The sequence below is a fragment of the Aggregatibacter actinomycetemcomitans DSM 8324 genome (assembly GCF_000372365.1).
GTDB classification, from domain to species: Bacteria; Pseudomonadota; Gammaproteobacteria; order Enterobacterales; family Pasteurellaceae; genus Aggregatibacter; species Aggregatibacter actinomycetemcomitans.
In genome coordinates this window covers 1-56,804 of sequence record NZ_AQUU01000006.1, presented here as the reverse complement: position 1 = coordinate 56,804, position 56,804 = coordinate 1, and the positions used below count along the sequence as shown (strand labels likewise).

At 45.7% G+C, this 56,804-nt stretch carries 59 protein-coding genes, 8 pseudogenes and 1 riboswitch (1 of these 68 running past the window's edge); of the genes and pseudogenes, 26 read left to right on the top strand and 41 right to left on the bottom strand.

Features of this window, described 5'->3' with window-relative positions:
• Both A3CS_RS0104570 and A3CS_RS0104565 read right to left on the bottom strand, forming a co-directional pair.
• On the bottom strand, positions 1–704 hold the 5' end (the start) of the coding sequence (locus A3CS_RS0104570) for a heavy metal translocating P-type ATPase (protein ID WP_019518277.1). Its footprint begins 1,456 nt before the window's first position; the window shows 704 of its 2,160 coding nt (coding positions 1–704); its start codon is at positions 702–704; its stop codon lies off the left edge, out of view.
• Between the two features lie 86 nt (positions 705–790).
• Positions 791–1,003 (bottom strand): heavy-metal-associated domain-containing protein, encoded by a 213-nt coding sequence (locus A3CS_RS0104565; RefSeq protein WP_005547502.1) that lies wholly within the window; start codon positions 1,001–1,003, stop codon positions 791–793.
• Positions 1,004–1,097: 94 nt separating this feature from the next.
• Between A3CS_RS0104565 and cueR the strand changes: the two genes are divergently transcribed.
• From cueR to A3CS_RS0104550, 3 genes and pseudogenes are all read left to right on the top strand, one after another.
• Positions 1,098–1,484, top strand: a complete 387-nt coding sequence (gene cueR / locus A3CS_RS0104560) for a Cu(I)-responsive transcriptional regulator (protein WP_005547504.1) — start codon at positions 1,098–1,100, stop codon at positions 1,482–1,484.
• Between the two features lie 157 nt (positions 1,485–1,641).
• Positions 1,642–2,768, top strand: a pseudogene (locus A3CS_RS0104555) (N-6 DNA methylase); the annotation flags it as partial.
• Between the two features lie 43 nt (positions 2,769–2,811).
• Positions 2,812–3,072: pseudogene (locus A3CS_RS0104550) on the top strand (type I restriction enzyme endonuclease domain-containing protein); the annotation flags it as partial.
• Positions 3,073–3,399: 327 nt separating this feature from the next.
• On the opposite strand, the gene tsaA reads toward A3CS_RS0104550, so the two are convergent.
• Complete coding sequence (tsaA, locus tag A3CS_RS0104540) at positions 3,400–4,236, bottom strand: tRNA (N6-threonylcarbamoyladenosine(37)-N6)-methyltransferase TrmO (protein ID WP_005572332.1); 837 nt, start codon at positions 4,234–4,236, stop codon at positions 3,400–3,402.
• A 127-nt stretch (positions 4,237–4,363) separates the two neighbouring features.
• Here tsaA and A3CS_RS0104535 point away from each other — a divergent pair, with 127 nt between their 5' ends.
• The 3 genes and pseudogenes from A3CS_RS0104535 to A3CS_RS01000000110880 all read left to right on the top strand — a co-directional run.
• Complete coding sequence (locus A3CS_RS0104535; protein WP_005592516.1) at positions 4,364–5,269, top strand: 1,4-dihydroxy-2-naphthoate polyprenyltransferase; 906 nt, start codon at positions 4,364–4,366, stop codon at positions 5,267–5,269.
• A gap of 50 nt (positions 5,270–5,319) precedes the next feature.
• A complete protein-coding gene (rraA, locus tag A3CS_RS0104530; RefSeq protein ID WP_005540485.1) occupies positions 5,320–5,820 on the top strand; it encodes a ribonuclease E activity regulator RraA in 501 nt (166 codons plus the stop codon).
• A gap of 189 nt (positions 5,821–6,009) precedes the next feature.
• Positions 6,010–6,942 (top strand): annotated as a pseudogene (locus tag A3CS_RS01000000110880) (DASS family sodium-coupled anion symporter); the annotation flags it as partial.
• Between the two features lie 6 nt (positions 6,943–6,948).
• Here the strand turns inward: A3CS_RS01000000110880 and yjgA are convergent.
• Complete coding sequence (yjgA, locus tag A3CS_RS0104520) at positions 6,949–7,482, bottom strand: ribosome biogenesis factor YjgA (RefSeq protein WP_019518276.1); 534 nt, start codon at positions 7,480–7,482, stop codon at positions 6,949–6,951.
• 120 nt (positions 7,483–7,602) lie between these two features.
• On the opposite strand from yjgA, the gene pmbA reads away from it, so the two are divergent.
• Both pmbA and hpt read left to right on the top strand, forming a co-directional pair.
• Positions 7,603–8,964, top strand: a complete 1,362-nt coding sequence (pmbA, locus tag A3CS_RS0104515) for a metalloprotease PmbA (RefSeq protein WP_005547518.1) — start codon at positions 7,603–7,605, stop codon at positions 8,962–8,964.
• 238 nt (positions 8,965–9,202) lie between these two features.
• Complete coding sequence (gene hpt / locus A3CS_RS0104510) at positions 9,203–9,742, top strand: hypoxanthine phosphoribosyltransferase (protein WP_005547520.1); 540 nt, start codon at positions 9,203–9,205, stop codon at positions 9,740–9,742.
• Positions 9,743–9,811: 69 nt separating this feature from the next.
• Here the strand turns inward: hpt and A3CS_RS0104505 are convergent, their stop codons facing one another.
• The 4 genes and pseudogenes from A3CS_RS0104505 to A3CS_RS1000000111445 all read right to left on the bottom strand — a co-directional run.
• Positions 9,812–10,951, bottom strand: a complete 1,140-nt coding sequence (locus tag A3CS_RS0104505; protein WP_005547522.1) for a glycerate kinase — start codon at positions 10,949–10,951, stop codon at positions 9,812–9,814.
• Positions 10,948–12,222 (bottom strand): GntP family permease, encoded by a 1,275-nt coding sequence (locus A3CS_RS0104500; protein ID WP_005547524.1) that lies wholly within the window; start codon positions 12,220–12,222, stop codon positions 10,948–10,950. The genes A3CS_RS0104505 and A3CS_RS0104500 overlap by 4 nt, the downstream gene beginning before the upstream one ends.
• Positions 12,223–12,353: 131 nt before the next feature.
• Positions 12,354–13,457 (bottom strand): sugar diacid recognition domain-containing protein, encoded by a 1,104-nt coding sequence (locus tag A3CS_RS0104495; RefSeq protein WP_005547526.1) that lies wholly within the window; start codon positions 13,455–13,457, stop codon positions 12,354–12,356.
• 91 nt (positions 13,458–13,548) lie between these two features.
• Positions 13,549–13,758 (bottom strand): annotated as a pseudogene (locus A3CS_RS1000000111445) (IS3 family transposase); the annotation flags it as partial.
• Between A3CS_RS1000000111445 and A3CS_RS01000000110875 the strand changes: the two are divergent.
• Positions 13,678–14,373: a UDP binding domain-containing protein gene (locus tag A3CS_RS01000000110875; protein ID WP_005588406.1), complete on the top strand. Its 696-nt coding sequence runs from the start codon at positions 13,678–13,680 to the stop codon at positions 14,371–14,373. The pseudogene A3CS_RS1000000111445 and the gene A3CS_RS01000000110875 overlap by 81 nt on opposite strands.
• Before the next feature lie 83 nt (positions 14,374–14,456).
• Here A3CS_RS01000000110875 and A3CS_RS0104485 read toward each other — a convergent pair whose 3' ends face one another.
• The 3 genes from A3CS_RS0104485 to pnp form a co-directional block, all read right to left on the bottom strand.
• On the bottom strand, positions 14,457–16,259 hold the full coding sequence (locus tag A3CS_RS0104485) for a DEAD/DEAH box helicase (RefSeq protein WP_026161177.1): 1,803 nt from the start codon (positions 16,257–16,259) through the stop codon (positions 14,457–14,459).
• A gap of 111 nt (positions 16,260–16,370) precedes the next feature.
• Entirely contained in the window at positions 16,371–17,273 is a 903-nt protein-coding gene (nlpI, locus tag A3CS_RS0104480) for a lipoprotein NlpI (protein WP_019518275.1), read from the bottom strand.
• Positions 17,274–17,357: 84 nt separating this feature from the next.
• A complete protein-coding gene (gene pnp / locus A3CS_RS0104475; RefSeq protein WP_026161176.1) occupies positions 17,358–19,487 on the bottom strand; it encodes a polyribonucleotide nucleotidyltransferase in 2,130 nt (709 codons plus the stop codon).
• A gap of 293 nt (positions 19,488–19,780) precedes the next feature.
• On the opposite strand from pnp, the gene nanQ reads away from it, so the two are divergent.
• Entirely contained in the window at positions 19,781–20,251 is a 471-nt protein-coding gene (gene nanQ / locus A3CS_RS0104470; protein WP_005547536.1) for an N-acetylneuraminate anomerase, read from the top strand.
• 473 nt (positions 20,252–20,724) lie between these two features.
• Here the strand turns inward: nanQ and ampD are convergent, their stop codons facing one another.
• Entirely contained in the window at positions 20,725–21,279 is a 555-nt protein-coding gene (gene ampD / locus A3CS_RS0104460; RefSeq protein ID WP_005567973.1) for a 1,6-anhydro-N-acetylmuramyl-L-alanine amidase AmpD, read from the bottom strand.
• A 121-nt stretch (positions 21,280–21,400) separates the two neighbouring features.
• Between ampD and A3CS_RS0104455 the strand changes: the two genes are divergently transcribed.
• The 10 genes and pseudogenes from A3CS_RS0104455 (at position 21,401) to A3CS_RS0104410 (ending at position 29,368) form a co-directional block, all read left to right on the top strand.
• Positions 21,401–21,853, top strand: coding sequence for a pilin (locus A3CS_RS0104455; RefSeq protein ID WP_005586498.1), 453 nt, complete (start codon positions 21,401–21,403; stop codon positions 21,851–21,853).
• A gap of 26 nt (positions 21,854–21,879) precedes the next feature.
• Complete coding sequence (locus A3CS_RS0104450) at positions 21,880–23,289, top strand: GspE/PulE family protein (RefSeq protein ID WP_019518272.1); 1,410 nt, start codon at positions 21,880–21,882, stop codon at positions 23,287–23,289.
• Positions 23,282–24,505 carry a type II secretion system F family protein gene (locus A3CS_RS0104445; RefSeq protein ID WP_005567968.1) on the top strand — a complete coding sequence of 408 codons (1,224 nt, stop codon included), beginning with the start codon at positions 23,282–23,284 and terminating at the stop codon, positions 24,503–24,505. The genes A3CS_RS0104450 and A3CS_RS0104445 overlap by 8 nt, the downstream gene beginning before the upstream one ends.
• Positions 24,502–25,191 carry a prepilin peptidase gene (locus A3CS_RS0104440; RefSeq protein ID WP_005547547.1) on the top strand — a complete coding sequence of 230 codons (690 nt, stop codon included), beginning with the start codon at positions 24,502–24,504 and terminating at the stop codon, positions 25,189–25,191. The genes A3CS_RS0104445 and A3CS_RS0104440 overlap by 4 nt, the downstream gene beginning before the upstream one ends.
• A 49-nt stretch (positions 25,192–25,240) precedes the next feature.
• Positions 25,241–25,864 carry a dephospho-CoA kinase gene (gene coaE / locus A3CS_RS0104435; RefSeq protein ID WP_005547548.1) on the top strand — a complete coding sequence of 208 codons (624 nt, stop codon included), beginning with the start codon at positions 25,241–25,243 and terminating at the stop codon, positions 25,862–25,864.
• Positions 25,854–26,071, top strand: a pseudogene (gene yacG / locus A3CS_RS0104430) (DNA gyrase inhibitor YacG). Before coaE ends, yacG begins: the two are co-directional and overlap by 11 nt.
• The gene (locus A3CS_RS0104425) at positions 26,071–26,343 is read left to right on the top strand and encodes a GNAT family N-acetyltransferase (RefSeq protein WP_005547552.1); all 273 of its coding nucleotides are present in this window, start codon (positions 26,071–26,073) and stop codon (positions 26,341–26,343) included. Before yacG ends, A3CS_RS0104425 begins: the two are co-directional and overlap by 1 nt.
• A 141-nt stretch (positions 26,344–26,484) precedes the next feature.
• Positions 26,485–26,633, top strand: a riboswitch (glycine riboswitch).
• A gap of 106 nt (positions 26,634–26,739) precedes the next feature.
• Positions 26,740–28,113 carry an alanine/glycine:cation symporter family protein gene (locus tag A3CS_RS0104420; RefSeq protein ID WP_005547554.1) on the top strand — a complete coding sequence of 458 codons (1,374 nt, stop codon included), beginning with the start codon at positions 26,740–26,742 and terminating at the stop codon, positions 28,111–28,113.
• Positions 28,114–28,341: 228 nt separating this feature from the next.
• Positions 28,342–28,665 carry a ribosome-associated translation inhibitor RaiA gene (raiA, locus tag A3CS_RS0104415; protein WP_005540708.1) on the top strand — a complete coding sequence of 108 codons (324 nt, stop codon included), beginning with the start codon at positions 28,342–28,344 and terminating at the stop codon, positions 28,663–28,665.
• Between the two features lie 148 nt (positions 28,666–28,813).
• Positions 28,814–29,368: a DUF5358 domain-containing protein gene (locus A3CS_RS0104410; protein ID WP_019518271.1), complete on the top strand. Its 555-nt coding sequence runs from the start codon at positions 28,814–28,816 to the stop codon at positions 29,366–29,368.
• Between the two features lie 277 nt (positions 29,369–29,645).
• Here the strand turns inward: A3CS_RS0104410 and A3CS_RS1000000112525 are convergent.
• From A3CS_RS1000000112525 to tpiA, 18 genes and pseudogenes are all read right to left on the bottom strand, one after another.
• Positions 29,646–29,808: pseudogene (locus tag A3CS_RS1000000112525) on the bottom strand (phosphoribosylformylglycinamidine synthase subunit PurQ); the annotation flags it as partial.
• Between the two features lie 175 nt (positions 29,809–29,983).
• Positions 29,984–30,283 (bottom strand): DNA-binding transcriptional regulator Fis, encoded by a 300-nt coding sequence (gene fis, locus A3CS_RS0104405; RefSeq protein ID WP_005540710.1) that lies wholly within the window; start codon positions 30,281–30,283, stop codon positions 29,984–29,986.
• Positions 30,277–31,260 carry a tRNA dihydrouridine synthase DusB gene (gene dusB / locus A3CS_RS0104400; protein ID WP_202903454.1) on the bottom strand — a complete coding sequence of 328 codons (984 nt, stop codon included), beginning with the start codon at positions 31,258–31,260 and terminating at the stop codon, positions 30,277–30,279. The genes fis and dusB overlap by 7 nt, the downstream gene beginning before the upstream one ends.
• Before the next feature lie 310 nt (positions 31,261–31,570).
• Positions 31,571–32,455: a 50S ribosomal protein L11 methyltransferase gene (gene prmA, locus A3CS_RS0104395; RefSeq protein WP_005547565.1), complete on the bottom strand. Its 885-nt coding sequence runs from the start codon at positions 32,453–32,455 to the stop codon at positions 31,571–31,573.
• A 12-nt stretch (positions 32,456–32,467) separates the two neighbouring features.
• Positions 32,468–32,993 (bottom strand): annotated as a pseudogene (fic, locus tag A3CS_RS01000000110870) (protein adenylyltransferase Fic).
• Between the two features lie 18 nt (positions 32,994–33,011).
• Positions 33,012–34,448, bottom strand: coding sequence for a sodium/pantothenate symporter (panF, locus tag A3CS_RS0104385; protein ID WP_005547568.1), 1,437 nt, complete (start codon positions 34,446–34,448; stop codon positions 33,012–33,014).
• Positions 34,445–34,717, bottom strand: a complete 273-nt coding sequence (locus tag A3CS_RS0104380) for a YhdT family protein (RefSeq protein WP_005547570.1) — start codon at positions 34,715–34,717, stop codon at positions 34,445–34,447. The genes panF and A3CS_RS0104380 overlap by 4 nt, the downstream gene beginning before the upstream one ends.
• A gap of 23 nt (positions 34,718–34,740) precedes the next feature.
• Positions 34,741–36,183, bottom strand: coding sequence for a surface lipoprotein assembly modifier (locus tag A3CS_RS0104375; protein ID WP_005588498.1), 1,443 nt, complete (start codon positions 36,181–36,183; stop codon positions 34,741–34,743).
• Positions 36,184–36,247: 64 nt separating this feature from the next.
• Complete coding sequence (locus A3CS_RS1000000112230) at positions 36,248–36,670, bottom strand: transferrin-binding protein-like solute binding protein (RefSeq protein ID WP_284692485.1); 423 nt, start codon at positions 36,668–36,670, stop codon at positions 36,248–36,250.
• A 127-nt stretch (positions 36,671–36,797) separates the two neighbouring features.
• On the bottom strand, positions 36,798–37,013 hold the full coding sequence (locus A3CS_RS1000000112225) for a hypothetical protein (RefSeq protein WP_233143747.1): 216 nt from the start codon (positions 37,011–37,013) through the stop codon (positions 36,798–36,800).
• 297 nt (positions 37,014–37,310) lie between these two features.
• Positions 37,311–38,657 (bottom strand): acetyl-CoA carboxylase biotin carboxylase subunit, encoded by a 1,347-nt coding sequence (gene accC, locus A3CS_RS0104360; protein ID WP_005547575.1) that lies wholly within the window; start codon positions 38,655–38,657, stop codon positions 37,311–37,313.
• A gap of 42 nt (positions 38,658–38,699) precedes the next feature.
• Positions 38,700–39,167: an acetyl-CoA carboxylase biotin carboxyl carrier protein gene (gene accB, locus A3CS_RS0104355; RefSeq protein ID WP_005547578.1), complete on the bottom strand. Its 468-nt coding sequence runs from the start codon at positions 39,165–39,167 to the stop codon at positions 38,700–38,702.
• A 123-nt stretch (positions 39,168–39,290) separates the two neighbouring features.
• The gene (aroQ, locus tag A3CS_RS0104350) at positions 39,291–39,767 is read right to left on the bottom strand and encodes a type II 3-dehydroquinate dehydratase (protein ID WP_005547582.1); all 477 of its coding nucleotides are present in this window, start codon (positions 39,765–39,767) and stop codon (positions 39,291–39,293) included.
• 98 nt (positions 39,768–39,865) lie between these two features.
• The gene (gene menC / locus A3CS_RS0104345; RefSeq protein WP_005547584.1) at positions 39,866–40,867 is read right to left on the bottom strand and encodes an o-succinylbenzoate synthase; all 1,002 of its coding nucleotides are present in this window, start codon (positions 40,865–40,867) and stop codon (positions 39,866–39,868) included.
• Complete coding sequence (locus A3CS_RS0104340; protein ID WP_005574816.1) at positions 40,848–41,177, bottom strand: nucleotidyltransferase domain-containing protein; 330 nt, start codon at positions 41,175–41,177, stop codon at positions 40,848–40,850. Before A3CS_RS0104340 ends, menC begins: the two co-directional genes overlap by 20 nt.
• Positions 41,159–41,578 (bottom strand): nucleotidyltransferase substrate binding protein, encoded by a 420-nt coding sequence (locus A3CS_RS0104335; protein ID WP_005547589.1) that lies wholly within the window; start codon positions 41,576–41,578, stop codon positions 41,159–41,161. Before A3CS_RS0104335 ends, A3CS_RS0104340 begins: the two co-directional genes overlap by 19 nt.
• Positions 41,579–41,617: 39 nt before the next feature.
• Entirely contained in the window at positions 41,618–42,475 is an 858-nt protein-coding gene (menB, locus tag A3CS_RS0104330) for a 1,4-dihydroxy-2-naphthoyl-CoA synthase (protein WP_005547592.1), read from the bottom strand.
• A 111-nt stretch (positions 42,476–42,586) separates the two neighbouring features.
• Entirely contained in the window at positions 42,587–43,354 is a 768-nt protein-coding gene (gene tpiA / locus A3CS_RS0104325; RefSeq protein WP_005574817.1) for a triose-phosphate isomerase, read from the bottom strand.
• Between the two features lie 172 nt (positions 43,355–43,526).
• On the opposite strand from tpiA, the gene A3CS_RS0104320 reads away from it, so the two are divergent.
• Entirely contained in the window at positions 43,527–43,970 is a 444-nt protein-coding gene (locus tag A3CS_RS0104320; protein WP_005547595.1) for a hypothetical protein, read from the top strand.
• 73 nt (positions 43,971–44,043) lie between these two features.
• On the opposite strand, the gene hemN is transcribed toward A3CS_RS0104320, so the two are convergent.
• The 8 genes from hemN to rppH all read right to left on the bottom strand — a co-directional run bounded on the left by hemN (position 44,044) and on the right by rppH (position 50,444).
• Complete coding sequence (gene hemN / locus A3CS_RS0104315) at positions 44,044–45,411, bottom strand: oxygen-independent coproporphyrinogen III oxidase (protein WP_005547597.1); 1,368 nt, start codon at positions 45,409–45,411, stop codon at positions 44,044–44,046.
• An 18-nt stretch (positions 45,412–45,429) separates the two neighbouring features.
• Positions 45,430–45,864 carry a DUF2489 domain-containing protein gene (locus tag A3CS_RS0104310; RefSeq protein ID WP_005540740.1) on the bottom strand — a complete coding sequence of 145 codons (435 nt, stop codon included), beginning with the start codon at positions 45,862–45,864 and terminating at the stop codon, positions 45,430–45,432.
• Between the two features lie 12 nt (positions 45,865–45,876).
• The gene (gene yihI / locus A3CS_RS0104305) at positions 45,877–46,437 is read right to left on the bottom strand and encodes a Der GTPase-activating protein YihI (protein ID WP_005547599.1); all 561 of its coding nucleotides are present in this window, start codon (positions 46,435–46,437) and stop codon (positions 45,877–45,879) included.
• Between the two features lie 100 nt (positions 46,438–46,537).
• Positions 46,538–47,065: a tRNA adenosine(34) deaminase TadA gene (gene tadA / locus A3CS_RS0104300; protein ID WP_005547601.1), complete on the bottom strand. Its 528-nt coding sequence runs from the start codon at positions 47,063–47,065 to the stop codon at positions 46,538–46,540.
• 325 nt (positions 47,066–47,390) lie between these two features.
• On the bottom strand, positions 47,391–48,242 hold the full coding sequence (locus A3CS_RS0104290; protein ID WP_019518268.1) for a thymidylate synthase: 852 nt from the start codon (positions 48,240–48,242) through the stop codon (positions 47,391–47,393).
• A complete protein-coding gene (gene lgt / locus A3CS_RS0104285) occupies positions 48,239–49,036 on the bottom strand; it encodes a prolipoprotein diacylglyceryl transferase (protein ID WP_005547605.1) in 798 nt (265 codons plus the stop codon). Before lgt ends, A3CS_RS0104290 begins: the two co-directional genes overlap by 4 nt.
• Before the next feature lie 8 nt (positions 49,037–49,044).
• Positions 49,045–49,842, bottom strand: a complete 798-nt coding sequence (locus tag A3CS_RS0104280; protein WP_005547607.1) for a sulfite exporter TauE/SafE family protein — start codon at positions 49,840–49,842, stop codon at positions 49,045–49,047.
• A 2-nt stretch (positions 49,843–49,844) separates the two neighbouring features.
• Complete coding sequence (gene rppH, locus A3CS_RS0104275; protein ID WP_005547610.1) at positions 49,845–50,444, bottom strand: RNA pyrophosphohydrolase; 600 nt, start codon at positions 50,442–50,444, stop codon at positions 49,845–49,847.
• A 219-nt stretch (positions 50,445–50,663) separates the two neighbouring features.
• Between rppH and rbsD the strand changes: the two genes are divergently transcribed.
• The 5 genes and pseudogenes from rbsD (at position 50,664) to rbsK (ending at position 55,460) form a co-directional block, all read left to right on the top strand.
• A complete protein-coding gene (gene rbsD, locus A3CS_RS0104270) occupies positions 50,664–51,083 on the top strand; it encodes a D-ribose pyranase (RefSeq protein WP_005547612.1) in 420 nt (139 codons plus the stop codon).
• Positions 51,084–51,093: 10 nt separating this feature from the next.
• On the top strand, positions 51,094–52,602 hold the full coding sequence (rbsA, locus tag A3CS_RS0104265; RefSeq protein WP_005547614.1) for a ribose ABC transporter ATP-binding protein RbsA: 1,509 nt from the start codon (positions 51,094–51,096) through the stop codon (positions 52,600–52,602).
• Positions 52,599–53,563, top strand: a pseudogene (rbsC, locus tag A3CS_RS0104260) (ribose ABC transporter permease). Before rbsA ends, rbsC begins: the two are co-directional and overlap by 4 nt.
• A gap of 21 nt (positions 53,564–53,584) precedes the next feature.
• Positions 53,585–54,466: a ribose ABC transporter substrate-binding protein RbsB gene (gene rbsB / locus A3CS_RS0104255; RefSeq protein WP_005547618.1), complete on the top strand. Its 882-nt coding sequence runs from the start codon at positions 53,585–53,587 to the stop codon at positions 54,464–54,466.
• Between the two features lie 82 nt (positions 54,467–54,548).
• Positions 54,549–55,460, top strand: coding sequence for a ribokinase (rbsK, locus tag A3CS_RS0104250; protein ID WP_026161174.1), 912 nt, complete (start codon positions 54,549–54,551; stop codon positions 55,458–55,460).
• 110 nt (positions 55,461–55,570) lie between these two features.
• Here rbsK and cspE read toward each other — a convergent pair whose 3' ends face one another.
• From cspE to A3CS_RS0104235, 3 genes are all read right to left on the bottom strand, one after another.
• Positions 55,571–55,780: a transcription antiterminator/RNA stability regulator CspE gene (gene cspE / locus A3CS_RS0104245; protein ID WP_005547622.1), complete on the bottom strand. Its 210-nt coding sequence runs from the start codon at positions 55,778–55,780 to the stop codon at positions 55,571–55,573.
• A 537-nt stretch (positions 55,781–56,317) separates the two neighbouring features.
• Entirely contained in the window at positions 56,318–56,578 is a 261-nt protein-coding gene (locus A3CS_RS0104240) for a hypothetical protein (RefSeq protein ID WP_015971265.1), read from the bottom strand.
• Positions 56,559–56,804: DUF4376 domain-containing protein (locus A3CS_RS0104235; protein ID WP_019518267.1), on the bottom strand; the 246-nt coding region annotated here is incomplete at its 5' end. The genes A3CS_RS0104240 and A3CS_RS0104235, both read right to left, overlap by 20 nt.

Sequence of the window (56,804 nt, the reverse complement as noted above, 5' to 3'; positions counted from 1 at the left end):
AACGGCACGGTTTGCCATTGCCCGTTACGTTGCACGCTTACTTGTTTCGGTGTCAGTTGCAACAACAAACCGAGGCTATTCAAGCTGTGCTTTTTAGTACGGTCTTCCAGGAATTTTCCTAAACTCACAAAGCCCAACACCATCACGGCAGCTTCAAAATAAATATTTGCCGAGCCGTGTTCATGCCCTATATGCGGCGCATAAAACAGCATAAATACCGAATAAAAATAGATGGTGAGCGTGCCGAGGCTGACCAACACGTCCATATTCGCCAAACCGCCTTTAATACTGCCCCAAGCACTGCGATAAAAAGGGATTGCCAAGCCAAATTGCACAATCGTGGCGAGCACCATTTGCCATAGAGGCGGCGACATCCAATCATGGCGCCCGATCATCATGCCCAGCATACCGATTAAAAACGGCACATTAATCAGCCATAATAAAATCAAACGCCAAGAGATTTTATGCTCTTGCGGCAAATCCGCCTGCGCCGGTTTTAACTGCGCGCTGAAACCGGTTTTTTGAACAATTTGGATAAGTTGCTCAACGGAAGTTTGCTTTTCATCGAAAGTCACCTGCGCCTCTTCGCTGGCAAAATTCACGCCTGCCTGCTGCACAAAATCCTTTTTATTCAATACTTTTTCAATACGGCTGGCGCAAGACTGACACGTCATTCCGCCAATTTGAAGAGATACTTTTTGCATAACATCCTCTTTTCTCGCAAAGTGCGGTCGTTTTTAAACATGTTTTTACAACGTATTGATGGCGTGCCTCGCACCCTCAATCAAACTTACGCCACCTGCGCATCGAATCCCGCGTCTTCCACCGCTTCAACCAATGCCGCAGGCTGCACTTTACTTTCATCAAAACTGATCACCGCCTGTGCTTTTTCCAAACTCACCTCCGCTTGTACCACGCCGTCCAGCTCGGTCAACACGCGGGTCACGCTTTTCACACAGCCGCCACAAGTCATTCCGTCGATTTTTAATGTTACGTTTTGCATAATTTGCTCCTTCAAGAATAAGTTAAACCTTGCCGATCTTTGTCGGTAGGAATACTATAAACCTTAACGTCAGGTTAAGGTCAAACAATTTTTTATGAATATCAGTCAAGCAGCCAAACTCACCGGTTTATCCGCCAAACAAATCCGCGATTACGAAAAACTCGGTTTATTAAACCCCGGCGCAAGAACTCTCGCCGGTTATCGGCATTATGAAGAAAGCGATTTAAAACGCCTGCATTTTATCCGCCACTCGCGAGACGTGGGCTTTTCCCTGCAACAAATCGCCCAACTGTTGCAATTACAAGACAACCCGCAACGCAACAGCCGCGAAGTGAAAAAACTCACCGCGCAACACATTGAAACCTTAAACGACCAAATACAGGCGTTACAAAAAATGGTCACCGAACTGCAACGTTGGCACGACAACTGCCAAGGTAACGACTGCCCGGAATGCTCGATTTTGGAGGGCTTGAGTGAGTGAAAAGTGCGGTGATTTTTCATTGCAATTTTAAGTAGAAATATAATTAAAAAATCTCTCACGCTTATCTTTTAAACATGCACAATTCCTATAAAATAGGTATATTTTTTTATTTACTCACTTTACAAAGGACAAATTTTATGCAGAAGCCACCAAGATTATGTTGAAAATTCAGCCACACAACAAGCCTTCCTAAACGACCTCGACGAAAAACTTTGGTCTTCCGCCGACCGTCTCCGCCAGCAACTCGACGCCGCCAACTACAAACACATTGTGCTTGGCTTAATCTTCTTAAAATACATCTCCGACAGCTTCACCGCACAGCAAGACAAAATCCGTGTCGAGCTTTCTAATCCTGAAAATCCCCTTTATCTTGACCGCACTTTTTACAACTCCGATGAAGAATATCAAGAAGCCTTAGATTTTGAACTGGAAAACCGCGACTACTACACCGCCGACAACGTGTTTTGGGTTCCCGCCTCCGCCCGTTGGCAAGCCTTGCAGGAAGTCTCTATCTTAAACACAGGGGCGGAATTGCCTTGGGGTGGAAAGTTTGTAGGCGTCGCGCGTTTGATTGATGATGCTTTTGACGCCATCGAAAAAGACAACGAGAAACTCAAAGGCGTATTACAACGCATTAGCGGCTATGCGGTGAATGAAGACACCCTACGCGGGCTGATTATGCTGTTCTCCGACACCAACTTCACCGCCCCAAGCTACAACGGCGAACCTGTGCATTTAGGGGCAAAAGACATTCTCGGACACGTTTACGAATACTTCCTGGGCAGATTCGCCCAAGCCGAGGGCAAACGCAGCGGGCAATATTTCACGCCAAAATCCATCGTTTCCCTGATTGTAGAAATGCTCGAACCCTACAAAGGGCGCGTGTATGACCCCGCAATAGGCAGTGGCGGCTTTTTCGTGCAAACGGAACGTTTTATCACTGCTCACCAAGGCAATATCAACCAAGCCTCCATTTACGGGCAGGAATTTAACCCCACAACGTGGAAACTCGCTGCGATGAATATGGCAATCCGCGGCATTGATTACGACTTTGGCAAACACAACGCCGACAGCTTCGCCCAGCCGCAACATCTGGATAAAAAGATGGATTTCATTATGGCGAACCCACCGTTTAACATCAGCGACTGGTGGAGCGAAAGCCTTGCCGACGACCCACGCTGGGCATACGGCACACCGCCCAAAGGCAACGCCAACTTCGCGTGGTTGCAACATATGATTTTACGCCAAAACTGCACAAGGGCAAATTCCAAGCAGGCTATGCTCGCCATTTGCGCGATGCATTGCCGAATGCGTCTTTTATTGGCTTTACGATGCCCTCGCCCAAAACGATAGCGCAAGAGAATTGATGGCAGACGAAACCCTTTCTGCACTCGCCAAAGAAATTACCGATATTCTGCGAAAATCGGTGAGCATTGATTGGCAACATAAAGAAGCCGTGCGGGCAAGAATTCGCTTGCTTGTGCGCCGTGCGCTGCAAAAATACAAATACCCGCCCGATAAAGCGGAGGAAGCGGTGGAATTTGTGTTGAAGCAGGCGGAGGAAATTGCTGAGGAACTGAGTAATTAATCCATTATAGATATAATGTAATAAAAGGGAGAGTCTTCTCCCTTTTATGCAAAGTCTTTCGTTAAATTCTTTCTTTCATTTAGCATTCCTCCCGTTCCCGCTCGCCTATAGAAATAACAAAAACAACTATTCGCTGATGTTGAACTTGATAAATCAAGTGATACCCTAGTTTTTGCAATTTAATCTTGTAACAATTTGGAAACTCACTTAAACGATTTCCAGGACTTTCAGGTGAATAAGAATTTCTGCCAGTTTTTTCTTAAATTGATGACGAACTTTTCATCTAATTTATACCACGCTTTCAAAGCTCTAAGATCAAACTCTAATTCATAGTTCATCTAAGCGCACCTTAATTCCTTTCTGTGGATTAGCTAAGCGATAACGTACCATGTCTAACAATTCCTGTTCTTTGTCCGTAATAACAGCAGATTTCATCGGCAAGCTCAATAAAACAGACAAACTCATCACCTCCGCCACATCCACACACCCCGCCTTGATCCGCCAACGCACATTAAATTCATACAATGAAACGCCGTAAATGCGCTCAGTGGTTTTGCCTTGTTGGTAGGCTGGGCGGGGGTCTTGTTGGATGACTTCGGTGATGAAGCGTTGTAAGTGCGGTCGATTTTTACTGTGTTTTTTGACCGCACTTTCCGCTTCTGGTGTGAATTCCACTTTTAGCGGCGGGGTCGGTTGGCTTTGGGCGAAGCCGGAAATGGCATCAGGTTCGCTGTCGGCGTAAGCCAGATAAGGTTTGATGTCGAGAATCGGCGTGCCGTCCACCAAATCTACGGAACCAAGATGTAATAAGACTTTGCCGTTTTTGCATTCAATTTGTCGCAATGCCACTTTAGATAAACCGATGGGGTTCGGGCGGTGAGTGGCGCGGGAGGCGAATACGCCGACACGTTGGTTGCCGCCTAAACGTGGCGGGCGCACGGTGGGATGCCATTTGCCCTGCGGGATTTGATCGAACTGAAAAATCAGCCAGAGATGGCTGAATTGTTCCAAACCGCGCACAGATTCCGCCTGATTGAAAGGCGGCAATAACTCAATGATCCCCGTGCCGTCCTGCACCAAATTCGGTTGGCGCGGCACGGAAAATTTTCCTTTGTAAGGCGTGTGAATGATAGCAACGGGCTGCAATGTAAGAGAATCGGACATATTTTCCTTAAAACAGTTAAAATCTGCAAAATAACCTTGTAGAATAGCGCACTATTTTAGCGAAAAGTGCGGTGAAAAAAAGTAACGTTTTTTAACATTGCGATGTCCTGTTGTGAATGTGGAAATTATGACAAAAAATACAATAAAAATGTGGATTGAAACGGCACGTCCGAAAACCTTGCCATTAGCCTTAGCAACCATTTTAACGGGTTCGGCGCTGGCTTATTGGGCGGGCAGTTTTCATTGGGGCGTGACCGTTTTATGTTTGCTAACCACTTTATTTCTGCAAATTCTCTCCAACTTCGCTAATGATTACGGCGATCACCAAAAAGGTTCCGACACCGCCGAGCGTATCGGTCCGTTGCGCGGCATTCAGCAGGGCGCAATTTCCGCCGCTCAGTTGAAAAACGGGCTATATTTAATGATTGCCTTGAGTTTTGTTTGCGGCGCCATATTAATCGGCACGGCATATCAAAATCTGAGCGACTTAATCGCCTTTTCCGTTCTCGGCGTGCTCGCCATTATTGCCGCCATCACTTACACCGTAGGCAGTAAACCTTACGGCTATTTGGGCTTAGGCGATATTTCCGTGCTGATTTTCTTCGGTTTATTGGGCGTGGGTGGCACTTATTATTTACAGGTTCATACGTTTTCTGCGGAAATTCTGTTGCCTGCCGTCGCCAGTGGTTTATTAGCGACCGCTGTATTAAACATCAACAACTTACGTGACATTGAACAGGATCGCAAAGCAGGCAAGAATACCCTGGTGGTACGCTTGGGCGCACACAACGGGCGCATTTATCATTGCATTCTGCTTGCTGTCGCCGCACTGTTTTACTTCTTATTCACCGCTATGAATTTACGCCATCCGTTGAGTTTTGTGTTTTTGCTGACTTACCCGTTATTATTGAAACACGCCTTCTTCGTTCTCTCTCACAAAGAACCGACGGCGCTGCGTCCGATGTTGGAGCAAATGTCGTTATTGGCGTTGCTAATTAACGGGCTATTTAGTTTTGGCTTGCTTCCGGGCTGATAATCGGACTATACTAGCCCGCAGTATTCATCTTAAAAATAGGATCTTTTATGTACATTGATACTTCTGAACTTTGCGATATTTATCTTGACCAGGTCGATGTTGTCGAGCCCATTTTCTCCAGTTTTGGCGGACTCAGTTCCTTCCACGGTAAAGTCACCACTGTGAAATGTTTTGAAAATAACGGACTGATTGCTGAAATTTTAGAAGAAAACGGCGAAGGTCGGGTGTTATTGGTGGATGGCGGCGGTGCGGTGCGCCGTGCGTTAATTGATGCGGAACTCGCCCAATTAGCGGCAGACAACCAGTGGGAAGGCATTATCGTTTACGGTGCGGTACGTCAAATTCAACAGTTGGAAAATATCGACATCGGTATTCATGCGTTGGCTCCGATTCCGGTTGGCGCGGACAATTCTAGTCATGGCGAAACCGACATTCCGGTGAATTTCGGCGGCGTCACCTTCTTCCCGGAAGATTTCGTTTATGCTGATTTAACCGGCATTATCCTGTCGCAGGAAGCCTTGGATTTGGAAGATTTCGAGCAGGATTAAATATAAAATTTAGCTTTCCATTGAAAAGTGCGGTGAAAATTTTTGGTATTTTCACCGCACTTTTTTTTGCGCAAGGTCACAATTCTATAAAAAATGCGTTGCTTTTTATTAACAAAGTGCTAACTTTCCGCCATATTATTTGTTGCGAGCAATATGTTGATCTTCGATTCTCTTTACAGGATTAAAATTATGAGCGAAACAACTCAAAATCAAAGTAAGATCAATAGGAGTGTAATTATCTTTATCCTTGCCGTTATTCTATTTTTTATCTTACTCAACACACTGCCATTCGACAGAAACGCCAATAGTGGGTTGGCATTATTGGCTTTAGTTGCCATTTTGTGGTTAACGGAAGCCCTACACGTTACTATCACGGCGTTGATTGTTCCTTTGATGGCGATTTTTTTGGGGCTCGTAAAAACAAGTACCGCCCTTGCCACCTTCGCCGATCCGAATATTTTCTTATTTTTCGGCGGATTTGCCTTAGCCACTGCATTACATATTCAGCAATTGGATAAAATGATTGCAAATAAAATCATGACATTGGCAAAAGGAAATTTATTTGTTGCCGTCATCTATTTGTTCTCCGTGACCGCATTTTTATCCATGTGGGTAAGTAACACCGCCACCGCCGCCATGATGTTGCCGCTGGCGATGGGCGTATTAAGTCGTCTTGATCGCAAAGAGCAACATAATACTTATCTGTTCGTGTTGTTAGGAATCGCCTATAGCGCCAGTGTCGGCGGTATGGGAACCTTAGTAGGCAGCCCACCGAATAACATCGTGGCAACCCAATTGCACCTCACCTTCGCCGATTGGTTATGGTATGGCTTGCCGATTATGACTATCTTAATGCCAATTATGATCGGGACGCTTTATATTGTGTTCAAACCGAAACTTCACGTTCACTTTGAACAACAATTTGAAAAAGTAGAAATGACCAAACAACGCTGGATTACCCTCGGCATTTTTGTGTTTATTGCCTTAAGCTGGGTTTTCAGTAGTCAAATCAACCCGATTCTTTCTGCAACATTAGGTTTAGAAGGTAAAATTACCAGCTTCGATAGTGTCATCGCCTTATCGGCGGTAGTGATTATCTGCGTTAAGGGGCTTTTCATTTGGATGACATTAATCTTCCAACACAATCTCTTTTAAATACTGAAAAATTTCACGATAGGCTTTTGCCGGTTTATTTTGTTCGTTTTCCCTATTAGCGGCGCGAATCAAAGTGCGTAAATGTTGCCGATCGGCATGGGGATAATCCGCTAAAAAATCCGTTAATGCGCTATCGCCTTTTGCCACAAGCTCGTCACGCAGCAATTCCAGTTTGTGTAACATGGCTTGTTGTTGCAAATGTTTGTTTTCCAGTTTGGCCAAGGCGCCCTGAATCGGTTCCACGTCCATACTACGCAATAATTTACCGATATATTGTAACTGGCGGCGACGCGCTTCTTTTTGCAGGCGCTGCGCCAAATTTACTGCTTCCAGCAAGGATTCTTCCAATGGAATTTTATCTAATTTGACTTTGGTCAGTTCAACCAATTTTTCACCCAATTTTTTTAATGCTTCCGCGTCCCGTTTGATTTCGCTCTTGCTGACCCAAATGATTTCTTCCTGTTCTTCATTCTGCCGGTCAAAATCTTCTTTTTTATGCTTTGCCATGTTTTTTCCGATCATTCTACTTACTTAAAAGTGCGGAGCATTTTAGCACAGAATCTGTGGTTCGCCTTAAAAAGAAAAATAAGCTAAAATTATCGAAATTTCACAATCGGGAAAACCACAATGCAACAAAAAACACTTGAAAAATCCACCGCACTTTTACGCCAACAGGAACAACAATTACGCGACGCCGTAAGCCTTGCCATTGAAATCGCGCAAAAAGCAGGCGCCACCGCCGAAGTGGGCGTCACCAAATCCGGCGGGCTGTCTGTCTCTACCCGCCTCCGGGAAATTGAAAATGTTGAATTTAACAATGACGGCGCGTTAGGCATTTCCGTTTATCTGGGACAACAAAAAGGCAATGCCTCCACCTCCGATTTAACGCCGGATGCTATCAAAAGCACCGTCGAAGCCGCCCTAGCCATCGCCAAATATACTTCACCGGACGATTGTGCCGGCTTGGCAGATAAAGATCTGATGGCATTTGATGCGCCGGATTTAGCGTTGTATCACGCCGCTGAAATAGAGGTGGATCACGCCATGCAACTCGCGCTGGAAACGGAAAGAGCCGCATTGGAACATGACGCGCGTATCGTCAACAGCGAAGGTGCTTCTTTCAACGCCCATACCGGCGTACGGGTTTATGGCAACAGTTACGGCATGTTGCAAAGCTATTTATCCAGTCGCTATTCCCTTTCCTGCTCGGTGATTGCCGAACATCAGACGCAGTTGGAACGGGATTATGAATACACAGTAGCGCGAGATATGACACAGTTAGCGCAACCGAAATGGGTCGGTGAACATGCCGCGCAAAAAGCCATTGCCCGTTTGCAACCGCAAAAACTCGCGACCCAACAAGCACCGGTCATATTCTTAAATGATGTGGCGACAGGCTTAATTAGCCATTTGACGGCGGCAATCAGTGGCGGCAGTTTATATCGCAAAGCCAGTTTTTTATTGGATCATTTAGACAAACAGGTGTTACCGGATTGGTTTGAGATTGTGGAAAGACCGCACCTGATGGGGCAACTTGCTTCAACACCTTTCGATAGCGAAGGTGTGAAAACGCAGGATATGGACATTATCCGCAACGGCATTTTACAGACTTATTTGCTCACCAGTTACAGCGGTCGCAAACTCGGCATGCAAAGCAACGGGCACGCGGGCGGCATTCATAACTGGTTGGTGAAAGCAAATTCATCGGGAAAACTGACCGCACTTTTACGTCAAATGAATCGCGGTTTGTTGGTTACGGAAGTAATGGGGCAAGGCGTTAATCCGGTTAGTGGCGATTATTCGCGCGGAGCAGCCGGCTTCTGGGTGGAAAACGGCGAGATTCAATACCCGGTGGCAGAAATCACCATTGCCGGTCAATTACCTGAAATGTTGCGCAATATTGTTGCCGTGGGTGATGATATTGAACATCGTTCAAATATTCAGACCGGTTCTATTCTCTTGGAAAATATGAAAATTTCCGGTAATTAAAATATTTTTTGTAAATGATAATAATTCTTATTGACAACAATTAAAACTCTGCTAACATAAGCCACATCTGTTAAGTATTGCAATGAAGATGAACGGTAGTCATTGGAAGTCTGCATAGTACTCCAAACAGGTAGAGTAGAAAGTAAATTCGTTAGGGTATTTGAAAAGACTGAAGTTTAAGCTTCAGTCTTTTTTTTGTTAGAATAGCGACATCCTCATCTGCCAAAGGTAACCTTAAATGAAAAAACACCACGTTGATATTCTGATTTCCGAACAAGAAGCCCGCTCCCGTATCCGGGAACTCGGTAAAGAAATCACCGTCTTCTATCAACACAAAAATATCAGCCGTTTGGTTGTGGTAGGCTTATTGCGCGGTTCCTTTATGTTCATGGCGGATTTGGTGCGCGAACTGCATTTGCCGGTAGAAATTGAATTTATGACGACCTCCAGCTACGGTAGCGGCATGACCACTAATCATGACGTGCGTATCAGCAAAGATTTAGACGGCGACATCAAAGGCAAAGACGTTCTGATTGTGGAAGATATTATAGACACAGGTTACACCTTGGAAAAAGTACGCGAAATTTTGAATTTGCGTGAACCGGCATCCCTGGCGATTTGTACCTTGCTCGACAAACCATCACGCCGTGAAGTGCAGGTGCCGGTGGACTGGGTGGGCTTTACTATTCCCGATGAATTCGTGGTGGGCTACGGTATTGATTATACCCAACAGCATCGTAATCTGGGCTATATTGGCAAAGTGATTTTGGAAGAATAACGAAAAAACGGCTTATCATGTGAAGCCGTAAATTCATCTAAAAAGCACCGCACTTTTCGGCGGAACGCCTCAAATTTTCCCTTGTAACGCAAACAGGCGGGCGATATTTTGTGCAGCGGAAACCAGGTTCTCCCTGCCCTGCTGCAAAATTTCCGATAACGGTGCCAGCTGGCGAATGATCGGGAACACCACATCAATGCCATGCTCGTACACCACTTCATAATCCTCACGCAGACAACCAACAATGGCAATCACCGGTTTATTGAACTGCTTCGCCGTACGCGCCACACCAATAGGCGTTTTACCGAGAATACTCTGTGCGTCCATGCGGCCTTCACCGGTAATCACCAAATCGGCGTCATGCACTTTGTCCGCCAGTTGCAAATTTTCCAACATGATTTGCACACCGGCTTTTAATTCCACATTCGGTAACAGCAATAAGCCGCCGCCCATACCGCCTGCGGCGCCGGCACCCGGCTGATCTTGAATATTTTTGCCACAATCGCGTTGGGCAATCTCGGCGAAATGCGCCAACGCCACATCCAGTTGCGCCACCATTTCCGGGGTGGCGCCTTTTTGCGGTCCGAAAATCGCCGACGCACCCCGTTCACCACACAACGGATTATTCACATCGCACGCCACTTCAATATGCACTTGCGCCAAATGCGGCTCCAAAGCGTTCATATCAATTTGTGCAAGTTGCGCTAACTGTGCGCCGCCATAACCAATTTCCTGTTGTTGAAAATTTAAAAACCGAATGCCCAGCGCTTGCAGCATTCCGACACCGCCATCATTGGTGGCGCTGCCGCCGATGCCTAAAATAATGTGCTGTACGCCAAGAGCCAACGCACGTTTAATCAACTCACCGGTGCCGTAACTGGTGGTATGCAACGGATTACGTTGCTCCGGCGCCACCAAATGCAAGCCCGATGCCGCCGCCATTTCAATAATCGCCGTTTTGCCATCGCCGGAAAGCCCGAAGAAACTTTGTACGGTATTGCCCAACGGTGCCACGACATCGCATTCAACCAGTTTACCGCCGGTGGCATCCACCAAAGACTGAACCGTCCCTTCGCCCCCGTCCGCCATCGGTAATTTGACACATTCCGCATTCGGAAAAATCCGCTTAAACCCTGCTTCAATGGCATTTGCCGCTTCCAATGCGGTTAAACTTTCTTTAAAGGAATCCGGCGCAATAATAATTTTCATAAAACCTCCCAGAACCAATTAAACACGCCGAAAATCAGCGTAGAAACAATCGTCATGATTAAACCCACCGCACTTTCATAAGGGATCAGTTTCAAGCGTTCTTTAATATCCATGTTCACGCTGCCGCCGGTGGCATGGAAGAAAGAACCGTGCGGCATATGGTCGAATACTGTCGCACCGGCATGAATCATGGCTGCCGCTGCTAAACCGCTCACGCCTAATTCTAACAAAATGCCGCTAAACACGTTGGACGCCACCGCCGTCCCCGCCGTGGTCGAAGCCGTCGCCAAAGACATTAATACGCCTGAGATAGGTGCCAGAATATAGGAAGGTAACCCGGAATGTTCTAAACCTTGAATTAACACATCTTTTAACCCTGAATTAGCGATAATCCCGGCAAGTGCGCCCGTACCAAGCAACATAATGGCAACCGGCGCCATTTTGCCCAATCCGCTGATGGCATAATTATTCGCATGGCGAATTTTTCCCATACACAACGCACCGACCAAACCGCCCGCCGGCAACGCAATCAGGGGATCCACTTTGATGCCGAATAACGGACGTAAAGCTAATAATAGAATCGCACACAGCGGCGCAACTATTGCCGTGCCGAAATGCGGTAAATCGTGTTTTTCCACGACAATGACTTCTTGTGAAGTGACTTTGGAGCCTCTACGAATCAAACGTTTGGCTAAGAAATAGGTTAAAATTACACCGAAAACCGCTGGAATAATCCCCGCCATCATGACGGACGTTAACGGCTGGTGGAAGGTGTCGGAAGCTGCGATGGCATTGGGGTTCGGCGACATAATATTCCCCGCTTTACCACCACCGATCATCGCCAGCAAAATCGCCGGTTTGGATAAATCGGTACGACGCGCCAAGGCAAGGGCAATCGGTGATACGGTAATCACCGCCACATCAACGAACACGCCAACAGCTGTTAAAATCATCGTCGCTAAGGCTAATGCCAACAAAGCACGGGCTTCCCCCAACTTATTGGTAATGGTTTCCGCAATCGTGTTGGCGGCACCGGAATCAATCAGCACGCCCGCCAACACACCGGCGGCTAAAATCCGCATGACCGCCGTGGTAATGCCCTGCGCACCGCCGATCATGAGACTCACGGTTTGCACTAAATCGGCACCGCCGACCAAACCGCCGATTAACGCCCCCGCCAGCATACCGTATGCCGGCGATACTTTTTTCAAAATCAGGAGGATCGCCACCGCAAGTGCAATGACCGCTCCCAACGCTGAGACTGTCGTCATATAATTCTCCTCTGTGATGAACCGTGTAAATAACACAAAGGAGATTATTCGCCCTTAATGCAAAAATTGCTTTATATAAAAATACAAAAATCTTTTTAAAAAAATAAATTTTTTAGACGAATATACAAAATCTAAATGAGTACGGTACTTAAATAAAGGCTAAACCGATCCTCTATCTTATTGAAAGACAATGCGGTTATCTGTTCAATCTTCGCCAACCGATAGCGCAACGTGTTAGGGTGAATGAACAATTTTTGTGCAGTGAGAACAAGATCACAATTTGATAAAAAATATTGTTGCAATGTTTTAAAGAGCAACGCGTTCTCTTCCGAAAATAAGGCTTTTAGCGGTTTTAACAATTCTTCCGCCTGCCAGCTATCGGCAATGCCCGCCAACAAAACAGGCAGTCGATATTGTTCGAAAAAGTAAAGGGTTTTGCGCGGATAATGTTTCAAACCATACTGCAAGGTGCTTAAGGCACTGCGATAAGATAAATGCAACTGCTCGCCGGCAGGACATTCCAGCTGTGCACCGATGGCGATTTTGTAATCCTGCTGCGAATAGTCCTTCGGTAATAATTTTTTTAGCTGTTTGCCAAATTGGGCAAAAATATTAAAAGGCTGCAAAATAATAATTTGATCCAAGGATAAAATCGCCACATCTTGTTCAAATTGCGGTTGTTCTAAATAACCCACTAATTGCTGTAATGAATCGGCGTTGGGATGTAATAATTTAATAATAATGACGACGCGCGGAATATCTAATGCAAAAGAAAAAAACGCTGCCTGTTGTTGTATTTCCGCCAGAGATAAATTTCCTTTTACCAGCTGTAAAATAAATTCTTCTTTATAGCGTCGATTCCAGCTTTCTTTCTCCAATAAAATATGTTGTTCAATAATTAATTCCGCCGTCATTTTGACTAATTCTGCATAGGGCTTAACCTGTTCCGGCACGCCGGAAATACCAATTACACCGATATTATTGCCAAGATATTGAATCGGCACGTTGATCCCCGGGTGCGCGTCAAAATTCCATTTTTCCGCAAGGTTTTCATCCACTTCCACCATTCTGTTCTGACGTAAAGCAAGCACCGCACCGGTATGCAACTGGTTCAAACGGGCGGGATTTCCGGAAGCAATAATAATCCCGTGATGATCCATCACATTCACCGAACAACCAATAATATTCATGGCGCGCTTAACAATATTTTGCGCAATAATTTTATCTAATTGCATCTTCTTACCCGTTATTTTTAAACCTGAAATTCACCGAAAAAACTGACCGCACTTTTGATCTGCACCCCAAAAGTTGGACAGATAACTAAACCTAAGTTAAATATTGAGCTCTGTACTGCACAGGGCTCAAATTGTTTAATTTAGGCTTAATGCGCTCCTCGTTATAATAACGAATATAGTCATGTATCGCCCGTTCTAATTCGTCAATGTCCTTAAACTGATGGGAATAAAAACATGCCGACTTCAACGTGCTGAAAAAACTCTCTATCACCGCATTGTCATAGCAATTCCCGCGCCGATTATCTTGACCCATTCAAATGAAGCGGAATGTATCAAATTATTTGCCAATTCCTACCTTGCCTTGCGGGTGACATTCTTCAACGAATTGGATACCTTTGCCGCAACGCACGGGTTCAATACGGCGGAGATTATCGAAGGGGTGTCTCTTGATCCGCGTATCGGCACGCATTACAACAATCCGTCTTTCGGTTACGGCGGTTATTGCCTGCCTAAAGACACCAAGCAATTGCTGGCAAACTATAAAGATATTCCGCAAACCCTGATTAGTGCCATTGTGAAATCCAACTCGGTGCGCAAAGATTTCATTGCCGAGGAAGTGTTGAGAAGAAAGCCATCAGTAGTGGGCGTTCATCGTTTAACCATGAAACACGGTTCCGATAATTTCCGTAGCTCCAGCATTCAATACGTGATCAAACGCATCAAAAAAGCGGGTGTGAAAGTGATTATTTACGAACCGGAATATGCTGAAAAAGACTTTTTTGGCTCGGAAGTGGTGACTGATTTAAACGCGTTCAAGCAACAAGCCGATGTCATTCTCGCCAATCGTATGGCGGATGAAATCCTGGATGTGGCGGATAAAGTCTATACCCGCGATATTAAGGGAACGGATTTATAACAGCCAAAAAAACGGCTTATCCATGGACAAGCCGTAAATTCATCGGGAAAAACCACCGCACTTTTTGGTGCGGTGTTTCTTTTTTATTTTCTGAACTCGCGTTTTTCTTTAAAAGTGCGGTGCGTTTTTTCTTTAAATTTACGCTCGCCTTTAAAGCCGTTGTCTTCAAAACGTCCGCCGCGACGTTTGCCGCCGAAGTTATCGCCGCCTCGTTCGCCTTTGGCTTCGCCGATGAAAGACATACGCATTTGTTTATTCAACACGCGGGTCTTGCCGAACTGCTGTAACAATTCTTTCGGCATACCTTGCGGCAATTCAATGGTGGAATAATCGTCATAAAGTTTGATATGGCCGATATAACGGCTGTTAATATCCCCTTCATTGGCAATGGCGCCGACGATATGACGCACTTCCACGCCATCGCCACGCCCGACTTCGATACGGTATAAATCCATCGGTTGCGGCGTACCATAGCCTTTGCGTTCCCCGCGACGCTCCGCCGAACGCGGATTTTCACGACGATCGCCACGCTCACCACGTTCACGACGGGCTTTTTTCTCTACGACCGGATCCGGTGGGAGAATCAGTTTTTGTTTGCCCTGCAACAACATCATCATTGCCGCCGCAATGTCTTCCTGCGATTGATCTGCCGTGAACATGTCTTCCAGCAATTGACGGTAAAGCTCTAAATCATGATGTTCCAACTGAGTGGTAATTTTGTCTTTGAATTTTTTACGACGACAGGCTTGCAGCACTTCATGATTTGGCAGTTCCACTTCTTCAATGTTTTTCTTGATAAGGTGCTCAACATTGCGCAACAAACGGCGTTCACGTGGTTCAACGAACAATAACGCCCGACCGGAGCGTCCTGCACGGCCGGTACGTCCGATACGGTGAACATAGGATTCGGCATCCAGCGGAATATCGTAGTTAACCACAAGACTGATACGTTCAATATCAATACCGCGCGCCGCCACATCAGTAGCAACAACAATATCTAAACTACCACTACGCAAACGGTCAAGGGTTTGTTCACGCAATTGTTGAGTCATGTCGCCGTTTAATGCGGCGGCACGGAAACCGTGTTTTTCCAGTAATTCCGTCACGTCCAAAGTGCCGGTTTTGGTACGGGTGAAAATAATCGCTGCATCAAAATCCTCCACTTCAAGGAAACGCAATAAGGCATCGTTTTTACGGAAGCCATGCACATACCAACAACTTTGCGCAATATCCGGCGCACTTTGCTGAGTCGCTTTGATTTTGATTTCCTGCGGATCTTTCATGAAGCGCTTGGTAATGCGACGAATCGGTTCCGGCATGGTGGCGGAGAATAAGGCGGTTTGGTGGTGTTCAGGCAGTTCCGCCATCACGGTTTCCACATCTTCAATAAAGCCCATACGCAACATTTCGTCCGCTTCATCCAATACAATGGCTTTGAGTTCCGCCAGATTTAATGTGCCGCGACGAATATGATCCAGAATACGTCCCGGTGTTCCCACCACCACTTGTGCGCCTTGTTTGAGCGCGCGTAATTGAATGTCATAACGTTGACCGCCATATAAGGTCACGATATTGATGCCTTTGGCATATTTCATAAATTGTTCGCAGGCGTCAGCAACCTGAATTGCCAGCTCACGGGTCGGTGCCATCACCAATAATTGCGGATGTTTTTCATTAGGATCAATTTTCGCCAAAATCGGTAACGCAAATGCCGCTGTTTTGCCGCTACCGGTTTGCGCCATACCCAGTACGTCACGCCCTTCTAATAAGTGCGGTATGCAAATTTGTTGAATCGGAGAAGGAGTTTGAAAACCCAGATCGGAAACAGCATTAAGGATGAATTCAGGCAAGCCTAAATCCATGAAAGTCATTTTAGTTTCAGTCATTAAAAATACTCGAATTATATAAAGGAAAGCTCAATAAAGTGCTTTCAGGTTAATCACAATGTGCGCCGTTTTACGTCTTACCACATGTTATCGGTTAAGCCATGCTCACCATTATTCCGTTTGAACCTGTTGTCCTAATTTCAGTAGCTCAAACACCGCAAAACGATACTCCACAAAGTTATACACCTGATTTGCAATAGCCAGTTTTAATAAGGTCTCCGCCTCATCAACCTGCCCCATATTGAGTTTTTGTTTTGCCAGATAAAAGTAGGTTTCAGTAAGAATTTCCGCATATTGCGTCGAAGTTTGCTTGGAAAACTGCTCCGCTTTAGCCTGTAATTCCCGTACTGAAAGTTTGCCCAAATAGTATTGGACAATGTAGGTACCCCAATAATCATGAGAAAGCCCAATTGCACGTTGAGCCAGATTTTTTTGTGCTTCGTCGGGCTTGAATCTTAATTCATTCAAATACAGCCATAAAACACGGTAGGGATCGGATTTATTGCGTTGATAGAAACTCAGAAAATCCTGCTGGGCAAGGTTATAACGCCCCACATAATAGAAATCCAAAGCACGATTTAACATCGTATATTCATAGTCGGGATCTAAGCTAAGCACAGCATTAAATGCTTCCAAAGCCCCATCGTAATCTTCATCAAGTAATAAATAAAGTCCCAAATAGTTATACACCGCGGTCATTTTCGGTTGCAGTGCAAGAGCCTGAGTAAAATCATAACGTGCTAAAGCCCAAAGCCCCAAACTATCGTAAAGCACACCCCGTTCAAAATGCAGGGCGGCACGTTCTTCATTACTCATTTTTCCAACCAGCAAAACTTGGCTAATCCGAACAATCATCACTTCCTGTTCAAAATGTTGAGCAGGATTTTGATCGGCCAATACCACAGAATTTTTAGACACAAAGCTTTGATTGATTCCGACACAACCGGACAGCAGCAAAGTGAAAAATAAACCAGGTAGAAATACCGTGAAATTAAACAACCGACGTTGTGTCATTTCTTGCCAGCCTTAAAGCATGGGTCTGCTTGTTGAAAAGTAAATGTTACGACACATGCGCCGTAACATTAATCCTAAACTAAATCACTCCTGTTCAAAAAGGTTGTCGGCAGGTTGTTGAACAGTATCTTGTTTAGGCACAAGGTCTTTCATAGTTAAACGGATACGACCCTGGCGATCGATTTCGACCACTTTCACCATCACTTCTTGTCCTACTTGTAGATAATCGCTCACTTTTTCCACACGTTCTTCAGCGATTTGTGAAATATGAACTAAACCTTCTTTGTTACCGACGATTGCCACAAACGCGCCAAAATCCGCCAAACGGATGACTTTACCTTTGTAAGTTGCGCCGACTTCCACTTCGGCAGTGATGTCTTCAATGCGTGCCATTACATCCTGCACTGCATTTTTATCTACCGCAGCAATTTTCACCGTACCATCGTCATCAATATCAATGGAAGTGCCGGTTTCTTCGGTCAGCGCACGAATAACCGCACCGCCTTTACCGATAACATCTTTGATTTTCTTCGGATCGATCTTCATAGTGTAAATACGCGGTGCAAAATCGGAAATATCCGCACGTGGTGCCGGAATCGCTTGTTCCATCACGCCAAGAATGTGCATACGCGCACTTTTCGCCTGATTCAGGGCAATTTGCATAATTTCTGCAGTGATGCCTTCAATTTTGATATCCATTTGCAACGCAGTCACGCCTTCACGGGTACCGGCAACTTTGAAGTCCATATCACCTAAGTGATCTTCATCGCCAAGAATATCGGAAAGCACTACAAATTTATCCTCTTCTTTCACCAAACCCATGGCGATACCTGCTACTGCCGCTTTAATCGGCACACCGGCATCCATTAAGGCAAGAGAAGCACCACATACGGACGCCATAGAAGAAGAACCGTTCGATTCGGTGATTTCGGATACCACACGAACCACATAAGGAAATTCAGCCAAAGTTGGCATAACTGCCGCCACACCGCGTTTTGCCAAACGACCATGACCGATTTCACGACGTTTCGGTGAACCGATCATACCGGTTTCACCCACGGAGTACGGCGGGAAGTTATAGTGGAATAGGAAGTGATCGGAACGTTCGCCGGTCAATTCATCAATAATTTGCGCATCACGCTCGGTACCTAAAGTCGCCACCGCCAAGGCTTGGGTTTCACCACGGGTAAAAATCGCGGAGCCGTGGGTACGCGGTAATACGCCGGTGCAAATATCCAATGCACGCACGGTGTCAACAGTACGGCCATCGATACGCGGTTCGCCTGCGATAATGCGGCCACGCACGATTTGACTTTCAAGTGCGGTGAAAATATCAATAATTTTACCCTCGCTGACCTCTTCGTCTTCAGCGGTGATTTGTGCAATCACATCCGCTTTAATAGCATCGATTTGCTCATAGCGGGATTGTTTTTCGGTGATACGATAGGCATCGCCTAAACGGGCTTCCGCCAACGCTTTCACTTTGTTAATTAACGCCGTGTTCGGTTCAGGCGCAACCCAATCCCAACGCGGTTTGCCCGCTTCGGCAACGAGTTCTTTGATGGCCTCAATGACCACTTGTTGTTGCTGATGACCATAAACCACCGCCGCCAACATTTGTTCTTCGGTTAAAATATCCGCTTCGGATTCCACCATTAACACGGCTTTATCGGTACCCGCCACCACTAAATCCAAACGGCTTTGTTTTTGCTCGTTCATGGTTGGGTTTAGCACGAATTGACCGTTAATAAAACCCACACGCGCTGCACCGATCGGACCATTAAACGGCACACCGGATAAAGATAACGCGGCGGACGCACCGATCATTGCCACTAAATCCGGGCTGATTTGCGGATTTACCGATACCACGGTGGCAACCACTTGAATTTCGTTGAAAAACCCTTCCGGGAATAACGGACGAATCGGACGGTCGATTAAACGGGCAATTAAGGTTTCGCCTTCGGACGGACGACCTTCGCGTTTGAAGAAACCGCCGGGAATGCGACCGGCGGCATAAGTACGCTCTTGATAATTAACGGTCAATGGGAAGAAATCCTGACCTTCTTTCACATCTTTTTTAGCAACCACAGTCACGAATACGGTCGTATTGTCCATGCTTGCCATGACCGCTGCGGTTGCTTGACGGGCGATCGCACCGGTTTCTAAGGTTACGGTATGTTGACCGTATTTAAACTGTTTAACAATTGGATTCACAATGTTTTCCTTTTTGCAAATAAATAATAACGATGTTTTATTTTCCAATTTGCGACTAGCAAAAATAATCTTAAAACCGACCGCACTTTCATTGGCTACCACGCAGAAAATTACTTTTGTTAGCCGCACGCTAATTCAGAAAATAAAACCGGTACATTATACTAGGCTTTTGCCCCCTTGGGTAATTTTTTTAATCAAATCATATTTATCACTACCCGCCTTGACACACCGGTGATAAAATTTTCCTCGTATTAAATAAACACATCAAAAATAACAAATGAAAGGAGAACATCATGATTATAGGAGATCTTACCCGCGCAGATGTAAAATTAGGCTTACCGCCCGTTATTGCACAAATCTGTGACTATTTAAACGGCTTGGACTTAACCGCGTTAACCAACGGACGCCATAACATTACCGACCAAATTTACATGAACGTTATGGAATTTGACACCGCCCCGGCAGACAGCAAACAAGCGGAACTGCACCACAAATATTTAGATGTACAAGTATTAATCAGCGGCGCCGAAAGTATTGATTACAGCGTGACCCACCCTGATTTAAACCAATACACCGATTACAACGATGCCGACGACTATCAACTTTGCCCGATCATCGAACAGCAAAATACTCTAACCTTAAGGCCGAAAATGTTCGTGGTATTTTATCCGTACGAACCGCACCGCCCGGGTTGTAACGTCAACGGACAAACGGTTAAATTAAAAAAACTGGTGGTGAAAATCCCCGTGGCGTTAATCAAATAAATCATTAGATACCTCAAACCCATTCTTGAGGTATTTTTTGTTACTCACCGACTGTACATAAGTTTGTGGATAAATTTCGGAAAACCGTAAAATAATCCGTGAGCCGTTTTTCATGTCCCATTATGCGGGGGGCATCTGCCTATCAATGTTCAAATCTTCAGCAAAAATAATCGGTCAGCCACTCCATTCATTTTCCTTAATATTTTTTGCACAAATCCTGTTTAGCAAATAACCAACGAATTTTTCACTCAATTTGACTTGCCACATTTTTAACCCCCTTGTGAGTTATTCAGCATTTCTGTGGATAAAATTGTGTTTTAGCGGGGGTATAACTTGAAATAAATCCCATAAACTCCCTATGGAGTGAAATCAGAAGAAAAATTTCCTTTATTCATCAATCAGCTGCTAAAAAAACAACGGCATTTTTCTGTTAATGAAAAATGCCGTTTTATACTGTATATTTATTGTTCAACTCATAAATGTTGCAAATAACGCTGCCAATCGAAATATTGTCCCGGATCGATTTTTCGCCCCGGCGACACATCACAATGCCCTACAATGCGTTCTTTGGTAATCCGCGGATACGCCTGCATAATTTGTCGGGTTAAGCGTTGTAGCGTGTCATATTGCTGTGTGGTAAACGGCTGTTCATTGCTACCTTCCAATTCAATGCCGATGGCAAAATCATTGCATTTTTCCCGTCCTTCAAAATAGGATAGTCCCGCGTGCCACGCGCGGTCGTTAAAATTCACATATTGCGTAATGCGCCCCGTGCGCTCAATCAAACAATGTGCCGACACCCGCAGCAGACTGATTTCCTGAAAATACGGATGTGCCTGTGCGTCCAGTTTACCTTGGAAAAAATCATCAATGTAACCGCCGCCAAACTGTTCCGGCGGCAAACTGATGTAATGAATAATCAACAGGGAAATGTCCTGCGGGTCGGGGCGTTGGTCAAAGTGAGGAGAAAGCACCCGTCTTTCATCAAGCAACCAACCGTCTTTAATTTGTCGTTGTTTTTCCGTCATAAGATTTTCTTTTTGCGATCGGGATCCCATAAAAGTGCGGTGGAATTTTACGGTGTTTTTTACCTTAGGCAAAATGCCCGCGCCCAATTTGGCACACATTATTTTTTACAAAGGTATTTTTATGAAAATTCAATCCGCGTTTATTTCGCTAAAATTCGTTAAAAAAGGGTTTACATTAATCGAATTAATGATCGTCATCGCTATTGTTGCTATTCTCGCCACCGTAGCCGTACCATCTTATCAAAATTACACTAAAAAAGCGGCGGTTTCCGAATTATTACAAGCCTCCGCCCCATTACGTTCCGAAGTGGAACTCTGTATTTATAACACCGGTAAGGCTGAAAATTGTAGCGGCGGACAAAACGGCATTCAAGCAGATGTTGCAGATGCTTCGAAACAAAAATATGTGAAATCCACTGCGGTCAAAGGCGGCGTCATCACCGTTACCGGCAAAGGCAGTTTGGATAAAATCAGCTACACCCTTACCGCTTCGGGCACGGCTGCCAGCGGGGTCAGCTGGAACGCCGCCTGCGGCAATAATGCCGACATTTTCCCGGCAGGTTTCTGTTCTTAATCACTAACGCAGCGGGGCAATGATCCATGCAAAATCCGATGGCGCAAGGTTATTTGATTCACAGCCAAAATCACGGGGACTTTACCATTGCGCCCGAGCTATGGCTTAAAAATCAGCAACAACAAACCGTCCTGTTGCGTTATCTCGCCCTGCCCTTAGCAGAAAACGGGCAGACCTTGTGGCTAGGGTTAGACTCGTTAACTAACCTGAGCGCCTGTGAAGCCTTTTCTTTTCTCACCGGCAAAACCATTGAGCCGGTATTAATTGAAAGCCAAACGCTAAAAACCGCATTGCAGGATTTATCCCCGCGCGTCGAAAAAGTCGAAGAAAATCAACCGCTCTTTTATTCCGCACTGTCACAGGAACAGCCGACACAACCGTATGACGAACCGATTATTCGGCTGTTAAATGATATTTTTGAAAGCGCGACGGCACAAAAAGCCTCCGATATTCATCTGGAACCGCAAGCAGACTGCCTGCAAACCCGTTTTCGCATTGACGGCGTGCTGCAGGTGCAAAACACCGTTCCCTTATCCATAGCGAGCCGACTGATTTCTCGTTTAAAATTATTGGCAAAACTGGATATTAGCGAAACCCGCCTGCCGCAAGACGGACGCTTTCAGTTTAAAACGACGTTTTCCGACACGCTGGATTTTCGCCTTTCCACCCTTGCCACCCAATTCGGTGAAAAAGCGGTCCTGCGTTTGCAACAAAATCGTCCCGTGCAACTGGCATTCGGTGAACTGGGCATGACGGAATCACAGCAACAGCGTTTTCGTCGTGCCTTGAGCCAACCACAAGGCTTGATTTTAGTCACCGGTCCGACAGGCAGCGGCAAAAGTATTTCTTTATATACGGCGTTGCAGTACTTAAATACGTCTGAAAAACACATTATGACGGCGGAAGATCCCATTGAAATTCAGCTCCCAGGCATTATTCAAAGCCAAGTGAATCACCCTATCGGCTTGGATTTCAGCCGATTGCTTCGCACCTTTTTACGTCAAGATCCGGACATTATTATGTTAGGTGAAATTCGTGATGAAGAAAGTGCCGCCATGGCATTACGCGCCGCGCAAACGGGGCATTTGGTGCTTTCGACGCTACATACCAACGACGCCCCTTCCGCCATTTCCCGCCTGCAACAACTCGGCATTCAACGCCATGAAATCGACGGCAGTTTGTTGCTGGTGATCGCCCAACGTTTGGTGCGCAAACGCTGCCAAAAGTGCGGTGGAAATGCCACGCGTTTTTGCGATTGCCATCAAGGCTACAAAGGGCGTGTCGGGGTCTATCAATTCCTGCAACCGAATTTACAACATCCGCAGGGCTATGAAACGGATTTCGCCGATTTAGGCCAAAGCGCTTTAGAAAAACTCAAAGACGGCACAACAGATTTAACCGAAATCCAACGGGTGTTAGGACAAACTCATGATTAAATTGAAACTGTTTCAATGGCGCGCCGTTAATCGACTACAGCAAAAACAAAAAGGCTTAATCGTGGCGGAAACGGAGGCGATGGCACAACAACAGCTGCTTTCATGCGGGTTGCAAAACATCAAATTACAACAAAACTGGCAATTTAGCCACAAACCGAAAAATGCCGACATCTGCACGCTGCTTTCCCAACTGGCGACGCTGTTACAAGCCGCCGTGCCGCTGAAAAACAGCCTGCAAATTTTATTGCAAAATTGTACCAATATTGCGTTGAATCGCTGGCTACGCTGCTTGCTACAGGAGATTGAAAGCGGCTTAGCATTTTCTCAAGCATTGGAACAACAAGGTTTATACTTAACCTATCAGGAACGCCAACTGATTCAGGTGGGTGAAATGACAGGCAAACTTGCCGCCGTTTGTCATGAAATCGCACAACATAAACAACAGGCGCTGGCGTTGCAGCGTAAAATTCAGAAAATCCTGCTTTATCCGTTGCTGGTGCTCGGAATCTCATTGATTTTGACCGCACTTTTATTGCTGTTCATCGTGCCGCAATTTGCCGCCATGTATGACAACAGCAACGCGCAACTGCCCGTGTTCACGCAGGTTTTACTAGCCCTTTCCCAAGGCTTGCAGGGTTATTGGTTCGCGCTGCTCATGTTTATTGCGCTGACCGTGGCGTTAATTCGCTTTCGCCTCAAACATTCGCCTTGGCTTAACCGACAAAAAAACCGGCTGATTAACAGTATTCCGCTACTTAATCGTATCGTACAACTCTCCCGTTTAGTGGGATTCAGTCACAGCTTGTTTTTGATGTTACAGGCAGGTATTCCGCTGAATCAGGCGCTACAATCTTTCCTACCGAAACAACAAAGCTGGCAAACTAAACCGCAGCAGCAAGGGGATTGGCTGCTTATTGCGGGAGTGCAATCGGCACTGCATTGGATTCAACAAGGCTATCCGTTCTCCGCCAGCGTAAGCGGACAAATCTTCCCGCCGGCGGCACAACAAATGCTGCAAGTCGGCGAACAAAGCGGTCAATTGCCGAAAATGCTGCAATTTATCGCCAACGATCATCAGCAACAATTGGATCACCAAATCGATCTACTGTCACAAATGCTGGAACCGTTGTTGATGGTAATTATCGGCGGGCTGATCGGCTTGATTATGCTCGGTATGTATTTACCGATTTTCAACATGGGCTCGCTGGTACAATGATGTGGCTACTTTTTTTGCTTGGTGGCGCACTATGCGGGTGGCGTGTTCATCGTTATGTAGAACATTTCGCCGATAACCTCAGCCGCGAGGTTCATGCCGCCTACACGGAAATTTACCCGCAAAACCCACCGCACTTTACAGCGGAAAAGTCGATTCTGAAACCGCTTAAACGGCATTTTTCCGCGCCCCTTTACAGCCTTTTATTCACCTTGCTGTTCATTATTTGTTATGCCATCAATGAACCGTTACAAGCCCTATGCTTTGCCCTTTATGGCGCCTTATTAATTGCCATTTCCCTAGTGGATTGGCACTATCGCTTGATTTCACCCGCCTTATGCCAAGCCTTGTTTACCCTCGGTTTAGGCGCGGCATACTGGCAAATCGGCACATTAACATTGGAGCAAAGCCTGCAAAGTGCGGTTGTTTTTTTCGGTGTTTTTTATGCCATCTACCACGCCGCAAAATGGTACTACCGACAAGAAGCTCTCGGACGCGGCGATTATTGGTTGGCACTGGGCTTAGGCGTTTTTCTCCCGGCACACCAATTTCCTGTTTTTTTATTCCTCGCCTGCTTTTTCGGCTTACTTTATGCTGCCTACGCCAAATACCAACATCGCACACTCAACGCCGTGCCTTTCGGTCCCTTTATGTCCCTAGCCGGCGTGGTCTGTTTATTGCTTAATTGATGTCATGAACGTATGATCGTCCTATCATTGATTAAGCAAAGGAAACAACATGACTTATGTGGTCGGGTTAACCGGTGGGATCGGCAGTGGCAAAAGCACCGTTGCCGATTTGTTTGCCGAACTTGGTGTGTCGGTGATTGATGCGGATGTGGTGGCGCGTCAGGTGGTAGAAAAAGGCTCGCCGTTATTGGCAGAAATCGCTGAACATTTCGGCGAGGAAATTTTGCTTGCCGACGGTTCACTCAATCGCACCGCCTTACGGGAGAAGGTGTTTGCCGATGAATCGCAAAAACAGTGGCTGAATCAGTTGTTGCACCCCGCCATTCGTCGCGAAATGTTAAAACAGTTGGCAGTGCAACGTGCGCCTTATTGTCTTTTTGTGGTGCCCTTATTAATTGAAAATAAATTGACCGCACTTTGCCAACGGATTTTAGTAGTGGATGTGAGTGAACAAACCCAACTAGAACGGGCAAATCGGCGGGATAACAATCAGTTGGCGCTTATTAAAAATATTATGCAATCGCAAGTCAGCCGTGCGGAACGCTTAAAGTACGCCGATGATGTCATTAATAATGACGAGGATTTAGCCCGAAACCTGCCTCAACTGAAGCAAAAAGTGCTAGACTTGCACCACCTCTATTTACAATTTGCGGAGATATTTAATGAGCGATGAAACCTTTACCGTGCCCTGCCCTGCCCTATTTGCTACAAAACAGTGGTTTGGTCGGAGCAAAGCCCTTATCGTCCGTTTTGCAGCAAACGCTGTCAATTAATTGATTTAGGCGAATGGGCGGCGGAAGAAAAAGCCATTCCATGCGAAACCGCCGATTTTGCGGCAGACGGTTTGTTAAACGAAGACAATGATTGGGTAAAACACTAATGCACATTCAACACGAGCAAAATGCGGAACAGGGTGCCTTCTTTATTTTAGACGAGCAACAACGGCGCATTGCCGAACTCACCTATTTTTTCATTGATGACAACACCATTAACGCTGACCACACCTATGTGTCGGAAGCGCTGCGCGGGCAAGGCGTGGCGGATAAGCTATATCAGGCGTTAGTGGAATTTATTCGGGAAAAGCAACTCAAGCTCAAACCGACCTGTAGCTACATTGCAAAAAAATGGCAGCGCGACCGGGCGCATGGTTGAGATCTTGACATTATCTTGTTAAAATCCACCGCACTTTATGTGCAAACATAAATTGTTCGGACGAAGGTAGCTGGAGAGCGGGGAATCGACCCCACGCCGACGAGGTAAAATCTTTCAGGCGCGATGGCAGGGACTGTTACTGGAAGAACCCTTGGAGAGATCCAAGGTACTTTTAAAGCGTTTACTTTCAAGGTAACGACTTTTTAAGTGCTAATGGACGCCGAAGGCGCAAAGAAGCTTGATTCCATCAGGCTTTTCAAACGCTCAGGCAAAAGGACAGGGGCAGGAGATATTCGGTTAGCGTTAACTCAAGGCAATTGGGTTAATTTTTCATTTTGTTGATCCGCAACATTCTTTTCGCCTCCTTGTAATTTGGTTATTTACGAGGAACCTCAAATGTCATTAGAAGGCGTTTTATCTGCAATAAATACTTTCGTATGGGGACCGCCCCTACTCATTTTATTATCCGGCACGGGATTATATTTAACCCTGCGTCTGGGCTTCATTCAAATCATCCAATTGCCGCGCGCATTGCGCTATTTATTTAAACGGGATTCCGGTTTGCAGCAAAAAGGCGACGTGTCCTCTTTCGCCGCGCTATGCACTGCCCTTGCCGCCACCATCGGCACGGGAAATATCGTGGGCGTTGCCACTGCCGTACAGGCGGGCGGACCGGGTGCGATTTTCTGGATGTGGTTGGTGGCATTGCTCGGCATGGCGACCAAATACGCCGAATGTTTACTGGCGGTGAAATATCGCGTGAGGGATAAAAACGGCTTTATGGCGGGCGGTCCGATGTATTACATTGAGCGCGGTCTCGGCTTAGGCTGGCTGGCGAAGCTGTTTGCCGTGTTCGGCGTGCTGGTGGCATTTTTCGGCATCGGTACTTTCCCGCAAGTAAACGCCATCACCCACGCTATGAACGACACCTTCAGCATTCCGATTCCTGCCACGGCGGCGGTTATCACTATTTTAGTGGGCTTGATTATTCTCGGTGGGGTAAAACGTATCGCCTTGGTGTCCTCTTACATCGTGCCGTTTATGGCGTTATCTTATGTCGCCACTTCCATCGTCATTATGCTGTTAAATTTAGAAAAAATTCCGACCGCACTTCAGTTAATCGTTCATAGCGCTTTCAATCCGGAAGCAGCATTGGGCGGCGCGCTGGGCTTTAGCGTCATGAAAGCCATTCAATCGGGCGTGGCGCGGGGGATTTTCTCTAATGAATCGGGCTTAGGAAGTGCACCTATTGCCGCCGCTGCCGCGCAAACCAAAGAACCGGTGCGTCAAGGGTTGATTTCCATGACCGGCACGTTCCTTGATACGATCATTGTCTGCACCATGACGGGCATTGTGTTAGTACTTACCGGCGCATGGCAATCGCCCGGCATGGAAGGCGCCGCCGTCACCAATTTCGCTTTTTCAAGCGGCTTAAACTCCTCTGTCGGCGCGACTATTGTGACCATTGGCTTGTTATTTTTCGCTTTTACCACGATTCTCGGCTGGTGTTATTACGGCGAACGCTGTTTTGTGTATTTGGTCGGTATCAAAGGCATTAAACTTTACCGCGCCGTTTTCATTGCGTTGGTCGGCTGCGGGGCGTTTATTCAGTTAAATCTCATTTGGATTCTGGCGGATATCGTCAACGGTCTAATGGTTTTCCCGAATTTGGTGGCGTTAATCGGCTTACGTAAAGTGGTGATTGAGGAAACCAAAGATTATTTTACCCGTTTGAAAACCAACCAACGCGACCTGGATGAAATGGCGTAATGTGATGATGTAAAAGCGGATATTAAAAAACAATATCCGCTTTATCATAACAATTTTGGTTCACAAAAAAGGTTTCTTTTTTCAATTATCAGACCCAGATCATATTTTTCGGATTTTCTCCTCCAACCATCAAAAAAAACCTTGAAAAGTCCAATCAACATAACTATGTTGTAACTAAGGATTTTAACCGGGTCTTCGACCCATTCACAACAATAAGAGGTAAATGCTATGACATTAAATATCACAAGCAAACAAATGGATATCACCCCTGCAATCCGCGCCCACGTTGAAGAACGACTCAGCAAACTGAAAAAATGGCATACCCAACTGATAAATCCTCACTTTATTTTAAATAAAACCCCTAAGGGCTTCTCTGTTGATGCTTCCATCGGCACCCCGTTCGGCAATCTGATTGCCAGTGCCGAAGAGGAAGATATGTACAAAGCCATCAACGACGTAGAAGAAAAATTGGAGAGACAGCTCAACAAGCTACAGCATAAGAGTGAATCCCGCCGCGCAGAAGAACGCTTAAAAGATTCGTTTAATGAATAAAAAACACCCGTGAAAATGACCGCACTTTAGAAGTGCGGTTTCTAATTTTCTCCCCCTTCTTGTCCTTTCCTATAAACAAACCATTTATCAATAGATAACTTATTGCTAGAATACAGCTTCGCTTTCTTTAAATTCATAAGGCTAAGGAATGTTAAAAAAAGTTATTTTTTCTGTAGTTACATTACTATTAGTCGGATGTGCAGACGATCCTATAACACCAATCCCGGGAGAATTTGCCGGCGCCGATTATCTACTATCTGACATTGATGCAAAACGTTGGGCTTTTGATAGTAAGCAAGCAGAACAGTGTATTTACCCTAATTTAACCCGAATACAAAAAGAACATTTTTCTCGGGAAGATACTTATATTTATTCTCAATACATACTCTTATATCCATTAGAAAACATCATCGGAGAAAAATACTTAAAAATAATTCAAAATGATGAAAAATCTATGTTATACGCTACTTATCAATATAAGAAATTTAAATTTGAAGAAGTTGAGTATTTAGATCATTTTAAATGCCAAACCTTACGCACTAATGCCCGTGATGATTTAGATGTAGTTAAAGGTAAATATAAGAATGGTGTGATTGAAGAAAAGAAAACCGAAGGTGGAGAGAATTCGGATCAAGGGGTTGCTACCAGTGAAAATAGATTCTTCTTTGATATCATAAAATGGGGTACTACATTGCTACTCTAATATTCCGGAAAAACCAAACGTACTTCAGGAAGCAGGAGTACGTTTTATTGTGATGCCACAAAAAAGCTTATTTATTCAATAACAAACCTATCATAGGCTACACGCAAAATGTGAAAAAAGTAAAATTGAAGAACCTTCCCACAACGGCCGAGAAGTTATCGGCTTGGAATAACCCGCCTAAATCTAAAGAAAAACAGTTATAGCGAAAACTATCAGTACTTTTGTATGTGAAAAATGTAGTTAGAAATGACTGTGGTCTAATTTCTGTATACGTACGTGGCATCATGATGTCGATGCGGCCATTGGTGTTGGAAAGGACTGATACCAAGGACGGATCCGTTCGGGTTTGCCGAATGCTGTTTGTTAGGTTAAGGTGGTTGTCGTTGTACTGTACCACGATCAAGTTTTGATTGAAGTGCGGTCAGTTCTTCCTGCGTTTTTTCGTCTAGCGATTGGTTCACATCAAGCTACGTTCAATGCGCTACCCCGTTTAGTCCGCAGTTATGAGCGATGTAAATGGCTTTAGGAGACTAGGAATAAATACTCGATACACGGGTTCACAATAAAAAACCCTTGTCAACAGGACAAGGGCGATAGTAAAAAATGAGTTAAAAACTAACCCATACCGTATTTTTTTAATTTTTTACGCAATGTACCGCGGTTAATACCAAGCATTGTCGCCGCACGGGTCTGATTACCACGGGTATATTGCATCACCATATCTAACATCGGATGTTCAACTTCTGCCAAGACCAATTCATAAAGCTCATTCACATCTTGACCGTCTAATTGAGACAAGTAGTTTCTTAAAGCCTGTTTTACCGAATCACGCAGAGGTTTATTGGTTACTTGTGACTGAGAATTTAATACTGAAACCGTTAACGCTTCAGCCGGATTGCGTTGTTGTTCTAACATTGTTCTATCCATGTAAATATTAACTTAAAAAATTGTTCTAACGCGTGTAATTGCTCTTTAGCGGAGGTTAGCGCATTAAAACGTTGCTTAAAAACAGAATCGGGGTGAATATCCTGTAAGTACCAAGTGATATGCTTGCGTGCGATGCGATACCCTTTTTCTTCGCCGTAAAATCGATGAAGATCGCGGATATGCTGCAAAATCACACTACATTTTTCTTCTAAACTTGGTTCCGCAACGATCGAATGTTGCTCAATTAAGCCGACCACCGTTTGAAACAACCAAGGTCGCCCCAATGCACCACGTCCGATCATTATGCCGTCCGCCCCCGTGTAATCGAGAACGAATTTGGCTTGTTCGGCAGAAGTTATATCGCCGTTGGCAATCACCGGAAGGGAAACATTTTGCTTCACCGCTTTAATGGAATCGTATTCCGCCACACCTTCAAATTTACAGGCGCGCGTACGACCATGCACGGTGAGCGCTTGAATTCCGCTTTGTTCTGCGATTTTGGCGATTTCTACACAATTTCGATTTTCCATATCCCAACCTGTGCGAATCTTCAAGGTTACCGGAACCTTAACTGCTTTCACCACAGCCTCAAGAATCCGTCGAACCAAGTCAGGATATTGCAAAAGGGCGGAACCCGCCATTTTACGATTCACCTTTTTTGCTGGACAGCCCATATTAATATCGATAATCTGAGCGCCGTATTCCACATTCACTTGAGCGGCTTGCGCCATTCCATCAGGATCGGAACCCGCGATTTGTACGGCATTAATCCCTGCTTCTTGGTGATGCGCCAAGCGCAGTTTCGATTTCTCGGTATACCATACCTGTGGATTGGTTGACATCATTTCGGAGAAGGTCAAACCTGCACCATAATTGGCGCAAATTCGCCGAAAAGGCAAATCGGTAACACCTGCCATAGGAGCCAATAAAATGCGATTTTTTAATTGATAAGAACCAATGCGCACCGCGACCCCACTACTTTCCGGCAACTTGACCAAATGCCCTTGCCAACCGACAAGGTGGGCTATCATACGCACTTTTAGGGCGTTTGAAAAGTGTATTTTTTAGACAATCTGTAATTTTTTTTCATTCTTTTAACTTCGTCAAATTTCTGAAAAAAAATCATAAGAAAGGCTTGACATTATCCATAAATTTTATATGGATTTTGAAGTAATTGAAGGGGGAAAACAAAAAGTGCGGTGATTTTTTTCACTGTTTTTCAGCGCTTGAAAACACCGCTAAAAACCACCGCACTTTTATGTCATAGGGCATGATTCAACATTTCAGCTTGCCCGTAATCCGACACCATTCTTCACGTTCTGCCACCAGCGCCAACACAAAACCCTCGGCATAAACATTGCACACGGACTGCGCCTGGGTTGCCAGAATACCCGATAAACCCAAATCACCGTTCGGTTTCACCAATTGGCTAATCACGGGATAAAGCTCTTTTAACGGACCGGCGAGAATGTTCGCCACCACTACATCGGCGTTTAAATCCGATGGTCTTTCATCAGACAAACACAGCTGCAAACGATCGGCGACGCCGTTTTGCTCTGCATTATTGCGACTTGCCAGAATCGCCTGCGGATCGATGTCAATACCCACCGCACTTTTTGCCCCCAGTTTCAACGCCGCAATGGCAAGAATGCCGGAACCGCAACCGAAATCAATCACAGTTTTGCCTTGCAAACCTAAGCCGTCCAGCCACTCCAGGCATAACGCCGTAGTCGGGTGGGTTCCCGTACCGAACGCCAGCCCCGGATCAAGCATCACGTTTACTGCTTTAGGATCAGGCACTTCACGCCAACTCGGACAAATCCACAAGCGCTTGCCGAATTGCATCGGGTGGAAATTATCCATCCATTCACGTTCCCAATCTTTATCTTCGATTTGCTCGATTTTATAAGCGGCATGATTGTCCAAATACTTTGCCTGTTTAAGCTGCGTCACCACCGCGTTCATGTCGGTTTCCGCATCAAACAAAGCAATCACATCCGTATTACCCCACAAACGGGTTTCCCCCTGCAGCGGCTCAAAAATCGGCGTGTCCTGACTGTCCATAAAAGTCACTGATACCGATCCGATTTCTTCTAAGAAATCACTGAGTTGCTCTGCCTTTTCGTTAGTACTGTTCAGGCGAATTTGAATCCAAGCCATACTTATTCCTTATTATTTCCCGTAACCTTCGTAATAATAAGATTGCTCAATACCTTTAAAAATCATCTCACGGTTATTCACATCATCAGTCAAATTACTTTGTAATAAAAAGCGAATTTCCAAATCATTAATCGGACTGCGCTCCATAGCTTGTAAATACAACGTTTTATCTACATTTTGCCAATTAACCACTTTGCCTAAGTTTTTCTTTAAAATTAAATCTAACCAAATACGGGTTGAACGTCCATTTCCTTCCCAAAACGGATGCGCAATATTCATTTCCACATATTTAACTGCTTTCGGGCATTTGCTCTATTTTCCCTAACGCCTCCTTTAAATAAAGCGAGTTGGCAAAACGAAAATTTCCCTTGGAAATATTTTGTTCCCGAATCACGCCGGCAAACTCATACAAATCTTGAAATAAATAGCGATGAATCTGCTGCAATCCCCGCGTAGTTCCTACTTCCATTTGATGAATATCACCCGTTTCAAACAAGCGGTAAGCATTTTCTAAACTTTGCTGATCTGTTTTTTTCATTGAATTCACCCGTTATTTTCACCGCACTTTATCAGCAATTCCTCCTATTTTATTTCCCACCAAAAACGCCGCCAAACCGAACACCAGCGCCGGGACAATAGGGTTGAAGCCGAATAATTTAATGCCGAATTGGGTGAGCAAAATAAATGAGATTAAGCCTGCTAACATGGAGCTGATCGCGCCGTAGGCATTGGCTTTATCCCAATATAAGCCGAATATGATGGCCCACAAAAATGCCGCTTCCAACCCACCGAAGGCAAACAGATTCAGCCAAATGATCATATCCGGCGGATTGAGGGAGGCGAAGATTAAAAGTGCGGTCAAAATTAACGTAATTATTGAGGAGATTCGCCCGATACGTTTTTGATTTTGCGCCGCCTGTGGTTTTGTCGCTAAATATAAATCCTTCACGAAAATGGAAGAAGATTGAATCAGCTGCGCATCCACCGTAGACATGATTGCCGACATCGGCGCGGCAAGGAAAATGCCCGCGACGATAGGCGGTAACACTTGTAACATTAGGCTTGGAATGACTTTGTCCGACACTGTTAAAGCCGGCACTACAACACGACCTAATGCGCCCGCCAAGTGCATACCTAACATAACCACCGTCAACACAATAGTGCCAATAAGCATACCGCTGTGCAAGGCTTTGCTGTCTTTAAATGCCATGCAACGTACCGCCGTGTGCGGCAAGCCGACCACACCAAAGCACACCAAAATCCAGAAGGACGCCATGAATTGAAAATCCAGCATGTCGTTCGGTCCGTACGGGCTAACCAGACTTGGGTCGATTTCAGTTAATTTTTTGACCGCACTTTCTATGCCGCCCACCTGATAAATCACACCGACCAATAACACAATGGTGCCTAAAATCATCACTGTGCCTTGGATGGTATCCGTCAGTACCACCGCGCGGAAGCCGCCGACAAAGGTATAAATCCCCACTGTCAGGGCAAAAATCAACAAGGCTTGGGTATAAGGAATGCCGATGGTAGTCTCCAATAAACGGGCGCCGCCGATAAACTGCACGGTCATGGCGGCAAAAAAGGCGATAAGCAACGCCACACAGGCAATCCACACTAAATATTTGTTTTTGTAGCGATACAGAAGCAGATCGTTGATTGTTAAAGCGTTGGTTTTGCGGGAAAGTAATGCGAATTTTTTCCCCAAAGCACCGAGCGCCAACCACACTGCCGGCACTTGAATCATGGCAAGCAACACCCAACCCAAGCCGTATTTATACGCGGCACCCGGTCCGCCGATGAAAGAACTGGCACTGGCATAAGTGGAGGCGGTGGTCATGGCGAGCACAAAGCCCGTCATAGAGCGGTTGCCCACATAATATTCGGAAAGAAAATCGCCGCTTTTTTGGCGTTTAACATAAGCGTAAATCGCCGCGCCGAATACAAACGCCAAGTAAATCACTAACGGAAAAATGATGCCTAAATTCACTGTTTATTCTCCGTCATGTTTTGCGTTTGGGATTCCACATCCAACGGAATATCCTGAAATACAATTTTAATCAGCCAATATGCCACCACAATAAACAGAATCGGCAGATAAATACAGGCAAGTTCAAACCACAACGGAAAACCCATAGGACCGTGCGTACCTTTTGGCAAATACGCGCATAAGCACCAACCGACCACATAAAGCAGCGTTAAACCCAGCGACCACCGCGCTTCTTTCGTGGCTTGTTTATAGCGTTGTTGTAAATCCATTACATCATCCTTCATTGAAAACCTTAAAAAGTTTTGCTCATTTCTAAATAAATCCGGTTTTTATCATAACGATAAAACGGATGATTGCTGTCGTTTTTTTGATACGACCATGTTAATTTAGGAGTGATGCCCAAAAAGTACAGGTTACGATGCCATACAGTAAGTGCGGCTTGATATTCGTTGTTTTTTTGGCGAATGCTAAAGAAATCAATGTTGTTATAAGTTCGTCTGGCATAGGCAAGGGAAATGCGGGTAGAAATGCCCAACGGCCATTCCTGCACCCAGCCCAAACGAAGATTTTTACGCTGATAGGCATTATCGCTATCACGGGTATTTTCGCGGTTGTAATCCACCCCGGCAAACCAATATTGCCCGCTGTAAGGCAGGAATAACAAAGTGTTCGACCACAAATAATTATTGCCGCTTAAATGTTTGCGCTTCACATAACGCTGTTCGCCATACTCAAGTGCGGTGGAAATTTGCCACATTTTATGAAACCAATGGCTTAATTCAAAACGTACGCCGGAATTTTTAGAAAATTGCTTCATAGCATCACTGCCGGAAGATCCGCCGGAATACCAACGACGTTCGGCGAAAGGCAACAACACCACTTCGGTATTTGCCGTTTGATAGCCCAAGCCTGCCCCGATACGGGCGTTGAATTCGTTATATTTCTTGTTATCCCAATAATATTTGCCTTGTCCGTCCCAAATAAATTTGGCGAAAACATTTTTTGGCAGCGACCATTTCTTTTCACTACTGAGATAATAAGAAAGCCCGTGTGCCGATTCGCGTTGCCACGCCTGCCAGCCACCGATACGTGTACCCGCTTTTGGTGCATTACTGACGTTCGATTCATTTAAAAAACTAATACCGCCGCTGATTCTCCATTGATCACGTTGGTTGATCGCCGTTAAATACTGATCGATCACGTGCTGCGATTGTTCATCATTCACTTCCGCACGGAGTTTTTGGAACTGATCTTTTGCTGCTTCGTTATCATTATTCAAAAATAACGCGTGCGCTAATTGATAACGCAACTGCAAAATATCGGGACGTTGTGCAAACAAAGTGCGATATTCCTGCACCGCACGGGAATAATTCCCTTGTTTGGTCGCTATAATGGCCTCCGCCCAAGCTAATAAAAATGGATCCTGCTGTGGCAGATTCTGGTATAACGGCAACAGCAGTTCCACCGCCTCCGTATTATTCTGCAGCACCGCCGGAATCAACCCGCGAATAATTAAGTCAGGATGCTTTGCCAGCTCTTCTTTGGTGATGGAAAGGGTGTGCTTATTATCGCTACTCTCTGTTTGCACCGGCTGCGGTTGCGCAAGCTGAGGCTTCGCCACTTGAATACGCTCTTCCGGCAAATTATTTCTCGGTTCCGGTCTCTCTTCGGCGTAGACCATACTTGTTGCTGCAAGCGACAAAGCAAAAAAGAAAAAAGAATGGTTAAGTTTCATTGCGTATAAATTTGTAGAAATGAATAAAGCAAGCCGTAGCTTGCTTTATTCTATCCATTAAGAACTATGGATTAGGTTTAGCACTGTCATCTTTTTTTGCACCAAACGCACCATACCAAGGTTTGTCTCCTGATCTATGAAATGCGCCAGCCAATGCTTCGGCATTATTACCATAGAATTTACCCTCCACGGTAGCCTCGCCAGATAAATGCTTAGATGTAGCTTTTCCCTCAAAACTGTTATTAGAAATAGTTGCATTCATATTAATTACTTGAGAATCAGCGGACATATTTTTACGTTCTAAGGTTCCTGGCCCAAAGATAAATCGACCATCTAATTTTTTTGACCCAAAATCAGCTCTAATTTCTGCTTTACCTTTTGTTAATTGCTCACTAGCTCCGATAGGGGCGCCATCACTCTTCTGACCACCTATAACTACACTACCGGAATAGCGGACTTCACCCGCATTAGGAATATTTTTAGCAATTTCTCCATTGTAAAATACTTGATCATTAGGGAAATCTTCTGTCTTAGAAGATAAATAACCATATTGATAAAGGCTATTGTTCTCGCCTATAAAACTATAACTATCAGAATCTTCAAGTAGATTAATTTTATGTCCAGCAATATCTAACGCTTTTTAGATTTGAATTACTATTTATTGAAGTTTTTGATACATCACCTTTTTCTGAAACTGAAAATACAGCGCCAGTATTAACTACAGGTGTCGGAGTACCGGAACCACCGCCGCCACTTCCGCAAGCTGTAACGGTTAATGATGTTAATACAATAAGACTCAATTTTGAAATTGAGTGTTTAAAATTACTCATAAAAAAACTCCTTAGAAATTAAAGTAATAGTCTAATATTTAATTAATAATCCCACTAAATTTTATAACTGCTTGAAATTTTTAAGTGGACGTAATCGCATAAACTGCTTGGGCAGTTTAACACAATAAACAAAATACGTTTATTGAAAATTAATAAAAGTGCGAAAAAAAACCGGAATATTTTATTCATAAGCTCATTTCTTTGCTTACCTATCCCTAAAACGTTCTTTAACACATTGAAAAACTTTGTTTTTTCTGACCGCACTTTATTAAATTAAGTTAAGGCTAAATATGCGGCTTATTCGTGCATACCTAATTTTTTCTCCAAATAGTGGATATTAGTGCCACCTTTTTGGAAGTTTTCATCGTCTAAAATAAGATCATGTAACGGGATATTGGTTTTAATACCGTCAATGATAGTTTCCGATAGCGCATTTTGCATACGACGAATCGCCACTTCACGGACATCACCGTAAGTGATGAGCTTCGCGATCATAGAATCATAGTGCGGCGGAACCGTATAACCGGCGTAAATATGGGAATCCCAACGCACGCCCAATCCACCCGGCGAGTGTAAATGCACCACTTTGCCCGGCGAAGGCAGGAAGGTTTTCGGATCTTCCGCGTTAATACGGCACTCAACAGCATGCCCTTTCACTTTAATATCTTCCTGTTTAAAGGAAATTGGCAAGCCGGAAGCGATACGTAATTGTTCTTTCACCAAATCCACACCGGTGATCATTTCAGTCACCGGGTGCTCTACCTGAATACGGGTGTTCATTTCAATGAAATAAAATTCACCGTTTTCATATAGGAACTCAAACGTCCCCGCACCGCGATAACCGATTTCTACGCAGGCTTTCGCACAGCGGGAACCGATGTCGCGACGCACTTCTTCGGTAATGCCCGGGGCCGGTGCTTCTTCAACCACTTTTTGGTGGCGACGCTGCATGGAGCAATCACGTTCTGCAAGATATACTGCGTTGCCGTGGGTGTCGGCTAACACTTGGATTTCCACATGACGCGGATTTTCCAAGTATTTTTCCATATAAACCATGTCGTTGTTAAAAGCGGCTTTGGCCTCCGCTTTGGTCATCGCAATGGATTCTTCCAAAGTATCTTCACTACGCACCACGCGCATACCACGACCGCCACCGCCACCGGAGGCTTTGATAATAATCGGGTAGCCGATACGTTTGGCGATTTCTTTATTTTTCGCGATGTCGGAACTTAACGGACCGTCAGAACCCGGCACGCAAGGCACGCCGGCTTTTTTCATGGCGTTAATGGCGGATACTTTATCACCCATTAAACGAATCACATCAGCGGTCGGACCGATAAAAATGAAACCTGAACTTTCCACCTGCTCGGCGAAATCGGCATTTTCGGAAAGGAAACCATAGCCCGGGTGAATGGCATCGGCGCCGGTCACTTCGGCGGCGGCAATAATCGCCGGGATATTTAAATAACTTTTTGCCGATTGGGCAGGACCAATACATACGGTTTCATCGGCAAGCAGAACGTGTTTCAATTCACGGTCTGCAGTGGAATGTACGGCAACGGTTTTAATGCCTAATTCTTTGCAGGCGCGCAAAATTCGCAGTGCGATTTCACCGCGATTGGCAATGACAACTTTTTCTAACATAATAAATTCATTCTTTGTTTAAATTATGGTCTGTTGTGCTAATTATTCGATAATAATCAACGGCTCATCAAATTCAACAGGATCACCATCATTTACCAGAATAGCTTTAACTACACCTGCTTTATCCGCTTCAATGCGGTTCATCATTTTCATCGCTTCAACGATACAAAGGGCGTCGCCTACTTTCACAGTTTGACCCACGTCAACAAAAGCCTTCGCTTCAGGGCTTGGGCTGCGATAGAAAGTTCCCACCATCGGAGAACGGATTTTATGTCCGGCAACTTCTTCGGAAGCCGCAGGCGCTGCAGCTGGGGCAGGACTTGCTGCCGGTGCGGATGGGGTCGGTGCGGCAACAGGCGCAGCCGGTGCCGCCATTGGCACGGTATATTGAACGGAAGCCGGAGAACCGCGATTAATACGAACCGATTCCTCACCTTCGGAGATCTCAAGCTCCATAATGCCCGATTCTTCGACGAGTTCGATTAATTTTTTAATTTTACGAATGTCCATAATTGTTTCCTAAAAGATGCAAATTTCAACCGCACTTTTCGTGAAAAAAGTGCGGTCCGGATTAAGTTTAAATTTTTGCCCGAGAGATTACCTGAAAATAATCATTTTGGCGACAAAATTCTGTTATTTTTCGTCAATTTTCGCTGAATTTCGCTTTTCTGCCAGATAATTTAACGCGAATTGCAGGGCAAATTCGTAACCCTGAGCGCCACAGCCGCAAATCACGCTTTCCGCCACATCGCTGAAATAGGAATGGTGACGGAACGGTTCGCGTTTGTGAATGTTGGACAAATGCACTTCCACAAAAGGAATCGCCACCGCCAATAACGCGTCTCGCAAGGCAACGCTGGTATGCGTATAAGCGGCAGGATTAATGATAATAAAATCCACTTTTTGAAAACTTTGATGGATTTGTTCGATTAATTTTTCTTCGCTATTGGCTTGAAAGCAGGTTAATGCGACGCCTTGCAGCCCTGCCAGCTGGTGCATTTTGGCTTCGATCATGCCTAAAGATAAATGCCCGTAATGGCTCGGCTCACGCACACCTAACATATTCAAATTCGGACCGTTTAACAGCAAGATATTGTGTTTTGATGACATATTCTACTCCTCTCATTCACTTGCTTATTAAGGATTTAATGATTTTCCACTTTTCGACTGCATTAATTTGTAAAACGTCGCGAAAACCTACCGCACTTTTAATCTACTTTAACTTCGCTAACAAATTCGGAATCCAATCCCACCAAAGGCAAATCGGAACCCGGCCAGCGTCTCACCAATTGATAATCCATTAAACTTAACGTATCCAGCCCCGGCGTGACATTCGGCGTATATTGCTGCGCCATGCGCGCCAGTTGGGTTAACCCGAAGCTGCTTTCGATACTGGAACTGATCACCGCTTTAATCCCCAGCACGTGCGCTTGTTCAATCAATGCGGTGCAGCGTTCGATAGATCCCACCAAGGTCGGTTTAATCACGATCGCCGCCAAGTGCGGTTCTTTTTCCACGCAAAAACCAGGTTCACGCACGCTTTCATCCCAGGCGATATTAATGCCTGTTTCGGCGGCGAATTGACGGCTTTCCTCACGGGTTTTGCACGGTTCTTCCAAAAACTGGATGCGCGCACGGTGCTCGGGTTTCACATATTTGGCGAAAAGCTGTGCTTTAGCGGGGGTCCAGCTGCGGTTGGCATCCAAACGAAGTTGCAAATCGGGAATAGCTTCCAACAACATATCCGCAATCATGCCGTCGCGGTTGGCTTCATACATGCCCACTTTAATCTTGGCGACCTTTTCGCCCTGCATCCGATCCAGCGGTTCATACAACTCATCCGGATCGCCATAACACAACGGCGCCACCTGATAGTTCCCCTCGTCGTCCAATCTGCCTTTCATTTCCATCAACGCACAACTTAAACCGAACGCCACGGAAGGATATAAATCCGGCGTGAGTTCCAGTTTCACATTGCAACTGCGCGCTTCATCCCATTTTTTCAGCCATTCAATTGCCTGCGCCTGCGCCTCGTCTAAAGTTTCTTGGCTAAATTCCGGCAACGGCGCGATTTCGCCCCAGCCTTCGTTTTGCCCGCAGCAAACTTTCACTAATAAACCCTCACGTTTTTTCAAAAAATGGTTACGTAAAATCAGTTGGGAATCGACAGGAATGGAATAGCGGTAAAGATTATAACTTCGATTCGTCATCGTTTTCTCTTTGATAAAAGACTTGACCTACTCGATCAATATGTTCAATGAAATCAGGATTTGGCAGTTGATGATAAATAGATAAATCAAATAAATACGGCGAATCGGAATCATCCAATTCACCCGCAATCTTCAACAATACAGAATAAGTAAGATTTTCACCTTTTAGGGTTAAATCAACATCGGAACCTTCCCGATAGTTTTCTTTTGCCCTGGAACCATAAATAACTGCCGTTTCAATCTCAGGATATTTTCTCAAAATCGAATGGATCTGCTCAATAGATTTATCGCTTAATCCAAATTTTGACATAATTGTTCAACCCGTTGTTTAAATTGAAGAAAAAGGGGCAAATAAAGTGTCATAATTTTACTAAACTCTTGCGCCAGGATTTTTTCATCATAGGTATGCACGGTGATATTTCGACTTTTCACCATTTCAAGCCATATATCACCTTGTTGAATCAATCCACGATTAAACGCCATGCGAGTGGCGGTACGGGAACCCAAAATATCCACAACACCTTCCGACTGTAAAATATCCTGCATTAATTTCCATGCCAGTTCATGGGTAAACTCAAAACGCTGAATAATGCCCTCCTTAATAATATCAAGATTGGTATCTGCATACTCATGAAGTGCGGTTTCAAGTTGATTTAACGCTCTCTTATAATTTTCAAAGCGTTGCTTCCAACGAACATCATCTTGCTGCATATTCTATTCCTAATGAGTTAACCGTACGAAGCAGGGAAATTAAGGATTACGTTTGAACTTGCCGAAATCCGGGGCGCGTTTTTCGTTGAAGGCGTTGCGCCCTTCCTGTCCTTCTTCGGTCATGTAGAATAACATGGTGGCATTGCCGGCGAGTTCCTGCAAGCCGGATTGACCGTCACAATCCGCATTTAACGCCGCTTTCAGGCAACGTAAGGCAATCGGGCTGTTGCGTAACATTTCACGACACCAGTGCACGGTTTCTTTTTCCAACTCGGCATAAGGCACAACGGTGTTCACCAAGCCCATATCCAAGGCTTCCTGCGCGTTGTACTGACGGCACAGAAACCAGATTTCGCGCGCTTTTTTCTGACCGACGATACGCGCCATGTAGCTTGCGCCCCAACCGCCGTCGAAAGACCCCACTTTCGGTCCGGTTTGTCCGTAAATGGCGTTATCGGCAGAAATAGTGAGATCGCACATCATGTGTAACACATGACCGCCGCCGATGGCGTAACCCGCCACCATTGCCACTACCGGTTTCGGGCAGGTGCGAATATCACGTTGGAAATCCAATACATTCAGATGATGCACACCGCTGTCGTCTTTATAGCCGCCGTAGTCGCCGCGCACTTTTTGGTCGCCGCCGGAACAAAACGCTTTTTCGCCTTCACCGGTTAATACGATAACGCCGATCTTTTCGTCGAAACGCGCGTCGGCAAAAGCGTTAATCATTTCTTTCACGGTTTGCGGACGGAACGCGTTGCGCACTTCCGGGCGATTAATCGTGATTTTGGCAATGCCGTCGGTGGATTTGTAGTAACGAATATCGGTGTAGCCCGCGCTGTGATCGATCCATTCTACCGGCGCATAAAGCACATCATCTTTTGGATTTTGCATGAGAAATTCCTTTAAATTAAGGTTAAAAAAGTGCGGTCATTATAGCGGAAGTTTGTGAAATCTGAAAACAAAAAGGGTCGGCTTGACCGACCCTGAGCAGAAGAAAGGAAATTAGTTTTTCGCTTTTGCCGCTGCTTTTACGATAACCGCAAATGCCGGGGCTTTTAAGGATGCGCCGCCCACCAATGCACCGTCAATATCCGGTTGGGTGAACAATTCCGCCGCGTTGGCATCGTTTACGGAACCGCCGTATTGAATAATCACTTGGTCGGCAACCGCTTGGGATTTTTTCGCGATATGACCGCGAATGAACGCGTGTACCGCTTGCGCTTGCGCCGGAGTGGCAGATTTGCCGGTGCCGATTGCCCAAATCGGTTCGTAGGCAATCACCGCGCCATTGAAGGCTTCCACGCCTAACAGGTTAATCACCGCGTCAATTTGACGGGCGCACACTTCTTCGGTTTTTCCTGCTTCGTTTTCCGCTTCGGATTCACCGATACATAACACCGGCACCAAGCCCGCTTCTTTTAACGCACCGAATTTTTTCGCCACGAATTCATCGCTTTCTTTATGATAAGTACGACGTTCGGAGTGACCAATAATGATATATTTCGCGCCGAAATCTTTTAACATTTCGGTAGAAATATCGCCGGTGAATGCGCCTTTCACGTTCACATCAACGTTTTGTGCACCTAAAACAATTTGACTGCCAACCAGCGCGGCTTCCGCTTCCGCCAAATACATCACCGGTGGAGCAATTGCCACATTACAACCGGTCACACCATGCAATTCTTCCTTCAAACCGGTAATTAATTCTCTGGTGAACGCTTTGCTACCGTTTAATTTCCAGTTACCCATAACTAAAGGACGACAAACCATTTTTTTCTCCTTAATTTAATTGAATAAAAACTGCACCTACTATAACAAAAATCGCCCGCTTTTTCGGTAAAAAAATCACCGTTCTAAAAAATTTTCTTTGCAACAGATGATTCTTTTGGGGTAAAAAGATACAATCTACTGTATAAATTTAACAAAAAATGACCAATTGCCCATGATTAAAATTTTCAAAGCTGAACAATGGAACGTAGAAACCCTCCTGCCGTTATTTGAAGCCTACCGTCTTTCCCACGGCATGGCGGAAAACCCGGAACGGACGTTCACTTTTCTTTCCAATCGTATTCGCTTCGGTGAAAGTATTTTTTTCCTCGCGCTCGATCAATCGCAACAGGCAGTCGGTTTTATTCAGCTTTACCCCCGCCTTTCCTCACTTCAATTACAACGTTATTGGCAATTAACGGATATTTTCGTGCGCGACGGCAATCAAACGAACGACATTTACACCGCACTTATCGCCAAAGCCAAAGAATTTGTCAGCTACACCCAATCCACCCGCTTGGTGATAGAACAAGACAGACAACAACACCATTCGCTGGAACAGGAAGGCTTCCGCTTAAATCCGAAGAAATCGGTGTTTGAATTGAATTTGGCAGGTTGATGAGAAAAAGTGCGGTGGAAATTTACCGTGAATTTCCACCGCACTTTTGTTGGCGTAAGGGCGAACCTACATCTTAAATAATCCGCGAAAACTGTTGTTGTTTTGCTTGTGCGCGGGAATAGGTGTCGAAACACAAACAAATATTGCGAATCAACAAACGCCCTTTGGCGGAAACGGTGATTTGTGCTTCGCCAATGTCCAGCAAACCGTCGGCGGCTAAAGGCGCCAGCAGTGCTAAATCCTCGGCGAAATATTGTTTAAAATGAATATGATATTGTTGTTCGATCGGGGCGTAAGCGAATTTAAAGTTACAAATCAATTGCTTAATCACATCACGACGCAGACAATCTTCTTTGGTCATGGCTAAGCCTTTATGCAACGCAATGCCGTGCATGTCCACCGCCGTATAATAGGCTTTTAAGTCCTTTTGATTTTGTGCGTAAGTATCGCCGAGCAGGCTGATTGCCGACACGCCTAAGCCCAGCAAATCACATTCTTCCTGCGTGGTGTAGCCTTGGAAATTGCGGTGTAGCACGCCTTTTTGTTGCGCAATGGCAAGTTCGTCATCGGGTTTGGCGAAATGATCCATGCCGATAAATTTGTAACCGGCGTTGCCCAGCGTTTCGATGGTTTTTTGCAGAATTTCCAGTTTCGCTTCCGGTTTCGGCAACTGCCAATCCTTGATTTTCGCCTGTCCGGCAAAACGGCTCGGCAAATGGGCGTAGTTGAATACGCTTAGACGATCGGGGTTGAGTTCAATCACTTTTTGCAACGTGAACATAAAACCATCAACGGTTTGGAACGGCAAGCCATAAATTAAATCCAGATTGGTGGATTGAAAACCTAGCTCGCGGGCGCGCACCAACAGCGCGTTGACAAAATCCTCATCCTGCTCTCGATTGACCGCTTTTTGCACCTCTTTGTTGAAATCCTGTACGCCCATGCTGATACGGTTGAAACCGATGTGGCGCAAGTGTTCAAGCATGGAAAGTTCGATTTCACGGGGATCCATTTCAATGCTGATTTCCGCGTTGTCGGCGATATTGAAATGATCGCGTAGCATTTGCATCAAACGGGAAGATTGCGCTTCCGTTAAATAGGTCGGCGTGCCACCGCCCCAGTGTACTTGGGTTGTCACGCGATCTGCAAATAATTTCGACCGCACTTGTATTTCCCTTTCCAGAAAATCCAAATAAATATCCGCTTTGTGCTGATGGCGTGTGATGAGTTTATTACAAGCACAGAAATAGCAAAGTTTGTGGCAAAACGGAATGTGAACATATAAGGACAGCGGGCGCTCGGGGTAACGTTGCGCCGCTGCAGTGAAATCGTCATTGGTGTAATTTTCGCTAAATTCCAGCGCCGTCGGATAAGAGGTATAACGCGGACCGGATTGGTTATATTTCTGAATTAATGCTAAATCCCAAATAATCTCGGACATTACATTTTTCCCCACTCTTTATAATGTTTGAATATCGGTCAACAGCCGATGCAGTTCCAATTTAATTTTACTTTCAAGTTCCGCTTCAGCGCTTTCGCGGCGCAAATCCAGGCGCATTCTTTCGTTCTTTTTCAATTCTTTACGCGCATTGTGGGTGGGCATACCTTCCACCATTTCATACAATTGCCACATGGCAGGATAATTTTTAAGCGCCATGCCCACAGGTTCCAGCAACATTTTCAAACGCAGCACGCCTTCCGACAAATTACAATCGCCGTTCAACATGGCTTTGGCGATAATTTCCAGGCTTTCTTTAATGCGATTGATGCGATTTTGGCGGGCAAGTTGCAAGGCTTTTTTCTGTTTTTGTAACGCGAGCAATAAATACACAGCATAGCCGATCATGCCCGCAACAATACACACGGCCGCAATGAGTAAAAGGATTTTCCACATAATCTAAAACATTTATTTGAATTGATTGATGTCGATTCGCTCGAAAGTGCGGTATAAATCTTCGTCGTTTTCCTCGTCTTCCGCAATACCCAATTCGGTCATTAATTGCTCGACGCGCGCCAAACATTCATCCACAAATTGCTGATCCTCGGCAGACAGTTTCTTGCCTTCATCTAATTGATCCAACAACTGATGTAAGCATTCATTATTTTCCAACTGTTCCAATTCCAGCATCGGATCCAATTTTGCTTTAGGCTCGGCTTTCGTGGCGGAAACGGCTTGCGCTTTTTGCGGTTTATTCACAAATTCCACTATTAACGGCACTTTTTTGCGGCTACCGAGACGCGGATCCTGCGCTTCTTTTACCTGTTCGGCGTTTTTACTCTCCGCCGCACTGTGACGGGAGCCCGAACTCAAACCTTTGTGTTTGCGCTTTTTCTTCTCTTCACGCGCTTTCGCGTCGAGTTCATAACGTGTGGCTTTGCGACCTGAATAGGGTTGCTCCGATTTTTTATCGGCTTTGCGCGCCGGCATAATATCCGTAAGGCGGCGGGTCTTTTTCTGACGGGACATACATGCTCTCTTTGGCTAATAAAATTGATCGGCGATTGTATCACTCTACGGGCAATTTAACGAGGGGTATTCAAAAACGCCGGTAAAAAGCACCGCACTTTTAGGCGCTGGAAGGCATTTCGACAGTCGCCTGACGTGCCAATTTCGCTTCCTTTTGCTGTGCGCGGCGTTTTTGGAAGAAGGCGCTGAGTTTTTCGCTGCATTCCTGTTGCAGTACGCCACCGGTGATTTCGATAGCGTGATTCATTTTGTAATCATCGAAAAAATGAAAACGAGAACCCACCGCGCCGGTTTTGTAATCGGCAGCGCCGAACACCAAGCGTTTAATACGGCTGTGTAAAATCGCCCCGGCGCACATGGTGCAAGGCTCAAGGGTCACATATAAGGTGGTGTTAAGCAGACGGTAATTTTGCAACTTCTGCCCTCCTTGACGCAGCGTGACAATTTCCGCGTGTGCGGTGGGATCGGAATGGATAATGGATAAATTCCAGCCTTCACCGATAATTTCCCCCGCTTCACTCACTAACACAGCCCCCACGGGGATTTCCCCCAAAGCTTCGGCTTTGCCCGCCAACATTAGGGCATGGTGCATAAATTTTTCGTCGAGCTGGGTTTGGGATTCGGTCATGATTGAGTTCAGTTAGAGTTAAAGTGCGGTTGTATTTTAAAATGTTTTTTATTTTCCTCTCGCCCGCTTTCGGGAGAGAGACCGACGAAAATTGCATTCAACAATTTTTGTCAGAGAGAGGAGGATACGAACTTTATTTCCCCCCTCTCCCTCCGAAAATCCCTCGGATTTTCTCCACCCAATACTCGCTTCACTCGCCCCTTCGGGGTCGTTGGCAGAGCCAACGCTCAAATGCAAGCATTTGTCCCGTAAACGGGCGAGGGGAAAATGAGCGTCAATCACGGTGAAAATAAAAAACATTTTAAAAACCGACCGCACTTTTTCGTTACACGGAAAACGGATATTTAATCGGTTCGTGGCATTGGTAGCCCGTGACTTTAAAATCGTCCATAGTGACCCAGGCTTCCAGGTCTGCCAGGGATTTGATGTCCGGATTAATTTCCAGCGTCGGCGACGGGAACGGTTCGCGTTTTAATTGCACATCGCGCATAAGTTCCAGCTGGTCTTCGTAAATGTGCGCGTTGACGATTTGATGAAACGCCTGCCCTGCTTTTTTGCCGGTAATTTGCGCCATCAAAGCAAGAAACGTGAACACTTGGATTTGGTTGAAATTCAAGCCGAGCGGCACATCACAGGAGCGTTGGTAGCTGGTGAGATATAAAGTGTCGTCAAGCAGGGAAAAAGTGTGGGTGTGCATACAAGGACGCAGGCAGCCCAGATCAAATTCGCCCGGGTTGTAGAATGTCAAAATCTCGCCGCGATCGTCGATACCTTTGCTCAGGTTGTTGACAATTTTGCGTAGCTGATCCAAATGCTCGCCGTTAGGTTTGCGCCAGCTTCTGCCCTGTACGCCGTACACGCGCCCCATATCATCGGTACCTTTACGGTGCGGATTGTTTAACCACGCCTGGTTTTCGTTAGCGTTGGCATCCCAGGTTTTAGTACCGAGCTTGCGAAAATCGGCGGCATTATCGTAGCCGCGAATATAGCCTAAAAATTCGGCGATGGCGGCTTTCCAATAGCTTTTACGGGTGGTAATCAACGGAAATTGATTGTTTACCACGTCGTAGGTCAGGTTGGCGTTAATCACCGTTAAGCAGCGTTTGCCGGTGCGTTCGTTTTCCACCCAAACGCCTTCATCAATAATGCGTCGGCACAAATCTAAATATTGTTTCATTTTTTCACCGCACTTTTTTTGTATGCCCAAAGTATGATTAACATGCCGCCGAGAATCATCGGCAGGCAAAGCAATTGCCCCCGCGTGATGACGTCAAGGAACAGCTCCACGTCCGGCTCGCGTACATATTCGATAATAAAGCGGAAGCAGCCGTAACCGATAAGGAATAAACCCGCTACCGCCCCCATCGGGCGCGGTTTGCGAATAAACCAATTGAGAATCAGGAACAACACCAGTCCTTCCAAAAAGGCTTCGTACAATTGCGACGGGTGGCGAGGCAACAGTAGAGGATCCGTCGGGAAAATCATCGCCCAAGGCACATCCGTTTGGCGTCCCCATAATTCCAGATTGATGAAATTACCGATGCGCCCCATACCCAAGCCGAAAGGAATTAACGGCGCCACAAAATCCGCCGTCGCCCAGAAATTGCGTTTCTGCGCTTTGGAGGTGAGGATCATGGCGATAATCACACCGATTAAGCCACCGTGGAAGGACATACCACCTTCCCAAACGCGGAATAAATACAGCGGATCTTGCAGAAAATGGTCGAGATTATAGAAGAACACATCGCCGATACGCCCGCCCAGAAATACGCCCATGAAACCGTTAAATAACAGGGAATCCACTTGCTCTACGGTCCAGCCGCTGTTCGGTCGTTTGGCGCGACGCACGCCTAACCAGCGGGCAAAAATAAACCCGAGCAGGTACATCAAGCCGTACCAGCGCAGGCCGATAGGACCGAATTCAAAAATGGCGGGGTCGAAATGGGGCAATATAAGATAATCTGAATTCATAACTTTCCTTATTTCAACAACATATTTATCGCCACCACAATTAAAAAGGCGGCAAAGGCTTTCTTCAAGGTCGGCACCGGCAGTTTACTGGTGGCACTGGCGCCGAGTTTGGAGGTAAAAAATGAGGTCACGGTAATGCTCAACACCGCCGGCAAATACACAAAACCGATGGAATACGGCGGCATACCCGGTGCGTTCCAGCCGCTCACCATAAAACTTAACATGCCGGCAATGCCCATTAACATTCCGCAGAACGCGGAAGTACCGATGGCTTTTTTAATATCCACATTGCGCGAGTTTAAAAATGGCACGATAAACCCGCCACCACCGATACCCGCCACGCTGGCTGCCATGCCGATGAGACCACCACCGATAATGGAGGCTAACGGGGTGATTTTCTTATTGGGATCAATGTGTTTTTGTTTAATGGAAAGCACCATTTTTGCCGCTAAATACACCACTAAACAGGCGAATAATTTACTGGAAATTTCGTGCGGTAATTTGCTGATATATTGACTGGAGACAAAAGCGCTGATCATTAAGGCGGGCGCAAAATATTTTAAAGTTGACCACACAACGTTGCCCAGTTTGTGGTGCCGTTGCGCGGAGGAAAAGGCGGTAATCACAATGGTGGCAAAAGAAGTACCAAGTGCGGTTGGCATGAGCAGCGAATCGGGCACACCGACGATAGGCAATAAATACACCAACATCGGCACAATCACCAGCCCACCGCCGATGCCGAATAAACCGGCTAAAAAGCCGGCAATACAACCGGCAAGTAAGCAGAAGAGAAAAAAGGTTAACATAATTATCCTTTGTATTTATATGATGGGCGTTTTGAATGTTTGGAATTGTTGTGTTTTTTCGACGGGGAAACGCGCCTATTTTCTTCCGACGCACTTAGTTCCTTCGGTTGCAATAACCCTTTGTTATTTTCATCAAATAACACCGAGGCGAATTCCTTCATGGCCTTGCGATATACTTCTTTTTTGAAAGACACCACCTGACGCACCGGATACCAAAAACTGACCCAACGCCAACCGTCGAATTCCGGGATTTTGCTGCATTGCATATTGATATTTTTGCTGTCGCCGATGAGTTCCAGTAAAAACCAACGTTGTTTTTGTCCGATACACATTGGTTTAGAATCAGAACGCAACAAACGTTTCGGCAACTTATAACGTAACCAATGTTTGGAAGCATGCAGCACCCGCACATCTTTGCGTGTTAAACCCACCTCCTCAAACAATTCGCGATACATCGCCTGCTCGGGCGTTTCACTACAATTAATTCCGCCCTGCGGAAATTGCCAGGAGTTTTGTCCGTATCTCTTCGCCCACAGCACTTGCCCCTTATTGTTGCAAATAACAATGCCTACATTCGGACGGTAGCCATCGGAGTCGATCACTATCGTATCCTTACTTTTAATCTTTTAAATTCAAACAACGGTGAATTGTTTCACAAACTGCCCGTTAGCACAACTTATTCTTATAAAACGGCAAAAACGAAGCAGCAAATCCACACGCCGTTTTTTGATCCACTTCACAAAACCCGGTTTATCTGTTTTCGCTTTTTGTCGATTTCTTCTACACTTACACCGCGTGTTAATTTATCAAAAGGAGTGATGATGAAAAAAACCATAATCCTCAACGCCCAACTCTCTCATTGCATTGCCACGCTGGGACACACCGACGGTTTAACCCTCTGCGACGCGGGTCTGCCGATCCCCACCCAAGTTGAACGTATCGATCTCGCCTTAACCAAAAACATCCCAAGTTTCCTCGCCTGCTTAGATGCCATCGTCAGCGAAATATTTGTAGAACGGGTGTTACTGGCGCAGAAAATCCAAGAAAAAAGTCCCGAAATTCTGACCGCACTTTTAGCCCGCCTGAACAAACTGGAACAGCAACAAGGCAACCGAATCGCCATAGAATACGTTAGCCACGAGGCGTTCAAACACGCCACCGCGCGAAGCAAAGCTATCGTACGCAGCGGCGAATGCTCGCCATACGCCAATATTATTTTGTATTCCGGCGTGCCGTTTTAACGGAGGCGTTATGCAGCAACCTCTGTTAAAAATCAGCGGCGTTGATAAATCCTTTCCCGGCGTGAAAGCCTTAAGCAACGCCGGTTTGTCCGTGTATGCCGGGCACGCCATGGCGTTAATGGGAGAAAATGGCGCGGGCAAATCCACCCTGATGAAAGTGCTCACCGGCATTTACGACAAAGACACAGGAAGCATTGAATATTTAGGAAAACAAGTGGCGTTTAAAGGTCCGAAAGATTCTCAGGAAGCGGGCATCAGCATTATTCATCAAGAACTCAATTTGGTAGGCAATTTAACCATTGCAGAGAATATTTTTCTCGGACGGGAATTTACCAAACCTTGGGGCGCCATTGATTGGCAACGCATGTATCGGGAAGCGGATAAGTTGTTGGCACGTCTGGGTGTCACCCACAGCAGCCAAACCCTTTGCGCTACGCTTTCCATCGGCGAACAGCAAATGGTGGAGATCGCCAAAGCCCTTAGTTTTGAATCCAAAGTCATTGTTATGGACGAACCCACCGACGCGCTCACCAACACCGAAACGGAAGCCTTATTTAAGGTAATCCGTGAGCTCAAGGCGGAAAATCGCGGCATTGTGTATATTTCCCACCGAATTAAAGAAATTTTTCAGATTTGCGATAATGTCACCGTGTTGCGCGACGGTCAGTTTATCGGCGAAAGTGCGGTGGAAAATTTAGATGAAAATCGTCTTATCGAAATGATGGTGGGTCGTCGTTTAGAAGAACAATATCCGCGTCTGGAACGGGCACCCGGCGAAGTGCGCTTGACGGTAAACCATCTCAGCGGCAGCGGCGTACATGATGTCTCCTTTGCATTGCGCAGCGGCGAGATTCTCGGTATTTCCGGCTTAATGGGCACCGGTCGCAGCGAATTAATGAAAGTGCTTTACGGTGCGCTGCCGCGAGAATCCGGTGAAGTGCGGTTAAATCAACGGGCGATTTTGAATCGTACGCCACAGGAAGGCTTACGTAACGGCATTGTGTATATTTCCGAAGACCGCAAAGGCGACGGGCTGATTTTAGGTATGTCGGTCAAAGAAAATATGTCCCTTACCGCGTTAGATTATTTCGCCAAAACCTTTCATATCGACCGGGCGGCGGAACGCATGGCAGTGGATGATTTTATCATGTTATTCAACATAAAAACGCCAAGCCGGGAGCAACCCATCGGGCTTCTTTCCGGCGGCAATCAACAAAAAGTCTCCATCGCCAAAGGCTTGATGACCCGTCCGCAGGTGCTGATTTTAGATGAGCCAACGCGTGGCGTAGATGTAGGCGTAAAAAAAGAAATTTATCAGCTCATTAATCAATTCAAAGGAGAAGGCATGAGCATTATTTTGGTCTCTTCCGAAATGCCCGAAGTGTTGGGCATGAGCGATCGCATTCTGGTGATGCGGGAAGGACATATCAGCGCCGAATTTCAGCGGGCTGACGCCACACAAGAAAAATTATTGGCAGCCGCCATCGAAAAACTCAATTCACAAGAGGCGATAATATGACTGAACAACAAAATATAAAGTTAGGTAAATTTTTACTGGAACAACGCTCAATTATCGCCTTATTGGTGCTTATTGGCGTCGTGTCGGCGATTAATCCCGATTTTTTCAGCGTGGATAATATTCTCAACATTTTGCGCCAAACCTCGGTAAACGCCATTATCGCCGTCGGCATGACTTTCGTGATTTTAATTGCCGGCATTGATTTATCCGTAGGTTCCATTCTCGCACTGACAGGGGCTTTCGCGGCAAGTATGGTGGGCGCGGAATTGCCGGTGTTATTGGTGATTCCGCTGGTTTTACTCATCGGCACGTTGCTCGGCGGCATCAGCGGCGTGATCGTCGCCAAAGGAAAAGTGCAGGCGTTTATTGCCACCCTAGTAACCATGACGTTATTACGCGGCGTCGCCATGGTTTATACGGACGGTCGCCCGATTAGTACCGGTTTTTCCGATACCGCTGATGCCTTCGCGTTTCTCGGCACCGGCTATTTATTCGTCATCCCGCTTCCGATTTGGTTAATGGCAATCGTGTTTTTAGTGTCTTGGTATGTGCTGAAACACACCAAAATAGGACGCTACATTTACGCCCTCGGCGGCAACGAAGCGGCAACCCGGCTGTCCGGCATCAACGTTAACAAAGTGAAAATTTTCGTATTTGCCGTCAGCGGCTTTCTATCCGCCCTTTCCGGACTTATCGTCACGTCCCGCCTCTCTTCCGCCCAACCCACTGCGGGTGTGTCTTACGAATTAGATGCCATCGCAGCGGTTGTGGTGGGCGGAACCAGTTTAATGGGCGGCAAAGGTCGGGTCATGGGCACACTCATCGGCGCGCTGATTATCGGATTTTTAAATAATGCACTGAATTTACTGATATTTCCTCTTACTATCAAATGATAGCAAAAGCATTGGTTATTCTGATTGCGGTTTTAGCAGATAACTATTTAGGCAGCAAAAAACTTTAATTCACGTTCAAGGAGAAGCGTATGAAAAAACTAACCACATTAGCCACCGCACTTTTATTGAGTTTCAGCACCTCAGCACTGGCGCAGGACACGATCGCCCTCACCGTTTCCACACTGGACAACCCGTTTTTCGTATCCTTAAAAGAAGGTGCGCAGAAAAAAGCCGATGAACTGGGCTACAAACTGGTGGTGCTGGATTCTCAAAATGACCCGGCGAAGGAGCTGGCAAACGTAGAAGATTTACTGGTGCGCGGCGCGAAAGTGTTGCTGATTAACCCGACCGATTCGGAAGCGGTAAGCAATGCCGTCGCCATCGCCAATCGCAATAAAATTCCGGTTATCACCTTAGACCGTGGTGCGGCAAAAGGCGAAGTGGTGAGCCATATCGCATCCGACAACGTTGCCGGCGGCAAAATGGCAGGCGATTTTATCGCGCAAAAACTTGGTGCCAATGCCAAAGTCATTCAATTAGAAGGCTTGGCGGGCACTTCCGCCGCCCGTGAACGGGGCGAGGGCTTCAAGCAAGCGGTTGCCGAACATAAATTTGATGTACTTGCCAATCAACCGGCTGATTTTGACCGCACGAAAGGCTTAAATGTGATGGAAAATCTGCTTGCCACCAAAGGCACGGTTCAAGCCGTATTCGCTCAAAATGATGAAATGGCATTAGGCGCATTGCGCGCGTTATCCGCCGCCAATAAAAAAGTCCTCGTGGTTGGCTTTGACGGCACCGATGACGGCATGAAAGCGGTAAAAAGCGGAAAAATGGCGGCAACAATCGCTCAACAACCGGCGTTAATCGGCGAACTTGGCGTGGTGACGGCAGACAAGGCAGACAAATTGCTTAAAGGCGAAAAAGTAGAAGCCAAAATTCCGGTAGATCTCAAAGTCATCAGCGAATAATGCGTCGCCACACAAAAAGTGCGGTCGTTTTTACAAACGTTTTTGAAGAGCGCGCTGTGCGTTCTTTTTTTCAGGAGGGATTATGTGCGCTAAACTCGTTGTGCTCGGCAGCGTTAACGCCGATCATATGATTCGTGTCCCGCGTTTTGCTCGCGCCGGTGAAACGTTACGCGGCTCCGGTTACCGCATTGCTTACGGCGGCAAAGGTGCTAATCAGGCGGTAGCTGCCGCACGGTTAAAAGATCCAAACACGCAGGTGGATTTTATCGCCTGCCTTGGTAACGATGACATAGGTCGTACCATGAAAGCCGCTTTTGCAAAAGACGGCATTAACACGGCGACCATAACTCAAGTTGAGCAGGAAATGACGGGGGTCGCTATGATTCAAGTGGCGGACAACGGCGAAAACAGCATTGTAATTAACGCCGGTGCCAATGCCTGTCTGGACGAACATCTCGTTTCCTGTTATGCCGCGCATATTCAACAAGCGGATGCCTTGTTAATGCAGCTGGAAACCCCTCTTTCGGCAATTTGTAAAGCGGCGCAAATCGCCAAACAAAACGGTACAAAAGTGATTCTTAATCCTGCGCCGGCGCAAGCATTACCGGAAGAATTGCTCCGGCAGTTATATATGATTACACCAAATGAAACGGAAGCGGAAATCCTGACGGACATTAAAGTGGAAGATAAAATCTCGGCAGCACAGGCGGCAAAAAGATTCCATCAACTAGGCGTGCAAATCGTGCTTATTACCCTGGGTGCCAAAGGGGTTTATTTCAGTGAAAATGGTCAGGGGCAAATTATCGGCGGTTTTCGCGTAAAAGCGAAAGACACCACGGCAGCAGGCGATACCTTCAATGGTGCCTTGGCGGTTGCGTTACTGGAAGGAAAAACATTGACGAATGCCATTCGCTTCGCCCACGCAGCGGCGGCAATCAGCGTCACCCGCGAAGGTGCGCAGCCCTCAATTCCGAGAAGCCTTGGATTTTCTTGAAAAGCAGGGATAAAAGTGCGGTGATTTTTTACAGCGTTTTTAGATGTAGAAAATCGAAGGATAAAAAACGAACCCTTTAAACAAAGGGCTCACTTTATTGGGAATGGGGATTAAACCACTTCAACTTCAATTGCTGTCGGTCCGCGTTGGGAATTCTGTACGTTATACGCCACATGGTCGCCTTCGTTTAAAGTACGGAAATTGTTACCGACGATGCCGGAGAAATGTACGAATACATCTTTTGAACCATCCGTGGGAGCGATAAAACCAAAGCCTTTTATGGAGTTAAACCATTTTACGGTGCCGTTTAATTTAGACATGTTGTCTTCCTTCTTAAAGTAATGAAATTATATGCTTGCAAAAGCATGAACCGCTAGCGATTTGACTTAAACAGAGATGGATAAATAGAATCTTCAAAGCGCAAATTTAAAACTTGAATGAGGAAGAACCGAAATAACTAACTTACTGAAGTGATTGTCTAGCGTGGAGCGCATTAGAACACACCCGGGAAATGAAAACAATCTATTTTATTGAATTTACATGCTTGTCTAATCAGCTTTCGGTTAAAACGAAAAAAATCCTATCAATTTTTATTGATAGGATTTTGGAATTTGGTGGAGATAATCGGGATCGAACCGACGACCTCTTGAATGCCATATTTGAAAGCCTATACATAAATCATTGTAAAACAATGCCTTACGCCTCTTGCTTATAAATTAATCGTAGTCATCAGAAGCAAATAGCAGCAGTTAGCCGTTTATCAATGGCACAAATATGGCACACATCAACACACATGCAAACCTCATAAAACGAGGAAAATAAAATGACACTTCACGACATTACCCGCCGTTTTTTTGCTATTGAAAGTCCTGAGTGTATTGTCGGCGATTAATTTCGCTTTCGTACGCCTTTTTGCAGTGATTTTTGTCGAAAAACACGGCATTTATGACGCGATACCAAACGCACCAGCGCTTTTTAGGCTTTTCCGCGAGGATTGCGCGGCGGTAAGTGCGGCTTGACAATGTTTCGTCTGCCGCTCCGCCGATTAGCGCATTAAATAACTGATCGATTGCCACGACCACATGGTAGCCCCAAATTTTAATTTTCTTTATCTGCATAGGTTTTGCTCCATCCGGTTGAATAATTATAGTTTAATGGCTCCGCTGACTGCTCCAATGCTAATTTGTGCTTTGTTGCAACTTGATGATTGTGCATCTTGGAATCTTTCAATTCTTTGAATAACGCTTTCATTTTTTCGTGGTCCATCATGACCACATCATTTTCATACGTCGTCCACGGCACCGTTTCATCACCCAACACATCAAACGCTGCTTTCAGCTCAAT

Bases quoted from the DNA above. Each gene is read 5' to 3' on its own strand.
- A3CS_RS0104565 (WP_005547502.1), bottom strand. From the start codon at position 1,003: ATGCAAAACGTAACATTAAAAATCGACGGAATGACTTGTGGCGGCTGT.
- cueR (WP_005547504.1), top strand. From the start codon at position 1,098: ATGAATATCAGTCAAGCAGCCAAACTCACCGGTTTATCCGCCAAACAA.
- tsaA (WP_005572332.1), bottom strand. From the start codon at position 4,236: ATGTCCGATTCTCTTACATTGCAGCCCGTTGCTATCATTCACACGCCT.
- A3CS_RS0104535 (WP_005592516.1), top strand. From the start codon at position 4,364: ATGACAAAAAATACAATAAAAATGTGGATTGAAACGGCACGTCCGAAA.
- rraA (WP_005540485.1), top strand. From the start codon at position 5,320: ATGTACATTGATACTTCTGAACTTTGCGATATTTATCTTGACCAGGTC.
- yjgA (WP_019518276.1), bottom strand. From the start codon at position 7,482: ATGGCAAAGCATAAAAAAGAAGATTTTGACCGGCAGAATGAAGAACAG.
- pmbA (WP_005547518.1), top strand. From the start codon at position 7,603: ATGCAACAAAAAACACTTGAAAAATCCACCGCACTTTTACGCCAACAG.
- hpt (WP_005547520.1), top strand. From the start codon at position 9,203: ATGAAAAAACACCACGTTGATATTCTGATTTCCGAACAAGAAGCCCGC.
- A3CS_RS0104505 (WP_005547522.1), bottom strand. From the start codon at position 10,951: ATGAAAATTATTATTGCGCCGGATTCCTTTAAAGAAAGTTTAACCGCA.
- A3CS_RS0104500 (WP_005547524.1), bottom strand. From the start codon at position 12,222: ATGACGACAGTCTCAGCGTTGGGAGCGGTCATTGCACTTGCGGTGGCG.
- A3CS_RS0104495 (WP_005547526.1), bottom strand. From the start codon at position 13,457: ATGCAATTAGATAAAATTATTGCGCAAAATATTGTTAAGCGCGCCATG.
- A3CS_RS01000000110875 (WP_005588406.1), top strand. From the start codon at position 13,678: ATGGGAATAAAAACATGCCGACTTCAACGTGCTGAAAAAACTCTCTAT.
- A3CS_RS0104485 (WP_026161177.1), bottom strand. From the start codon at position 16,259: ATGACTGAAACTAAAATGACTTTCATGGATTTAGGCTTGCCTGAATTC.
- nlpI (WP_019518275.1), bottom strand. From the start codon at position 17,273: ATGACACAACGTCGGTTGTTTAATTTCACGGTATTTCTACCTGGTTTA.
- nanQ (WP_005547536.1), top strand. From the start codon at position 19,781: ATGATTATAGGAGATCTTACCCGCGCAGATGTAAAATTAGGCTTACCG.
- ampD (WP_005567973.1), bottom strand. From the start codon at position 21,279: ATGACGGAAAAACAACGACAAATTAAAGACGGTTGGTTGCTTGATGAA.
- A3CS_RS0104455 (WP_005586498.1), top strand. From the start codon at position 21,401: ATGAAAATTCAATCCGCGTTTATTTCGCTAAAATTCGTTAAAAAAGGG.
- A3CS_RS0104450 (WP_019518272.1), top strand. From the start codon at position 21,880: ATGCAAAATCCGATGGCGCAAGGTTATTTGATTCACAGCCAAAATCAC.
- A3CS_RS0104445 (WP_005567968.1), top strand. From the start codon at position 23,282: ATGATTAAATTGAAACTGTTTCAATGGCGCGCCGTTAATCGACTACAG.
- A3CS_RS0104440 (WP_005547547.1), top strand. From the start codon at position 24,502: ATGATGTGGCTACTTTTTTTGCTTGGTGGCGCACTATGCGGGTGGCGT.
- coaE (WP_005547548.1), top strand. From the start codon at position 25,241: ATGACTTATGTGGTCGGGTTAACCGGTGGGATCGGCAGTGGCAAAAGC.
- A3CS_RS0104425 (WP_005547552.1), top strand. From the start codon at position 26,071: ATGCACATTCAACACGAGCAAAATGCGGAACAGGGTGCCTTCTTTATT.
- A3CS_RS0104420 (WP_005547554.1), top strand. From the start codon at position 26,740: ATGTCATTAGAAGGCGTTTTATCTGCAATAAATACTTTCGTATGGGGA.
- raiA (WP_005540708.1), top strand. From the start codon at position 28,342: ATGACATTAAATATCACAAGCAAACAAATGGATATCACCCCTGCAATC.
- A3CS_RS0104410 (WP_019518271.1), top strand. From the start codon at position 28,814: ATGTTAAAAAAAGTTATTTTTTCTGTAGTTACATTACTATTAGTCGGA.
- fis (WP_005540710.1), bottom strand. From the start codon at position 30,283: ATGTTAGAACAACAACGCAATCCGGCTGAAGCGTTAACGGTTTCAGTA.
- prmA (WP_005547565.1), bottom strand. From the start codon at position 32,455: ATGGCTTGGATTCAAATTCGCCTGAACAGTACTAACGAAAAGGCAGAG.
- A3CS_RS0104380 (WP_005547570.1), bottom strand. From the start codon at position 34,717: ATGGATTTACAACAACGCTATAAACAAGCCACGAAAGAAGCGCGGTGG.
- A3CS_RS0104375 (WP_005588498.1), bottom strand. From the start codon at position 36,183: ATGAAACTTAACCATTCTTTTTTCTTTTTTGCTTTGTCGCTTGCAGCA.
- A3CS_RS1000000112225 (WP_233143747.1), bottom strand. From the start codon at position 37,013: ATGAGTAATTTTAAACACTCAATTTCAAAATTGAGTCTTATTGTATTA.
- accC (WP_005547575.1), bottom strand. From the start codon at position 38,657: ATGTTAGAAAAAGTTGTCATTGCCAATCGCGGTGAAATCGCACTGCGA.
- accB (WP_005547578.1), bottom strand. From the start codon at position 39,167: ATGGACATTCGTAAAATTAAAAAATTAATCGAACTCGTCGAAGAATCG.
- aroQ (WP_005547582.1), bottom strand. From the start codon at position 39,767: ATGTCATCAAAACACAATATCTTGCTGTTAAACGGTCCGAATTTGAAT.
- menC (WP_005547584.1), bottom strand. From the start codon at position 40,867: ATGACGAATCGAAGTTATAATCTTTACCGCTATTCCATTCCTGTCGAT.
- A3CS_RS0104340 (WP_005574816.1), bottom strand. From the start codon at position 41,177: ATGTCAAAATTTGGATTAAGCGATAAATCTATTGAGCAGATCCATTCG.
- A3CS_RS0104335 (WP_005547589.1), bottom strand. From the start codon at position 41,578: ATGCAGCAAGATGATGTTCGTTGGAAGCAACGCTTTGAAAATTATAAG.
- menB (WP_005547592.1), bottom strand. From the start codon at position 42,475: ATGCAAAATCCAAAAGATGATGTGCTTTATGCGCCGGTAGAATGGATC.
- tpiA (WP_005574817.1), bottom strand. From the start codon at position 43,354: ATGGTTTGTCGTCCTTTAGTTATGGGTAACTGGAAATTAAACGGTAGC.
- A3CS_RS0104320 (WP_005547595.1), top strand. From the start codon at position 43,527: ATGATTAAAATTTTCAAAGCTGAACAATGGAACGTAGAAACCCTCCTG.
- hemN (WP_005547597.1), bottom strand. From the start codon at position 45,411: ATGTCCGAGATTATTTGGGATTTAGCATTAATTCAGAAATATAACCAA.
- A3CS_RS0104310 (WP_005540740.1), bottom strand. From the start codon at position 45,864: ATGTGGAAAATCCTTTTACTCATTGCGGCCGTGTGTATTGTTGCGGGC.
- yihI (WP_005547599.1), bottom strand. From the start codon at position 46,437: ATGTCCCGTCAGAAAAAGACCCGCCGCCTTACGGATATTATGCCGGCG.
- tadA (WP_005547601.1), bottom strand. From the start codon at position 47,065: ATGACCGAATCCCAAACCCAGCTCGACGAAAAATTTATGCACCATGCC.
- A3CS_RS0104290 (WP_019518268.1), bottom strand. From the start codon at position 48,242: ATGAAACAATATTTAGATTTGTGCCGACGCATTATTGATGAAGGCGTT.
- lgt (WP_005547605.1), bottom strand. From the start codon at position 49,036: ATGAATTCAGATTATCTTATATTGCCCCATTTCGACCCCGCCATTTTT.
- A3CS_RS0104280 (WP_005547607.1), bottom strand. From the start codon at position 49,842: ATGTTAACCTTTTTTCTCTTCTGCTTACTTGCCGGTTGTATTGCCGGC.
- rbsD (WP_005547612.1), top strand. From the start codon at position 50,664: ATGAAAAAAACCATAATCCTCAACGCCCAACTCTCTCATTGCATTGCC.
- rbsA (WP_005547614.1), top strand. From the start codon at position 51,094: ATGCAGCAACCTCTGTTAAAAATCAGCGGCGTTGATAAATCCTTTCCC.
- rbsB (WP_005547618.1), top strand. From the start codon at position 53,585: ATGAAAAAACTAACCACATTAGCCACCGCACTTTTATTGAGTTTCAGC.
- rbsK (WP_026161174.1), top strand. From the start codon at position 54,549: ATGTGCGCTAAACTCGTTGTGCTCGGCAGCGTTAACGCCGATCATATG.
- cspE (WP_005547622.1), bottom strand. From the start codon at position 55,780: ATGTCTAAATTAAACGGCACCGTAAAATGGTTTAACTCCATAAAAGGC.
- A3CS_RS0104240 (WP_015971265.1), bottom strand. From the start codon at position 56,578: ATGCAGATAAAGAAAATTAAAATTTGGGGCTACCATGTGGTCGTGGCA.